Source organism: Nonomuraea sp. NPDC049141, from assembly GCF_040648415.1.
Classification (GTDB): Bacteria; Actinomycetota; Actinomycetes; order Streptosporangiales; family Streptosporangiaceae; genus Nonomuraea.
In genome coordinates this window covers 570040-625589 of the sequence record NZ_JBEZDR010000003.1, presented here as the reverse complement: position 1 = coordinate 625589, position 55550 = coordinate 570040, and the positions used below count along the sequence as shown (strand labels likewise).

At 69.9% G+C, this 55550-nt stretch carries 55 protein-coding genes, 1 tRNA gene and 1 pseudogene (2 of these 57 only partly in view); 28 read left to right on the top strand and 29 right to left on the bottom strand.

All coding sequences use genetic code 11. The annotated features are described in order from the left end of the window. Window positions 1-1870, top strand: the 3' portion of a protein-coding gene (locus tag AB0B91_RS11310) for an AAA family ATPase (protein WP_358318341.1). The gene continues 1127 nt to the left of window position 1, outside the view; only the last 1870 of its 2997 coding nucleotides appear in the window; its start codon lies beyond the left edge, outside the window; the stop codon is at window positions 1868-1870. Here the strand turns inward: AB0B91_RS11310 and AB0B91_RS11305 are convergent. Next, entirely contained in the window at window positions 1839-2414 is a 576-nt protein-coding gene (locus AB0B91_RS11305) for a helix-turn-helix domain-containing protein (RefSeq protein ID WP_358318158.1), read from the bottom strand. The genes AB0B91_RS11310 and AB0B91_RS11305 overlap by 32 nt on opposite strands. 93 nt (window positions 2415-2507) lie before the next feature. Between AB0B91_RS11305 and AB0B91_RS11300 the strand changes: the two genes are divergently transcribed. Continuing rightward, window positions 2508-2822, top strand: coding sequence for a rhodanese-like domain-containing protein (locus AB0B91_RS11300; protein ID WP_358318157.1), 315 nt, complete (start codon window positions 2508-2510; stop codon window positions 2820-2822). A 96-nt stretch (window positions 2823-2918) separates the two neighbouring features. Beyond that, window positions 2919-4214 (top strand): tryptophan 7-halogenase, encoded by a 1296-nt coding sequence (locus tag AB0B91_RS11295; protein WP_358318156.1) that lies wholly within the window; start codon window positions 2919-2921, stop codon window positions 4212-4214. Here AB0B91_RS11295 and AB0B91_RS11290 read toward each other — a convergent pair. Next, complete coding sequence (locus tag AB0B91_RS11290) at window positions 4165-5418, bottom strand: ArgE/DapE family deacylase (protein ID WP_358318155.1); 1254 nt, start codon at window positions 5416-5418, stop codon at window positions 4165-4167. The genes AB0B91_RS11295 and AB0B91_RS11290 overlap by 50 nt on opposite strands. A 66-nt stretch (window positions 5419-5484) precedes the next feature. Between AB0B91_RS11290 and AB0B91_RS11285 the strand changes: the two genes are divergently transcribed. Both AB0B91_RS11285 and AB0B91_RS11280 read left to right on the top strand, forming a co-directional pair. Next, a complete protein-coding gene (locus AB0B91_RS11285) occupies window positions 5485-6462 on the top strand; it encodes an endonuclease/exonuclease/phosphatase family protein (protein WP_358318154.1) in 978 nt (325 codons plus the stop codon). 49 nt (window positions 6463-6511) lie between these two features. Beyond that, entirely contained in the window at window positions 6512-6832 is a 321-nt protein-coding gene (locus AB0B91_RS11280) for a co-chaperone GroES (RefSeq protein ID WP_308168932.1), read from the top strand. Here AB0B91_RS11280 and AB0B91_RS11275 read toward each other — a convergent pair. Together AB0B91_RS11275 and AB0B91_RS11270 are read right to left on the bottom strand one after the other, a co-directional pair. Beyond that, on the bottom strand, window positions 6829-7812 hold the full coding sequence (locus AB0B91_RS11275; protein ID WP_358318153.1) for a hypothetical protein: 984 nt from the start codon (window positions 7810-7812) through the stop codon (window positions 6829-6831). The two genes, AB0B91_RS11280 and AB0B91_RS11275, sit on opposite strands and share 4 nt — an antisense overlap. A 54-nt stretch (window positions 7813-7866) precedes the next feature. After that, a complete protein-coding gene (locus AB0B91_RS11270; protein WP_358318152.1) occupies window positions 7867-8322 on the bottom strand; it encodes a TIGR02611 family protein in 456 nt (151 codons plus the stop codon). Between the two features lie 162 nt (window positions 8323-8484). On the opposite strand from AB0B91_RS11270, the gene AB0B91_RS11265 reads away from it, so the two are divergent. From AB0B91_RS11265 to AB0B91_RS11250, 4 genes are all read left to right on the top strand, one after another. Continuing rightward, the gene (locus AB0B91_RS11265) at window positions 8485-9393 is read left to right on the top strand and encodes an aryldialkylphosphatase (RefSeq protein WP_358318151.1); all 909 of its coding nucleotides are present in this window, start codon (window positions 8485-8487) and stop codon (window positions 9391-9393) included. A gap of 33 nt (window positions 9394-9426) precedes the next feature. Further along, complete coding sequence (locus tag AB0B91_RS11260; protein ID WP_358318150.1) at window positions 9427-9816, top strand: PPOX class F420-dependent oxidoreductase; 390 nt, start codon at window positions 9427-9429, stop codon at window positions 9814-9816. A 48-nt stretch (window positions 9817-9864) separates the two neighbouring features. Further along, window positions 9865-11394, top strand: coding sequence for a sensor histidine kinase (locus AB0B91_RS11255; RefSeq protein ID WP_358318149.1), 1530 nt, complete (start codon window positions 9865-9867; stop codon window positions 11392-11394). Between the two features lie 68 nt (window positions 11395-11462). After that, window positions 11463-12113 carry a response regulator transcription factor gene (locus AB0B91_RS11250; RefSeq protein ID WP_214643784.1) on the top strand — a complete coding sequence of 217 codons (651 nt, stop codon included), beginning with the start codon at window positions 11463-11465 and terminating at the stop codon, window positions 12111-12113. Here the strand turns inward: AB0B91_RS11250 and secY are convergent, their stop codons facing one another. Further along, on the bottom strand, window positions 12114-13403 hold the full coding sequence (secY, locus tag AB0B91_RS11245; protein ID WP_358318148.1) for a preprotein translocase subunit SecY: 1290 nt from the start codon (window positions 13401-13403) through the stop codon (window positions 12114-12116). It abuts the gene before it with no gap. An 88-nt stretch (window positions 13404-13491) separates the two neighbouring features. Here secY and AB0B91_RS11240 point away from each other — a divergent pair, with 88 nt between their 5' ends. Further along, window positions 13492-14076 carry an AAA family ATPase gene (locus AB0B91_RS11240; RefSeq protein WP_358318147.1) on the top strand — a complete coding sequence of 195 codons (585 nt, stop codon included), beginning with the start codon at window positions 13492-13494 and terminating at the stop codon, window positions 14074-14076. Here AB0B91_RS11240 and AB0B91_RS11235 read toward each other — a convergent pair. Then, window positions 14073-14852: a putative hydro-lyase gene (locus AB0B91_RS11235; protein ID WP_358318146.1), complete on the bottom strand. Its 780-nt coding sequence runs from the start codon at window positions 14850-14852 to the stop codon at window positions 14073-14075. The genes AB0B91_RS11240 and AB0B91_RS11235 overlap by 4 nt on opposite strands. Window positions 14853-14927: 75 nt before the next feature. Here AB0B91_RS11235 and AB0B91_RS11230 point away from each other — a divergent pair, with 75 nt between their 5' ends. Then, on the top strand, window positions 14928-16559 hold the full coding sequence (locus AB0B91_RS11230) for a sodium:solute symporter family protein (RefSeq protein WP_358318145.1): 1632 nt from the start codon (window positions 14928-14930) through the stop codon (window positions 16557-16559). Further along, the gene (locus tag AB0B91_RS11225; RefSeq protein ID WP_358318144.1) at window positions 16556-16717 is read left to right on the top strand and encodes a hypothetical protein; all 162 of its coding nucleotides are present in this window, start codon (window positions 16556-16558) and stop codon (window positions 16715-16717) included. The genes AB0B91_RS11230 and AB0B91_RS11225 overlap by 4 nt, the downstream gene beginning before the upstream one ends. Window positions 16718-16772: 55 nt before the next feature. Here AB0B91_RS11225 and AB0B91_RS11220 read toward each other — a convergent pair whose 3' ends face one another. Next, the gene (locus tag AB0B91_RS11220) at window positions 16773-17009 is read right to left on the bottom strand and encodes a hypothetical protein (protein WP_358318143.1); all 237 of its coding nucleotides are present in this window, start codon (window positions 17007-17009) and stop codon (window positions 16773-16775) included. Further along, window positions 17009-17233: a DUF6158 family protein gene (locus AB0B91_RS11215; RefSeq protein ID WP_219533279.1), complete on the bottom strand. Its 225-nt coding sequence runs from the start codon at window positions 17231-17233 to the stop codon at window positions 17009-17011. The genes AB0B91_RS11220 and AB0B91_RS11215 overlap by 1 nt, the downstream gene beginning before the upstream one ends. A 97-nt stretch (window positions 17234-17330) precedes the next feature. On the opposite strand from AB0B91_RS11215, the gene AB0B91_RS11210 reads away from it, so the two are divergent. Further along, window positions 17331-18263, top strand: a complete 933-nt coding sequence (locus AB0B91_RS11210; RefSeq protein ID WP_358318142.1) for a LysR family transcriptional regulator — start codon at window positions 17331-17333, stop codon at window positions 18261-18263. 64 nt (window positions 18264-18327) lie between these two features. On the opposite strand, the gene AB0B91_RS11205 is transcribed toward AB0B91_RS11210, so the two are convergent. Continuing rightward, entirely contained in the window at window positions 18328-18855 is a 528-nt protein-coding gene (locus AB0B91_RS11205) for a histidine phosphatase family protein (protein WP_358318141.1), read from the bottom strand. Window positions 18856-18962: 107 nt separating this feature from the next. Between AB0B91_RS11205 and AB0B91_RS11200 the strand changes: the two genes are divergently transcribed. From AB0B91_RS11200 to AB0B91_RS11165, 8 genes are all read left to right on the top strand, one after another. Next, window positions 18963-19036: transfer RNA gene (locus AB0B91_RS11200), tRNA-Ile, on the top strand. Between the two features lie 728 nt (window positions 19037-19764). Continuing rightward, window positions 19765-19980, top strand: a complete 216-nt coding sequence (locus AB0B91_RS11195) for a hypothetical protein (RefSeq protein ID WP_358318140.1) — start codon at window positions 19765-19767, stop codon at window positions 19978-19980. Between the two features lie 39 nt (window positions 19981-20019). After that, complete coding sequence (locus tag AB0B91_RS11190; RefSeq protein WP_358318139.1) at window positions 20020-20580, top strand: MauE/DoxX family redox-associated membrane protein; 561 nt, start codon at window positions 20020-20022, stop codon at window positions 20578-20580. Then, window positions 20577-21089 (top strand): hypothetical protein, encoded by a 513-nt coding sequence (locus AB0B91_RS11185; protein WP_358318138.1) that lies wholly within the window; start codon window positions 20577-20579, stop codon window positions 21087-21089. The genes AB0B91_RS11190 and AB0B91_RS11185 overlap by 4 nt, the downstream gene beginning before the upstream one ends. A 14-nt stretch (window positions 21090-21103) precedes the next feature. Continuing rightward, the gene (locus AB0B91_RS11180) at window positions 21104-22921 is read left to right on the top strand and encodes an ABC transporter ATP-binding protein (protein ID WP_358318137.1); all 1818 of its coding nucleotides are present in this window, start codon (window positions 21104-21106) and stop codon (window positions 22919-22921) included. After that, window positions 22918-23343, top strand: coding sequence for a S26 family signal peptidase (locus AB0B91_RS11175; protein WP_358318136.1), 426 nt, complete (start codon window positions 22918-22920; stop codon window positions 23341-23343). The genes AB0B91_RS11180 and AB0B91_RS11175 overlap by 4 nt, the downstream gene beginning before the upstream one ends. A 193-nt stretch (window positions 23344-23536) precedes the next feature. Next, window positions 23537-24715 carry a peptidoglycan DD-metalloendopeptidase family protein gene (locus AB0B91_RS11170; RefSeq protein WP_358318135.1) on the top strand — a complete coding sequence of 393 codons (1179 nt, stop codon included), beginning with the start codon at window positions 23537-23539 and terminating at the stop codon, window positions 24713-24715. Next, window positions 24715-25413: an FG-GAP-like repeat-containing protein gene (locus AB0B91_RS11165; RefSeq protein ID WP_358318134.1), complete on the top strand. Its 699-nt coding sequence runs from the start codon at window positions 24715-24717 to the stop codon at window positions 25411-25413. Before AB0B91_RS11170 ends, AB0B91_RS11165 begins: the two co-directional genes overlap by 1 nt. A 183-nt stretch (window positions 25414-25596) precedes the next feature. Here AB0B91_RS11165 and AB0B91_RS11160 read toward each other — a convergent pair. The 3 genes and pseudogenes from AB0B91_RS11160 to AB0B91_RS11150 all read right to left on the bottom strand — a co-directional run. Next, window positions 25597-25671: pseudogene (locus AB0B91_RS11160) on the bottom strand (hypothetical protein); the annotation flags it as partial. Between the two features lie 70 nt (window positions 25672-25741). Further along, on the bottom strand, window positions 25742-28609 hold the full coding sequence (locus AB0B91_RS11155) for a BTAD domain-containing putative transcriptional regulator (RefSeq protein WP_358318133.1): 2868 nt from the start codon (window positions 28607-28609) through the stop codon (window positions 25742-25744). Window positions 28610-29037: 428 nt separating this feature from the next. Then, window positions 29038-29241: a hypothetical protein gene (locus AB0B91_RS11150; protein ID WP_358318132.1), complete on the bottom strand. Its 204-nt coding sequence runs from the start codon at window positions 29239-29241 to the stop codon at window positions 29038-29040. A 153-nt stretch (window positions 29242-29394) separates the two neighbouring features. On the opposite strand from AB0B91_RS11150, the gene AB0B91_RS11145 reads away from it, so the two are divergent. Then, window positions 29395-30291 carry a CAP domain-containing protein gene (locus tag AB0B91_RS11145; RefSeq protein WP_358318131.1) on the top strand — a complete coding sequence of 299 codons (897 nt, stop codon included), beginning with the start codon at window positions 29395-29397 and terminating at the stop codon, window positions 30289-30291. 118 nt (window positions 30292-30409) lie between these two features. On the opposite strand, the gene AB0B91_RS11140 is transcribed toward AB0B91_RS11145, so the two are convergent. From AB0B91_RS11140 to AB0B91_RS11125, 4 genes are all read right to left on the bottom strand, one after another. Next, window positions 30410-30676 carry a M28 family peptidase gene (locus tag AB0B91_RS11140; RefSeq protein ID WP_358318130.1) on the bottom strand — a complete coding sequence of 89 codons (267 nt, stop codon included), beginning with the start codon at window positions 30674-30676 and terminating at the stop codon, window positions 30410-30412. Then, window positions 30673-32298, bottom strand: coding sequence for an ABC-F family ATP-binding cassette domain-containing protein (locus tag AB0B91_RS11135; RefSeq protein WP_358318129.1), 1626 nt, complete (start codon window positions 32296-32298; stop codon window positions 30673-30675). Before AB0B91_RS11135 ends, AB0B91_RS11140 begins: the two co-directional genes overlap by 4 nt. Before the next feature lie 325 nt (window positions 32299-32623). Further along, window positions 32624-35386 carry an AAA family ATPase gene (locus AB0B91_RS11130; protein ID WP_358318128.1) on the bottom strand — a complete coding sequence of 921 codons (2763 nt, stop codon included), beginning with the start codon at window positions 35384-35386 and terminating at the stop codon, window positions 32624-32626. Between the two features lie 92 nt (window positions 35387-35478). Then, window positions 35479-36111, bottom strand: a complete 633-nt coding sequence (locus AB0B91_RS11125) for a sigma-70 family RNA polymerase sigma factor (protein ID WP_358318127.1) — start codon at window positions 36109-36111, stop codon at window positions 35479-35481. Window positions 36112-36408: 297 nt separating this feature from the next. On the opposite strand from AB0B91_RS11125, the gene AB0B91_RS11120 reads away from it, so the two are divergent. Together AB0B91_RS11120 and AB0B91_RS11115 are read left to right on the top strand one after the other, a co-directional pair. After that, window positions 36409-37614 (top strand): low temperature requirement protein A, encoded by a 1206-nt coding sequence (locus AB0B91_RS11120; protein WP_358318126.1) that lies wholly within the window; start codon window positions 36409-36411, stop codon window positions 37612-37614. A gap of 102 nt (window positions 37615-37716) precedes the next feature. Next, window positions 37717-39447, top strand: a complete 1731-nt coding sequence (locus AB0B91_RS11115) for an FAD-dependent oxidoreductase (protein ID WP_358318125.1) — start codon at window positions 37717-37719, stop codon at window positions 39445-39447. A 27-nt stretch (window positions 39448-39474) separates the two neighbouring features. Here the strand turns inward: AB0B91_RS11115 and AB0B91_RS11110 are convergent, their stop codons facing one another. Together AB0B91_RS11110 and AB0B91_RS11105 are read right to left on the bottom strand one after the other, a co-directional pair. Further along, a complete protein-coding gene (locus tag AB0B91_RS11110; RefSeq protein WP_358318124.1) occupies window positions 39475-39975 on the bottom strand; it encodes a DinB family protein in 501 nt (166 codons plus the stop codon). A gap of 4 nt (window positions 39976-39979) precedes the next feature. Further along, window positions 39980-40627 carry a class I SAM-dependent methyltransferase gene (locus AB0B91_RS11105; RefSeq protein WP_358318123.1) on the bottom strand — a complete coding sequence of 216 codons (648 nt, stop codon included), beginning with the start codon at window positions 40625-40627 and terminating at the stop codon, window positions 39980-39982. Between the two features lie 95 nt (window positions 40628-40722). Between AB0B91_RS11105 and AB0B91_RS11100 the strand changes: the two genes are divergently transcribed. Beyond that, entirely contained in the window at window positions 40723-41301 is a 579-nt protein-coding gene (locus AB0B91_RS11100) for an XRE family transcriptional regulator (RefSeq protein WP_358318122.1), read from the top strand. Between the two features lie 15 nt (window positions 41302-41316). On the opposite strand, the gene AB0B91_RS11095 is transcribed toward AB0B91_RS11100, so the two are convergent. Genes AB0B91_RS11095 through AB0B91_RS11060 form a run of 8 tightly spaced genes read right to left on the bottom strand, consistent with a single transcriptional unit; the run spans window position 41317 to window position 50125 of the window. Beyond that, window positions 41317-43605, bottom strand: a complete 2289-nt coding sequence (locus tag AB0B91_RS11095; protein ID WP_358318121.1) for a polysaccharide lyase 8 family protein — start codon at window positions 43603-43605, stop codon at window positions 41317-41319. A gap of 43 nt (window positions 43606-43648) precedes the next feature. Further along, a complete protein-coding gene (locus AB0B91_RS11090) occupies window positions 43649-44323 on the bottom strand; it encodes a 4-carboxy-4-hydroxy-2-oxoadipate aldolase/oxaloacetate decarboxylase (RefSeq protein ID WP_358318120.1) in 675 nt (224 codons plus the stop codon). A gap of 18 nt (window positions 44324-44341) precedes the next feature. Then, entirely contained in the window at window positions 44342-45541 is a 1200-nt protein-coding gene (locus AB0B91_RS11085) for an aspartate transaminase (protein WP_358318119.1), read from the bottom strand. 1 nt (window position 45542) lies between these two features. After that, a complete protein-coding gene (locus AB0B91_RS11080; protein WP_358318118.1) occupies window positions 45543-46286 on the bottom strand; it encodes an SDR family oxidoreductase in 744 nt (247 codons plus the stop codon). Window positions 46287-46326: 40 nt separating this feature from the next. Further along, window positions 46327-47637, bottom strand: coding sequence for an MFS transporter (locus AB0B91_RS11075; RefSeq protein WP_358318117.1), 1311 nt, complete (start codon window positions 47635-47637; stop codon window positions 46327-46329). Window positions 47638-47648: 11 nt separating this feature from the next. After that, the gene (locus AB0B91_RS11070; RefSeq protein ID WP_358318116.1) at window positions 47649-48632 is read right to left on the bottom strand and encodes a biotin-dependent carboxyltransferase family protein; all 984 of its coding nucleotides are present in this window, start codon (window positions 48630-48632) and stop codon (window positions 47649-47651) included. After that, complete coding sequence (locus tag AB0B91_RS11065; protein ID WP_358318115.1) at window positions 48625-49338, bottom strand: carboxyltransferase domain-containing protein; 714 nt, start codon at window positions 49336-49338, stop codon at window positions 48625-48627. Before AB0B91_RS11065 ends, AB0B91_RS11070 begins: the two co-directional genes overlap by 8 nt. Before the next feature lies 1 nt (window position 49339). Continuing rightward, complete coding sequence (locus AB0B91_RS11060) at window positions 49340-50125, bottom strand: 5-oxoprolinase subunit PxpA (RefSeq protein ID WP_358318114.1); 786 nt, start codon at window positions 50123-50125, stop codon at window positions 49340-49342. 240 nt (window positions 50126-50365) lie between these two features. Here AB0B91_RS11060 and nac point away from each other — a divergent pair, with 240 nt between their 5' ends. From nac to AB0B91_RS11045, 3 genes are all read left to right on the top strand, one after another. Next, the gene (nac, locus tag AB0B91_RS11055; protein WP_358318113.1) at window positions 50366-51283 is read left to right on the top strand and encodes a nitrogen assimilation transcriptional regulator NAC; all 918 of its coding nucleotides are present in this window, start codon (window positions 50366-50368) and stop codon (window positions 51281-51283) included. Window positions 51284-51369: 86 nt separating this feature from the next. Next, window positions 51370-52137, top strand: a complete 768-nt coding sequence (locus AB0B91_RS11050) for an SDR family oxidoreductase (RefSeq protein ID WP_358318112.1) — start codon at window positions 51370-51372, stop codon at window positions 52135-52137. Window positions 52138-52147: 10 nt separating this feature from the next. Continuing rightward, window positions 52148-53176, top strand: coding sequence for an L-idonate 5-dehydrogenase (locus AB0B91_RS11045; protein ID WP_358318111.1), 1029 nt, complete (start codon window positions 52148-52150; stop codon window positions 53174-53176). 22 nt (window positions 53177-53198) lie between these two features. On the opposite strand, the gene AB0B91_RS11040 is transcribed toward AB0B91_RS11045, so the two are convergent. The 3 genes from AB0B91_RS11040 to AB0B91_RS11030 form a co-directional block, all read right to left on the bottom strand. Next, window positions 53199-53999 carry an ATP-binding cassette domain-containing protein gene (locus AB0B91_RS11040; RefSeq protein WP_358318110.1) on the bottom strand — a complete coding sequence of 267 codons (801 nt, stop codon included), beginning with the start codon at window positions 53997-53999 and terminating at the stop codon, window positions 53199-53201. Further along, entirely contained in the window at window positions 53996-55066 is a 1071-nt protein-coding gene (locus tag AB0B91_RS11035; protein ID WP_358318109.1) for an ABC transporter permease, read from the bottom strand. Before AB0B91_RS11035 ends, AB0B91_RS11040 begins: the two co-directional genes overlap by 4 nt. A gap of 95 nt (window positions 55067-55161) precedes the next feature. After that, window positions 55162-55550, bottom strand: the final stretch of a protein-coding gene (locus AB0B91_RS11030; protein ID WP_358318108.1) for a sugar ABC transporter substrate-binding protein. 772 nt of this gene lie beyond the right edge of the window; the window shows 389 of its 1161 coding nt (coding positions 773-1161); the start codon falls outside the window, past its right edge; the stop codon is at window positions 55162-55164.

The window sequence follows — 55550 nt, the reverse complement described above, 5'->3', positions numbered from 1 at the left end:
CGCCGATCAGGCGGGAGCGCCCGCGGCGCTGGCTCATCACTGGCTGGCCGCGCTCGACCTGCCCGCGGCGCTCCCCGCGCTGCTGGCAGCGGCCAAGACGTCGGCGATGTACGCGCCGGCCGAGCAGCTCACGCACCTGGAACGGGCTCTGGAGATCTGGCCCCGGGTGCCGGACGCCGCCGCGCTGACCGGCACCGACCTGATCGAGGTGCTGACGGAGGCCGGGGACGCCGCCTACCGGGCCGGATCGGTGGACCGGTCACGCTCCCTGGTGGGCCAGGCGCTGGCCGAGCTGGGCGAGAACGGCTCGGTCTCCCGGCGGGCTCTGCTCATGTGGCGCCGCGGGCGCACGCTGCTCGACCTCGGACAGCATGACGAGAGCATCTCTATCCTGCGGGCGGCGCTCGACCTACTGCCCGCCGAGCCGCTGGAGTACGCCCACGTCGCGCTGCTGACCCCGCTCGCCGCAACGTACATGCGCGACGGGTCCATGCAGGAGGCGGCGACCGTCGCCGAACGCGCTGTAGCCGTGGCCACGGCGGTGGGTGCGCATACCGAGCAGGCTGAGGCCCTGATCACCCTGGGCTGGGTGCGGGCGTTCCTCGGCGAGGCCGAGTCCGGCATCGCCACGCTGATGGACGGACTGCGGCTGGCCGAGCAGATCGGCGCGGTGGAGACGGCGATGCGCGGCTGGACCAACTCCAGTGACGCGCTGGAGATGTTCGGCCGCCACCAGGAGGCCATCGACAGCGCGAACGCGGGCCTGGAGTTGGCCCGGCGCACCGGCAGCGTCCGCACTCACGGCGCCTACCTGGCCGGGAACATGATCGAGTCCATGGTGCACCTCGGACACTGGCAGGAGGCGCGGCGGGCGATCGCGCAGGCACTGCGCAGCGAGCCGGAAGGGCTGTTCTCCGCGGCGCTGCTCGAAAGAGCGGCGCAGATCGCCGTGCTGAGCGGGCGGGGCGAGGAGGCCGCCCGGATCGCCGGCCAGGCCAGGGCTATGGTGATCGACTCCAACGAGCCCCAGTTCCTGCACCCGCTGGCCGGTGACCTGGCCGAGGCGCAGCGCCTGGCCGGTGACCTGGACGCCGCCCTCGCGACGATCACCGAGGCGCTCCGGCATCCCGGCCACGCCCATCTGGCCCGCTTCTCCCTGCCGCTCATCTGGCTGGGCACCAGGATCGGGATCGACCGGGCCATCCTTGCCCGCGACAGGCGAAAGGCCGGCCCATCCGACGAGATCGTCGAACAGCTGGTCGCCATGGTCGGCGACTTTCCCGTGATCACCCCCGCCGACCAGGGGTACGCCCTGATGATCGCGGCCGAGCAGACCCGGCTCCCAACGGCTGGTCCCCCGTCCAGCCAGGAGTGGCATGGCGCCGTCACGGCCTGGCGGGCCGCGGACGAGCCGTACATGCTGGCCTACTGCCTGTTCCGGCTGGCGGAGCGGCAGTGCGCCACGAGTGATCGGGGCGAAGCGGTGCGGGCGGCCGCCGAGGCGTCCCGGCTGGCCGCGAGGCTGGGCGCCGAACCGCTGTCCGCCGAGATCGACGCCCTGGCCAGGCGGGCCCGGCTGGTGCTCAGCGACGAGGTCTCCGAGGAGCCGGCGCCCACCTCACCGGATCCGATGGCGCAGTTCGGCCTGACCGAGCGTGAGCGCGAGGTCCTCGGCCTGCTCGCCGCCGGACGGTCCAACTCCCAGATAGCGGCGGAGCTGTTCATCAGTCCCAAAACGGCGAGCGTGCACGTGTCCAACATCCTCGCCAAGCTGGGCGTGACCGGCCGGGTCGAGGCCGCCGCCCTGGTCCACCGGCTCGCCCCGTCTCATCCTGCGCTCATCCCACCAGGGCCCCGACCAGGGCGGTGATCGCGTCGCGTGCGCGGGCCTCGCCGTACTCCTGCCTGAGCACGCCCGCCACCTCGGCCGCGGTGGCCGCGAGCAGCGCGTGCGACAGCACGTCGGCGTCGGACCCCGGACGCGACGCCGCCAGCAGGATGGCCGTGTGGCGGTGCCAGAAGCGATAGGCCCCGATCCGGTAGCGGGCGCCCGGACTGGCCGTCTCGGACATGCGTACCAGGTCGAGGTGGGCGAACAGATAGTCCAGATAGGCGTCGACGAAGGCGGTGAGCCGGTCGCGGGCGGGCGCGCCGGGACCCAGCGGCGGCGGGCCGGACAGGATGCGTTCCTGCAGCACCCGTTCGCGCTCGTCGAGCAGCGCCACCGCGAGCCCGGACTTGTCACCGAATCTGCGGAACAAGGTCCCCTTCCCCACCCCTGCCTCGGCGGCGATCGCGTCCATGGAGACCGCTTCGACCCCCTTCTCGGCGAACAGCCTGGCCGCGGCGGACAAGATCTTCCCCCTGTTGCGCGCCGCGTCCGCGCGTTCGTTGACCTGACGGCCGTGGAGCATTTCCAGCGGCTGCCTTGACGAACCGGACCGCGGTCCGCTAGCTTTCGAGCGATCCACAAACCGGACTGTAGTCCATTTGAACCGGAGGCCACAATGACCATAACCCGTGAAGAGCCCCATGCGGCACTCGGCACGGTCACCGTGCTCGACACGCTGGGCGGCGGCTACTACGCCCAGCAGCATCTGCCCGGCGCCATCGCGCTGGTCGAGAGCGAGGTCGCCGAGCGGGCTCCCGCGCTGCTGCCCGACAAGAACGCGCCGATCATCACGTACTGCTCGAATCCGGCTTGCAACAACAGCAAGGCCGTCGCTCGCCGCCTGACCGCGCTCGGCTACACGAACGTGCGCAGGTACGTCGAGGGGATCGAGGACTGGGTCGGGGCGGGCCTGCCCGTGGAATCCTCGTAGAACATCGTTCTTGGAGCGTGCCAAAGGACGTGGAACCGGACCTGCGGCCTGGGTGACCCTCTGGAAAGCCAGATCTTTCTTCAGGGGGAATCAACCATGGACCACGCCGTCGTCATCGGCGCGAGCATGGCGGGCCTGCTGTCCGCCGCCGCGCTCCACCGCAGGTACGCCAGGGTCACCGTGATCGACCGCGACACGCTGCCCACCGTCGACGTCCATCGCAAGGGCGTCGGCCAGAGCCGCCACGCGCACGGCCTGCTCGCCAGGGGCCGTGAGGTCATGGACGAGCTGCTGCCCGGGCTCACCGCCGAACTCGTCGCGCAGGGCGCGCTCCTGGGCGACCTGCAGAGCCAGGCCCGCTGGATCCACAGCGGGCAGCCGCTCGCCCGCGCGGAGAGCGGTCTGCTCGGGCTGTCGCTCAGCCGGACGCTGCTCGAAGGGCAGATCCGCCGCCGTGTCACCGCCCTGCCCGGCGTGCGCGTGCTGGACGACCGCGCCGTCACCAGCCTGCTCGCCCAGCAGGGCCGGGTCACCGGCGTGCGGCTGGCGAACGGCGACCCGATGCCCGCCGACCTGGTCGTCGACGCCTCGGGGCGGGGCTCGCGCACGCCGTTCTGGCTGTCCGAGCTCGGCTACGACCGGCCCGCCGAGGAGCGGGTGACGATCGATCTGAGGTACGGCACGCGCGAGTTCCGTCGCCGGCCGGACCAGCTCGACGGCGATCTGGTCCTCGTGGTGGTGCCCACTCCCGAGATCCCGCGCGGCGGGGTGGCGCTGGCGCTGGAGGACGACCGCTGGGTCGTGACCATGGCCGGATACGGCGGCGCCGGACCGGAGCTGCCGCTGCGGCAGTTCGCCGCCTTCGCCGAGACACTGACCGCCCCCGACCTGCACCGACTGATCACCGTCGCGGAGCCGATCGGGGAGCCGCGCTCGTACCACACCCCGGCCAGCGTCAGGTACCGCTACGAGCGGCTCTCCCGCTTCCCGGAGGGCCTGCTGGTCGTCGGGGACGCCCTCTGCGCGTTCAACCCGTTCTACGGCCAGGGCATGTCGGTCGCCGCGCTGGAGGCCAAGGCCCTGCTCGACCCCGACCTGCGTCCGCTGCCGTTCTTCAGACGGATCACCAAGGTGCTCGACGCGCCCTGGGACATCGTGGTCGGCGGTGACCTGCGGCTGCCCGGCGTGGAAGGGGAGCTCACACCGAAGATCCGGATGGTCAACGCCTACCTGGAGCGCTTCCACGCGGCGGCGGCACACGACGCCGACCTGGCCAGGCGCTTCCTCCGGGTGGCGAACCTGATGGACGCGCCGCCGTCACTGATGAGTCCGGGGGCGCTGCTCAGAGTGTTCCGCAACGGCGCACCACGAGCGTTGCCAGCGCTCGTGTGACCTCGCGCAGCTCCCGCAGCTCGACCTGCTCCCTGGGGGCGTGCGCGTACCGCACGTCGCCAGGGCCGTAGTGCAGCGCCGGGATCCCGCCCGCAGCGTAGAGCCGCAGGTCGCTCCCGTACGGCGCGGCCTTCTCGATCGGCCGCGTGCCCGTCGTGTCGGCGACGGCCCCGGCCACCTCCGCCAGCAGCGGGTGCGCCTCGGGCAGCCGTCCGCTGGCGAACTGCCCGCCCGGCCAGGTGATCGCCGGCGGGTGGTCGCGCAGCCACGGGTGCGCGACCGCCAGCACCGCCGCCTCGAACGCGGCCCGCGCCGCCGCCGGGTCCTCGCCGAGCCTGACCCCCATCCGGCCCTCCGCGACGAGCAGGTCGGGCACGCTGCTCGCCCAGTCACCCGCCCGCACGGTGCCGATCTCGATCGGGTACGGCATCGCGTTCCCGTCGAACAGGGCCGGCACGTCACGGTTGCGCTCGGCCTCCAGGCGCCGGATCGCCTCGAACACCGGCCAGAACACCTCGACCGCGTTGACCCCCTCGTACCGGGTGGCCCCGTGCGCGGCCCGGCCGGCCACCTCCAGCCGGAACGTCAGCGCCCCCGCGTTGGCCGTGATGACGGCGCCGCCGGTCGGCTCGGTGATGACCGCCGCCTCCGCCGTGTGGCCCCTGGCCAGCGTGGCGAACGCGCCGAGGCCGCCGTCCTCCTCGCTGATCACGCAGTGCACGGCGAGCGGCCTGGCCAGCCGTACGCCGGCCTTCTTGAGCGCGCGGACGACGGCGAGGTTGGCCACCAGCCCGGCCTTCATGTCGCAGGCGCCGCGGCCGTGCAGGGTGTCGCCGGTGATCCGGGCGGCGAACGGGTCGTTGCCCGCCCACTTGGCCGGGTCGCCGATGGGCACCACGTCGACGTGCCCCTGCAGCGCCAGTGCCGGGATGCCTTCGCCGCCGGTCACGGCCACCACGCCGTAGCCCTCGGTCCTGGGGGCCTCGGTGCCGGGGAAGCCCGTGCGGCGGCCGAGGGCGTCGAGGTCCAGTTTCCAGACGTCCACGTCCAGATCCGCCTCGGTGAGCACGCGGGCGAGGCGGTGCTGCAGGTCGGATTCGGCGTCGGTCCCGGTCACGCTGGGCACTCTGACGGTCTCGGCCAGCAGATTCACGGTCTCGGTGTCGTCGATGGCCTGGAGGACCCTGGCTTCCGCGTCGCGCATGAAGCACACGATCTCATGACGTGAACTCAGGTAGTTATTCGTGGCAATACAAGGGAGGAGGTGCGTGTGCGAAGCGCTTTGGTGTGGTTGGTGGTGGCTCCGTTCGCGGTATGGGCGGCGCTGCGGTGGAGCCCGTACGACGGGTTGTGGCCATGGGTGCCGATCGTGGCGTACACGCCGTACGCGGCGGCGGCGTCCGTGCTTGGGCTCGTCCTGGCCGGAGCGCTGCGGCGGCGGGTGGCGGGAGCGGTCGCGCTCGTCACCGTGGCGGCGCTGGCGCTGGCCGTACTGCCTCGCTGGTTCTCCGACGCCGACGCCGAGGTCGCCACCGCGACCGGCAGCGGCAGCGGCAGCGGCAGCGGCGAGCCGGTCGCGGGAGGGCGCACGCTGCGGGTGCTGGCGGCCAACCTGATGGTGGGCTCGGGTGACCCGGCAGGGCTGATGGAGCTGGTCACCAGGCTCCGGCCGGACGTGCTGACGCTGCAGGAGCTCACGCCGAAGGCCGCGGCGGCCCTGGAGCAGGCGGGGCTGCGCAAGGTGTTGCCGCAGGCCGTGGTCCGCGCGCTGCCCGGCGTGGGCGGTTCCGGCGTCTACTCGCTCTATCCGCTCACGGCGGGGCCGGCCATCCAGTTCGGCGCGTTCGGGCAGGCCAGAGCGGTGCTCACGGCGCCGGGCGGGACGAAGATCGAGGTGGTGTCCGTGCACCCGTGCGCGCCCCAGTACGTCGGGCCGACGCTCTGCTGGCGGCAGGGGCTGGTCGCCCTGCCGCGCGGCGGCGGGGTCACGCGGGTGCTCGCGGGTGACTTCAACGCCACGCTCGACCACGTACCGATGCGCGACCTGCTGGCCGCCGGCTACCGCGACGCGGCGGACGTCACCGGGCGGGGGCTCACCGCGACGTACTGGCCCAAGGGCGGGCGGGCTCCCGGCGTGGTGATCGACCACGTGCTGGCCTCCGCCGGGATGGGGGTGCGCGCGTTCACGGTCGAGCGGCTGGAGCGCACCGACCACCGGGCCGTCTTCGCCGAGCTCACGCTGCCCTGACGGCCCAGTTGCCGGGCAGCGGGGGCCCGGCTGACCGTAAACTGGGCGCGTGGTAGCACCCAAGTTCGAGATACAGATGCTGAACGACCGGGTGATGATCCGGCTGGAGCAAGAGACCGAGGAGCGGCGCAGCGGCTCCGGGATCGTCATCCCCGCGACGGTCAAGATGGCCAACCGGCTGGCCTGGGGCGAGGTCTGCGGGGTCGGCTCGAACGTGCGCGCGGTCAAGGTGGGCGACAAGGTGCTGCTCAACCCGGAGGACCAGTTCGAGGTGGAGCTGCACTCGCAGGTCTACCTCGTCATGCGCGAGCGCGATCTGCACGCCGTCGCCACCCAGGAGACCGACCACGGCACCGGCCTCTACCTCTAGCCCCGACGGAAGGTAAGCCAGAGGTTCGCCTTCCACGTCTGGGACGGGATGGCGGCCAGCACCCGGGTCACCTTGCCCGTCAGGTCGACCACCGACAACCGGTAGGCGCCCTGATGGGCCATGACCGCGATGACATGGCTCTCGTCCCACCAGCCGAACAGCATCTCCGGACTGACGGCCACCCGGCTCGCGATCTTGCCGGTGGCCGGGTTCACCAGGCAGAGCTGCTCCTTGAAGCGTGACGGGCACCACGTGGTCAGGCGGCTGCCCGACGGCGAATAGGCGTCCTCCGGGCCGGTCGGCAGCCCGACGCCCGCGAACGTGCGTAGCGTCGCGCCGTCACTGACCCGGTAGGTCCGCAGGCCGTCACCGAACCTGGCGACGAGGTCGCCGCCGGGGCTCCACCAGAAGTCCGCTGCCCCGTCGAGCCCGGCGGGACGGACCGTGCGCGCGGTGCCCGTCACCACGTCGACGACGGTGAAGCCGACGGCGCGCCACTTCCCGCCGACCTTCTGCTCGACGGTGAGCGCCACCCGCTTGCTGTCGCGCGACCAGGAGATGTACGAGGCGGCCAGCGGTTTCTTGACCGTGCGCACCCGCTTGCCCTTGCCGCTCGCGCGGTCGGTGAGGAGCAGGGAGTCGTAGCCGGCTCGGTAGGACTTCGGGACGCCGGCGACCGTGGCGGCGTCGGGCGAGACCGCCGCCTCCGACAGGGTCGGCTGCTGGGCGAATGTGTTGCCGGTCCTGGCCCTGAGGTAGGTGCTCTTGGTGCCCAGGCCGTAGGTGCTGAGCCGTACGGGATCACCCGCTTTTTCCAGATATTTCACACTGACGCCGGGGAGGGGCAGTGTGTCCGCCTGGGCGGTGGAGAGCTCGGCGGCCGGGAGCTTCGCGACCGCTGGGAGCTCGGCGGCTGCCGGGGGCTCGGCGATCGGAGCGAGCAGGGTGAGCGACAGGGCGACGGCGATGTGGGCGATCACGCCCGCAGGATAGGCCGCGCACGGCGCCGTTTCCGGCAGCGATAACGACCCGATCTAGATAATGCGCCGAGCCAGTTCGATGAGATCGATTCCCAGCGTCCTGAGCCCGAAATAGACGATCACGGCCGCCGCGGCCACGGTCACGATGAGCACGATGACGCGGATCAGCCAGCCCTGCCGCTTGTACCATTCGGTCCAGTCGTGCAGCACTCGCTTGCCGAACTCCAGCGCCCGGCGCGCCCAGTGGAACTCGGTGGCCAGCACGGCCAGTCCCGCGAACACGATCAGCCAGCCCGGACCGGGGAACGGCACCATGATCAGCCCGCCCGCCACCATGATCGCGCCGATGGTGCCGATGACGATCTTCAGCGTGAGCCGGCCGGCGCGGGTGGACCGGACGCCGTCCAGCCAGCCGTGGATGCCCGAACGGCGCTCGGGCATGCTGGAACGGTCGGCCGACTCGTCCTTGATCGCGTCGGCGTCTCCGGTCTCGGAGTCCTGGATCGGCAACGTACTCCCCCGCACGGTCGATGTGCCCCCAAGGATACGGCCCCAGAACCCGTTATAGGCTCCCATATCAAGCCCACAACCCGCCCTATCCACAAACCACCACAAACGTAAAATTTCGTGCTTCTATCGGCGACTTCGGGCAAAAATCGGTTAACGTCTCCTATGCCCGAGGCCCTGCTTCGTACCGTCACCGGTCCCGTTCTCGCGACCGCCATCGACGGTCCTGTCCTATCCCGTGAGCACCTGCGCACCGACATGCGCTGGGCGGTCGGCATCGACTCCGACCCCTACCGCTGGCTCGACGAGGATCAGACCGTCACCGCCGAGCTCCTCGAGCTGCGCCAATCCGACCAGCTCGGTTTGGTCGTCGACCTCACCTGCCTGGGCATGGGCCGCGACGCCGCCGCCCTGGCCCGGATCGCGGTCGGCAGCCGGGTCCCGGTGATCGCCTCGACCGGCCTGTTCGCCGGACCGTTCACCGGTTCTCCTGACGCGGACGTCGAGACGCTCACGAAACGGCTGATGAGCGAGATCTCCGACGGTCTCGACGGCGTCGGCGTGTTCCCCGGCGTGATCGGCCAGGTCGGCTGCTGCGGCACCGAGCCCACCGCGGCCGAGGAACGCGGCCTGATCGCCGCCGCCCGCGCCGCGCTGGCCTCGCGCCTGCCCGTCGCCACGTACGGGCACAACGGGCTGGCCATGCTGGAGATCCTCCTTGGCGAGGGCCTGCCCGGCGCCCGGGTGAGCATCGGCTACGCGGGCGCCGACCCGGTCATCGCCCGCAAGATCGCCGAGGCCGGCGCGTACGTCAGCCTGGGCTCGCTCGGCTCCGGCCCGGACCAGTCGGCCAGGATCGCGCTCGACCTCATCGAGGATGGCCACGCCGACCGCCTCCTGCTCAGCACCGGCGTGAGCCGGATCGCGCAGGTCAACCGGTACGGCGGGCCCGGCTACGCCCACCTCTTCCACACGCTGCTGCCGCGCCTGCGCGAGTCGGGGGTCGGCGAGGACACGATCGACCTGGTCACCCGCGCCAACCCGCTGCGCTGGCTCACCAGCGGATCAGCTTGACCTGAACCGCGCTTGAGGTAGCACTCTCCTCTCATGACATTCACCCAGGAAGAGCTGGACTACCTCGCCACCCAGCGGCTCGGCCGGCTGGCCACGATCTCGCCCGAGGGGCAGGTACAGAACAGCCCCGTCGGCTTTTTCGTGGACGCCGAAGCAGGCGCGATCACGATCGGCGGCCACAATCTCGGCAAGTCCAAGAAATATCGGAACATCGCGGCGGGCAGCACGGTCGCCTTCGTCGTGGACGAGCTGGCCTCCACCGACCCGTGGGTGGTACGCGGGGTCGAGATCAGGGGAACGGCGCAGGCGCTCGCCGACCAGCAGCCGCCGTTCCCCGGCTTCAGCGCCGAGCTGATCCGGATCACCCCCAACAAGATCATCTCGTGGGGCCTGGGCGGTCCGCCCGCCAACCGGAAGGCCTGAAACTGGCTAGGATTAGGGGCTGAGCCAGCCTGGCCAGGTGGGGGGACGGTGACCGAGCACACGCACAGCGGTGGTGGCCGTCGTAGGCCGTTCAAAGCGCTGTCCCGGATGGCCCGGCTGGGTGACATCCCGGTCGTGGTCATGCTGGCCTGGGCCGGTTGGCTGGCCGTCCCGTGGTCGTTCAGCGGCCTGGCCCAGGCTCGCGCGGCCGCTGCCGCCGCCGCCGCGGAGGCCGAACCGCCACCGGCCGTCTCCTCCGACGCCGTACGGGGCGGCGTGCTCGCGAGCGTCGACGTCTTACGGGGTGGCACGCTCGGGGGTGCGACACCCGCCATGGCCTGGGGCATCCCGGCCCACAGCGTCGCTCCGGCGCCCCGGACGGTCCGTGCCTCCCGTGACGACGCACCGGGTGACGGGGGCCAGGCAGCCGAGCCCGGGTGGGCGCCCTGCGACGACGGCGCCGCCGTTTCCACCGTCTGGCCGCTCCATGACGACGCCCCCACCGCCGTCTGGTCGCTCCGCAAAGACGCCCCCACCGCCATCCAGTCGCTCCACGACGACACCGCCACCGCCGTACAGCCGCTCCACGAGGAGGACGTGGCTGTCGGTCGGCCGTGCCACGGACAAGTCGTGCCACCGACGACTGGCGGGGCACCCTGCGACGGGGCTGGGGTCCGCGCGCTTGACGAGGGCATCTCGGCTCCGGCCATCTCCTGGCTGTACGAGGGAGACGCGACCTCGTCGCCCTACGAGAGAGACGCGACCTCCTGGCCGTACGAAGAAGGCGCGAACCAGGCGAGCGGGTGGGCGGCGGCGGATGTGCTCGCCGTTGAGCGGGCGCGGATCGCCGGGGAGGTGCACGATGCCGCCGGGCACGGGCTGGCGGCCATCGCCATGCAGGCCGGGCTCGCGCTCATCACGCTCGACGACGACCCCGAGCAGGCGCGTGCCTCGCTGCTGGCGATCAAGGAGACCAGCACGACGGCGCTCACCCAGCTACGCGCGGCGCTCGACCGCCTCGACCCGCGCGACAGCACCCACGGCCTTGGCAACGGTGCCCACGATCTGCCGAGCCTGATCGACGGGGTCCGGGCCGCGGGGCTGCCGGTGGACGTGGAGCCCGCCGATGCCGCCGTGCCCGCTCACCTCAGCGCGACCGTGTACGGGGTGGTGCGCGAGTCGCTCACCAACGTGCTGCGCCACGCCGGCCCGACCAGAGCGCTCGTACGGCTGTCCGGCGACCCGGCCGGGCTCGTCCTGGAGATCGCCGACCGTGGCGTCGGCCGGTCGGGTGATGCCGACGGGCGCGGCCGGTCGGATTCGGCCGACGGGCGTGGCTGGTCAGGGACGGCCGAGGGCCGGGGGCTGGCCGGGATGCGGGCCAGGGTGACCGCGGCGGGCGGCCACTTCACCGCGGGCCCGCGGGACGGCGGCGGCTTCCAGGTCCTCGCCACGTTCCCCGAGAGCACCACGCCCCAGCGCGCCGCATCCCAAAGCGCCACACTCCAGGGCGCCGTAGATCACCAGGACGCGTCAGATCGTCTGAACAGCGTCGACTCCCCGGCAGACCTGACGTGACCGGGCCCTACTCCGCTCCTCCACCCCCCGCCGAACCCGACTCGTCGGCCGAACAGGCAGTCAGCCCGGTGATCCGGGTGGCCGTCGCCGATGATCAGGCCGTCGTGCGGATGGGGCTCAGGGCGCTGCTGGAGCGGGAGCCGGGGCTGGAGTGCGTCGGTGAGGCGGCCGACGGCGCGGCGGCGCTCCAGCTCATCCGCCGCACCCGGCCGGACGTGCTGCTGCTCGACATCCGCATGCCCGGCATGGACGGCCTGGCGACGCTGCGGGCCATCGCCGGTGATCGTGAGCTGAGCGGTACCAGGATCGTGGTGGTGACCACGTTCGCGGTGGACGAGTACGTCTTCGCCGCGCTGCAGGCCGGCGCCAGCGGGTTCCTGCTCAAGGACAGTGCCCCGGACGAGCTGGCCGGCGCGGTGCGGGTGGTGGCCGCGGGCGAGGCGCTGCTGTCGCCCGCGATCACCAGGAAGGTCATCGGCCTGTTCGGCCGGCACGGCACCGAGCCGGTCGAGGGTCTTGAGACCCTCACGCCCCGCGAACGCGAACTCGTCGCCTGGGTGGCCACCGGCAGGTCCAACGAGGAGATCGCCAAGGAGCTGGTGATCAGCCCCGACACCGTCCGTACGCACGTCAGCCGGGCCATGGTCAAGCTGCGCGCCCGCGACCGCGCCCAGTTGGTGGTGTTCGCCATGAGAGCGGGGCTGGCCGTACCGACGTGACTATCTGAGGAAGCCCTCGTAGTTGCGCTGCTGGAGCTGTGCCTCGATCTGTTTCACCGTGTCGAGCCCCACCCCCACCATGATCAGGATGCTGGTGCCCCCGAACGGGAAGTTCTGCTGCGTACCCGGATCCCGCAGGATCGCGAAGGCCAGCAGCGGCAGCAGCGCCAGCACCCCCAGGTAGACGGCGCCGGGCGCGGTCAGCCGCGACAGCACGTACGCCAGGTACCGCGAGGTCGGCTTGCCCGGGCGCAAGCCGGGCACGAACCCGCTGTACCGCTTCATGTTGTCCGCCACCTCGACGGGATTGAAGGTGATCGACACGTAGAAGTACGCGAATCCCACGATCAGCAGGAAAAATCCGATCATGTAGAGCGGGTGCGTTCCACCGGTGAGGTTCCGCGACAGCCACCCGCCGACCTCGTCACCCAGCATCGGAGCGAGCAGCGTCGGCAGGTACAGCAGCGACGTGGCGAAGATGACCGGCGCGATGCCCGCCTGGTTGACCTTCAGCGGAATGTAGGTGCTGGTCCCGCCGTACACGCGCCGCCCCACCGCCCGCTTGGCGTACTGCACAGGGATGCGCCGCTGCGCCTGCTCCATGAACACCACGGCCGCCACCAGGAACACCCCGGTCACCAGCATCACCACGAAGGCGAACGGGCTGAGCATGAAGATGGTCGACATGTACGACGGGAAGTAGGCCACGACCTGGGTGAACATCAGGATCGACATCCCGTTCCCGATCCCCCGGTCGGTCACCAGCTCACCCAGCCACATCACCATGCTGGTGCCCGCGACCATGGTGAACACCACCACCGCGACGCCCAGCAGGCTCTCGTCGCGCAGCAGCGGCCGCGCGCACCCCGGCAGCAGCTGCCCGCCGCGCGCCAGCGCGACGACCGTGGTGGCGTTGAGCACCGCCAGCCCCACGGTCAGGTACCGCGTGTACTGGATGATCTTCGCCTGCCCCGACTGCCCCTCCTTCCTGAGCGTTTCGAGTCGCGGCACGACGACGGCCAGCAGCTGCATCACGATGCTGGCGGTGATGTACGGCATGACGCCCAGCGCGAAGACCGACAGCTTCAGCATCGCGCCCCCGCTGAGCAGCTGAACCATGTCGAACAACCCGCCGCGCGCCGTCCCCAGGCACTGCTGGACCGCCACGACGTCCACCCCCGGCGACGGCATGATCTGCCCCAACCGGAACAGCCCGATGACGGCCAGCGTGAACAGCAACTTCTTACGGAGATCCGGCACCCGGAACGCCCTGAACAGCACGGTCAGCATGAGCCGAGTCTGTCGGCGCCCCCGCCGGAGGTCGTCCGCCGAGGAGCGGCACCCGCCTACGCAAATCCGCGTACGCGAGACTGATCACATGAGCACGCTATGGGTCATCAGCGGGCCGCCCGGCGCCGGCAAGTCCACCGTCGCGGCGGAACTGCTCGCCCGCCTCGACCCACCCCCCGCCCTGCTCGACAAGGACACCGTGTACGGCGGCTTCGCCGCCGAGATCCTCCAGGGGTACGGCCGCCACCACGGCGAGCGCGAGGGCCCGTGGTACGACGAGCACATCAAGGTGCACGAGTACGCGGGCCTCACCAGGACGGCCAGGCAGATCCGCGAGCACGGCTGCCCGGTGCTGCTCGACGGCCCGTTCACCACGCAGGTGCACTCGGCGGAGCTGTGGGACAGGTGGGCCGATGAGCTGGGTGGTCCCCCGATCAGGCTGATCTGGGTCCGCTCCGACGGGCCGACCCTGCGCGAGCGCCTGGTGGCCAGGGGGTTCGAGAAGGACGCGGGCAAGCTGGCGGCGTTCGACGCCTACCTGGCGGCGATCCGGGTGTCCGAGCCGCCGGCCGTACCGTACCTGGAGATCGACAACCGGCGTGGCGCGCCGCCGGTCGGCGCGCAGCTCACGGCGGCGGGCCTGCCGCCGCAAACTCGGCCGATATCCACTTAAGGCACTCGATAATCGTCGTCACGCGCGTCGATGATCGCCATGTGACCCGGCAGATGGCCGATGGCGAAGTCGACGCCGCTGGCCATGATCACCGCCTGCGGCGTCACGCCGCACGCCCAGAACAGCGGCACCTCGCCGGGCCGCACCTCCACAGGATCGCCGAAGTCGGGACGGCCGAGGTCGGCGATCCCGATCGCGGCCGGGTCGCCCACGTGCACGGGCCCCCCGTGCACCTGCGGATAGCGGCGGGTGACCTCGATCGCGACGTCCACCAGCGCCGACGGGACCGGCCGCATCGACACGACGAGCGGGCCGGACAGCGTGCCGGACGGCTGGCACGCCACGTTCGTCCGGTACATCGGCACGTTCGTCCCCATGTCCAGGTGCCTGATCGGCACCCCGGCCCGCAGCAGCGCCTGCTCGAAGGTGAAGCTGCAGCCGATGAGGAAAGCCACGAGATCGTCACGCCACTCGGCGACCACGTCGTCGAGGTCGGCGACGGCCTGACCGTCGCGATAGAGGCGGTACCCGGGCAGATCGGTACGCAGATCGCCGGGGAACAGCGCGGTGGACCACGCCCCCGGCTCCCCCACGTCCAGCACCGGGCACGCCTGCGCGTTCCGGTGCGCGAACAGCAGCAGCTCGTACCCCAGCTCCCTGGGCACGGCGATCAGGTTGGCCTGCGTCCACCCGGCGCACCAGCCCGCGGTCGGCACCCGCTCGCCCGCGCGGAAGCGCTCCCGCGCCTGCGCCGGGGTCAGGTCTGCGACATCCACGCTTCGACAGTACGCCGGGAAACCGGGGCCGCAATCTCCGGCATAATCCGATCTATCGGGGTAGTAACGAACGCCGTGCGCCTTGATGTGAACCTCCTCGACTACGCGCTCATCGCGATCTACTTCGCGACCGTGCTCGGCATCGGGTTCGCCGCGAAGCGACGGATCAGTTCGAGCCTCGACTTCTTCCTGGCCGGCCGTGGACTCCCGCCGTGGATCACCGGTCTGGCCTTCGTCTCGGCCAACCTGGGTGCGATCGAGATCCTGGGAATGGCCGCCAACGGCGCCCAGTACGGCGCCATGACCGTGCACTACTACTGGATCGGCGCCGTGCCGGCGATGGTGTTCCTCGGCATCGTGATGATGCCGTTCTACTACCGCTCGAAGGTACGCAGCGTCCCCGAGTTCCTGGGGCGCCGCTTCAACGGCGCCACCCAGCTGCTGAACGCGATCTCCTTCGCCGTGGCCCAGATCCTCATCGCCGGGGTCAACCTCTACGCGCTCGCGCTGGTCATGGAGGCCCTGCTGGGCTGGCCGCTGCCGGTGTCGGTGGTGGTGGCGGCGGTGATCGTGCTGTCGTACATCACGCTCGGCGGGCTGTCGTCGGCGATCTACAACGAGGTCCTGCAGTTCTTCGTCATCCTGGCCGGGCTGATCCCGCTGACCATCCTCGGGCTGAACCAGGTGGGCGGCGTCTCCGGGCTGTTCGACAAGGTACGGCAGAGCGCGCTCGGCGAGGCCGGGCTGCACACCTGGGCCGACACCGCGGGCAAGAACCCGATGGAGGCCCACTGGCTCGGCATCGTGTTCGGCCTGGGCTTCATCCTGTCCTTCGGCTACTGGACCACGAACTTCGCCGAGGTGCAGCGGGCCTTATCCGCAAGGAACACCAACGCCGCCCGGCTCACCCCGATCATCGCGGCCTACCCGAAGCTGTTCATCCCGCTGGTGACCGTGTTGCCAGGGTTGATCGCTCTTGTCCTGTTCAAGGACTTAGGTAAGGGCCAGGCCTACAACAACGCGATCCCGCTGCTCATGGGGAGCCTGCTGCCCAACGGGGTGCTCGGGGTGGCGGTGACCGGGCTGCTGGCCTCGTTCATGGCCGGGATGGCGGCCAACATCAGCGGGTTCAACACGGTGTTCACCAACGACATCTGGCAGGCGCACCTGGCCAAGGACCGCCCGGACGACTACTACCTGCGGGTCGGCAGGATCGCCACCGTCGCGGGCGTCGCGCTGGGCGTCGGCACCGCGTTCATCGCGGCCGGCTACTCCAACATCATGAACTACCTGCAGGCGCTGTTCTCGTTCTTCAACGCGCCGCTGTTCGCGACCTTCATCGTCGGGCTGTTCTGGAAACGGATGACGCCGTGGGCCGGCTTCTGGGGCCTGCTCGCGGGGATCGGGTCCGGGTTCGCCTCGTACATCTCGTACAAGGCCGGGATCCTGGACTTCGGCACCGAGCTGAACGCCAGCTTCTGGGGCGCGGGCGTGGCCTTCGTCGTCGACGTGATCGTCTCGGTGCTGGTCACCCTGGTGACCACGGCCAAGCCCGAGGAGGAACTACGCGGGCTGGTGTACGGCCTCAGCGCGGCCGACCTGTCGGACGACGCCCTGGCCGGTGACAAGAAGTGGTACCGCTCGCCCGTGATCCTCGGGACGGGCGCGATCGTCATAGCCGCCGCGCTGTACGGAGTGATCCTGTGAGTGACATCAGAATGGTGATCGGCGGGCTGTTCCTGATCTACGGGGTGATCCTCATCGTCGCCGGGGTGGTGGGGGCGGCGGTCAACCTGTGGACCGGGCTGGCCATGGCGGTCTTCGGCGGCGCCTTCGTGATCTGGGCCCGCGTCAAGCGCGTCTGACGCCCGGGGGCGGCCGGCCCGATGGCCCGCCGCCCCTGTCCCGGTCGTGAAACTTTCAGTAATCGAGCCCGAACGTATGGGCGCCCAGGCCGAACCCCCCTCCTTTCGGCACCACGTACCCCTGCTCGACCAGCATCGCCAGGCTCCGGCGTACCTCGTCCTCCTCCAGGCCGGTCGCGCGGACGAGCGCCGGAAGCTCCGCGCCGCCGGACTCGACCGCCTGCGAGGCGAGCGCCTCGTACACGTGGATGTCGACGTCGGACAGTGCCTGCACGTCGTGTTCTCCGGCCATCAGCGCCGCCTCGCCCCGTCTCTGAGCCTGCCCGGGTCGACGTCGCGTTCCGGGTAGCGGCGCAGATACTCGGTCTCCAGTTCGTTGGTCCGCGAGGTGTGGCGGGCGAACGCGGCGGCCGAGCCGTGCAGCAGGGCGTCGGTACGTGTCGCGTGCAGTTGCCGCAGCTCACGCAGCAGGTCGTCGTCCTCGAGTTGCGCTGGATCGATTCCCATCGTCGTCATGGCCTACCCCCTACCCCAGAAGACACCCGACAATATCTGTCACATTTCATGACATAAGGGCATTGTCGGAAGGAGATGACCGCCTTACCTTCCCGTTATGGACCTTGAGCTCAGGCACCTCAGGATCGTTCGCGCGGTCGCGGACGCGGGAAGTGTGAGCAAGGCCGCGTCCCTGCTCGGGCTGGCGCAACCGGCCCTCACCGCACAGCTCAAACGCATCGAGAGGGTGCTCGGCGGCACCCTGTTCGAGCGCGACAGGCACGGCGCCCGGCCCACCCGGCTCGGCGAGCTGGTGCTCGCCCGGGCCCGGGTGCTCCTCCCGGCGGCCAAGGAACTGCAGGATGAGGCCGTACGGTTCGCTCACGCCCCCTCCCCCGGCTTCCGCATCGGCGCCACCAACGGGCCGATACTCGGCGGCCTCGTCGACCGGCTCGCCGCGGAACGGACGGTGAGCACGTACACCTCATGGTCGGCCGGCGAGCTCACCTCCATGGCCGAGCTCGGCCGGCTCGACTACGTGCTGACCGGCGCCTGCGGCGACGGCGGCACGCCCATGGGCTCGCTGCGCTGGGAGACGATCAGCTACGACCCGGTCTTCACCCTGGTCGCCGACACCCACCCGCTGGCCGGCGAGAAGGAGCTGGAACTGTCCGAACTCGCCCCGGAAAGCTGGGCCGTCACCCCCGGCGACGGCTGCTTCGCCGACTGCTTCGCCACGGCCTGCGCCCGCGCCGGCTTCACCCCTGGAACGATCTACGAAACCGACGTGGCGACCTGCACGCACCTCGCGCGGGTCGGCCGGGCCGTGGTGCTCTGCCAGGCCACCCACCAGGCCGCCCCCGGCCTGGCCATGATCCCGCTCGCCGGCGCGCCGCTGCGCTGGCGGCAACTCCTCGGCCACCACCCCGCCGCCCCCGACGCCACCTGGGTCATGGAACAGGCCAAACAGACACACGCCGAGGTGGTACGGCGAAGCCCCGTCTACCAGGACTGGCTGGTGCGGAACACCGGATTCGGCACCACTCCCTAGCGCACGGACAGGGCCGGGGAGCGCATCCAACCGCTCCCCTCTCCCGCTTCCCGGTCCCGAGCGGCTAGGCCAGGGTGTACTCCCACCCCGGCTGCCACGCGAACGGAGCATCGACCAGCTCCGCCAACTCCGCCCCCTGGAGCAGGTTCTGCAGCGCCCACCGATTGGCCGAGTGCGAGATGACCAGCACCGAACACCCCTGCCACTTCTCCATCACCTCCTCAAGGAACGCGGCCGTCTCGGCCACCACCTGCCGATAGCTCTGCCCCCCTGGCCACGGCACCTCGACGAACCGCCGCCGCAACCTCGCCACCTCACTGACCGGCCGCCCGTTGTAGATCCCGTAGTCGCACTCCCGCAACCTGGAGTCCAGCCGAATTGTCTGTTCGTCGCCGAACGCCACCTCCGCCGTCTGCACCGCCCGCCGCAGATCAGAGGCGTACACCACATCCACGTCCCGCCGCCGCACCCCCAACTCCACGGCCAACTCCCGCCCGGCCTGGGACAACTCCCCCGGCAACCAGCCGGTGGCGATGCCCGTCTCGTTGTCGACCGTGAGGGAATGCGTCTCGTAGATCAGCCTGACCGCCATGCCACCGACGCTACCGGCCGATCAGTGCCGTTGGCGTACGCGCTGAGTGAACGAGGACGATCTATGCTGGCATGGTGGCTCAGGTGTGGAAGGATGCATGTTTGCAAGGGGCGGTAGCTCAGCCGGTCAGAGCATCGGACTCATAATCCGTGGGTCGTGGGTTCAAGTCCCACCCGCCCTACTTTCTAATGCCGCGTTCGACCTGGGGTTTCTCGGTTTCCACTGCCTCTGACCCCTGGTTGCTCGGTGGTCGCTCGTGCGTACGGATCGTGTATCGCGGTAGGTCGTTCAGGCGGCCTTCGTCAACTCAGACCCCAGTGATGAGCAACAGAAGATCAAGTCAGAAGGTCTGCTCATCATCGTTCGGCTTGGGCCTCCGTGCGACGGCCCGTGCGGACAAAGTTCGGCTGCGGCGCGGGCCACCTCGGGATACGGTTCCGTCTCGCCGACCGTCGTGACCCGCTCCCCGTTTCCCACCCGCTCGGCATGCCACATCTCGACGCCCTCCATGTCCGCCGAGACCATGGCCGGCTCCGGAGTCAGCCCTTTGCCCTGGGACACGGACAACGTGTAGCCGTTCGGGCGGATCGCCTGGAATATGGACGCTTTCCTGCATCCTATTATGTGGCCAGACGGCGGCCCATTTATGCGCCCCCGCCACGGGAAAGAAACTCACTTCCATTTCTTGGAAGCAACATGCCGAGGTTCTGTCGCCGCGAGTGGTCACCGAACGTCGCCTGCGAACCTGGCCTGACCAGGTGCGCAACGATCCAACAACGAGTTCGCAACGACCTCCGGAGACTATCGAATTGTCGGCGCGATATCGCCACGACAACTCCCGTCCGAACATCTACACCGACGAGCTCTCAACGATTTCTGTGATCAACGTGAAAGAGAGGCAGTAACACCATGATGACAAAAGTCAGAAGTGGGATCGGACACCTCAGCGACCGGATGCTCGCGCGCATCGTCCCGCACAAGACCGCTGACGCGGTCGTCTGTGTCTGGGAAAACTGCTGCGTGTTCGGAGCGAACTGGGTGGCCTATCGCGGCACACGGCAGGTCGACCCGCTGCACGGCACAGGGTGCACCGCGTGCTACACCCGCTACATCGACAAGTGTTAATGACGCTGTGGTGCTCTCGCTAGGCGTCATCGCGGTGCCATGACATATCTGAGCTTCGCCGGCCACTGGTTGCTCGGGGTGGTCTTCGCGATCTCCGCGGTGAGCAAGTTGCGCGGCCGGGTGGCGTTCACAGAGTTCGTCGCCACCACGCGCAACCTGCTCCCGTCGCGGTGGCGCGCATTGAGCATGACGGTCAGTGCTGTCGTGGTCGTCCTTGAGGCGGCGGTTCCGGTGCTGCTCTCCGTTCCCGGATGGCGACCGGGCGGGCTCGGCTTGGCGATGATCCTGCTGGCCGGGTTCGGTGCCGGTATCGCGGCCGCGTTGCGTCGGGGCGAGCGTACCGCGTGCCGCTGCTTCGGGGTTTCGCGGGCGCCGCTCGGCATTCGGCACCTGGTCCGCAACAGTCTGCTCGCGGCCGTGGCGGTGCTCGCACTCGTCGGCGGGAACTCCCATCCCGCCGACGCGGCCGGCCTGGTCGTCGCAGGCGCGGCTGCCGGTGTTCTCGCCCTGCTGGTGATCCGCTTCGACGACGTGATCGGCTTGTTCGTACCCCCTTCCTCAACAAGGCGGAACCGATGGTTGTATTGGCTGCAGCGGTGACCCTGGTCGGCGCGCTGTGTCTGCTGAACCTGCTGCTGACTTTCGGTGTGATCCGGCGGCTGCGAGACCACACCGAGACACTGACCAACCTCATGCGATACGGCGGCGGCGCCGCGACCGATATTCCCGTCGTCGGCGCGGCGGTCGGCGAGTTCACCGCCTCCACCGTGGACGGTGACCCGGTGTCGACCGACCTGCTTACCGGCACCACGGCAGTGGTGTTCCTCTCCTCGGAGTGCACGACCTGCCGCGCCCAACTGCCGAGCCTGGCGGTATGGGCCGGCGAACGCGACCGGGAGCGGGTGCTGGTCGTGATCGATACGACCGCTTCCGACGGCGCTGATCTCGTCGCGGCGTTGACGAACGTGGCCAGGGTGGTGCGCGACCCGGCCGGCGGGCCGGTATGCGAAGCGTTCGGGGTGAGCGCGTTTCCCGCGGCTTGCGTGGTCACCGACGGCGTGGTGGTCGCGACGGCGCCAGACTTCTCCCGGCTGCCGGCACTGGTGTGACCACCGTGTCTCGGATGGCCACGCTGATCTGGCGGTCGGCCCCCCTGCACATCGTGGCGTACCTGGCGGTGAGCGTGGCGGTCGCGCTCTCTTCGGTCACCGTGGCCTGGCTGACGAGGTCGGCGCTGGACCAGCTGGTGTCGCGCGGTCCGCTCGGCGTACTCGTTGGGCTGGCGAGTGGTATCGCGGTGTGGGGGATGGTCGGCGCGCTCAGCCCCCAGCTCGGCCAGTTCCTGCGCGCGGAGCTGGACCGCCGCGTCGGGCTGCGCGCCAAGGACAGCTTGTACGCCGCCGTCGAACGGTTCGACGGCATCGGGCGGTTCGAGGACCCGACGTTCCTGGACCGGCTGCGGATGGCCGACATGAGCGTGACGAGTTCGGGTCAGCTGGTCGACTCGACGTTCCTTGTCGTCCGGAGTGTGCTGACGCTGCTGGGTTTCCTCGGTTCGCTGGCCGTCATCAGCCCGTGGTTCACCGTGGTGGTGCTGACCGCGACCGTTCCCGCATTCGTCGTCGAGCTGCGGCTGGCCCGGCAACGTACCGCGATGATGTGGAATATCAGCCCGGTTCAGCGCCGTGAACTGTTCTACGCGGGGCTGCTCGGCACCGTGCAGGCCGCCAAGGAGATCCGGCTGCTGGGGCTCGGTGCTTTTCTGCGCGAGCGGATGCTCGACGAGGTGCGGCGAGGGAATGCCGCCCGCCGTCGGATGGACCGCAGCGAGCTGCTGCGGCAAGGTGGATTGATCGCGCTCGCCGGCCTCGTCGCGGGCGGCGGCCTGGTCTGGGTGATCATGTCCGCTGGGCGGGGCACCCTGTCCGTCGGTGACGTCTCGATGTTCGTCGCGGCCACCGGCGGGGTGCAGGCGGCAGCGGCCGGACTGGTCGGCGCGACCGCCGGTCTGCGTCAGCAGATGCTGCTGTTCCGGCACTACCACGCGGTGGTGACCGCCGGGCCTGACTTGCGGGTCCCGGCGCGACTCCGCGAGCTTCCAGCACTGCGCCGCGGTATCGAGCTGCGCGACGTGTGGTTCCGCTACGCCGACGAGCACCCATGGGTCCTGCGCGGCGTAAACCTGTTCCTGCCCCACGGGGCGACGGTCGCGGTGGTGGGACGCAACGGCGGAGGCAAGAGCACGATCGTGAAGCTGCTGTGCCGCTTCTATGACCCGACCCGCGGTGAGATCCGGTGGGACGGCGTGGACATCCGCGACGTGCCGGTCGACGAGCTGCGGGCCCGGCTGGGGGCGGTGTTCCAGGACTTCATGGCCTACGAGTTCAGCGCGAGCGACAACATCGCGGTCGGCGATCTGCCCGCGCTCGACGACCACGATCGGATCGAACTGGCCGCCCGGGAGGCAGGGGTGCACGACACCCTCGCCGCGCTGCCCCGCGGCTACGACACCCTGCTGACCAGAGCCTTCCGCAGCCAATCCGAATCAGACGAACCACAGGCCGGAGTGGCGCTCTCTGGCGGCCAGTGGCAGCGGGTGGCACTGGCCAGAGCCTTCCTGAGAAGAGACCGTGACCTGGTCATCCTGGATGAACCGAGCGCCGGCCTGGACGCCGAGGCTGAGCATGAGGTGCACACCCGGCTCCGGAAGCTCCGGGCGGGCCGCACGAGTCTGCTGATCTCCCACCGGCTCGGCACCATCCGGGACGCGGATCACATCGCCGTACTCGCCGACGGGGTAATCATCGAACAGGGCACTCACAGCGAACTCATGGCGGTGGACGGCGCCTACACCCACCTGTTCACCCTCCAAGCCGCCGGCTACGCCGACGCAAATGAGCCATCGTCTGCCTCCGGATGCACCAGGACCGCGGGCCCATGATCACTACGGCCCTCCCTGTGCTGCTCTGTCTGCTGCTCGCGACCGGGGCTCTCTGGTTACGCCGACGGTACGCGGTGATCACTGTGCGGGGCGAGAGCATGAGCCCCACCTACCGGCCCGGGGATCGCCTGCTGCTGCGCCGGAACACCGCGATACGCGCTGGACAATGCGTGGTGTTCGCCGGCCGGCAGTCGGCGACGACCGGACGCCCAGGTGGATGGATCCTCAAGCGAGTCATCGCGGTGCCCGGTGATCCAGTACCCCGCGAACAGGTACCCGCATTGAGAGAGGTGCGCGAGGAGCGCGTGCCGCCCAGCCAACTCGTGGTGATGGGCGACAACGCGGTCCACTCGACCGACTCGCGGCACCTCGGTTACATCGCCGCGGACCGAGTTCTCGGCATCGTGCTACGGCGGCTCTGACGCCGTCTACCTCCACGTGAATCGGGGAGCGGCCGGAAAAAGAATGGCGAAGAACGAAGCCCGCGCGAATGCCCACATGACGACGCGGTGGTTCTCACTATTTCACGTGCAGGTGTGACGCAGCATGCTCCACTCCATCAACTGGGCCTTTTGCGACCTCCGGTGAAAATACTTTCCAACAAGAGGAGATCAGATGAGAAAAGGGTTCGTGACGCTGCTCACGGCCGTGGCGGCGATCGCGACGAGCGTCGTCGTCGCTCAACCGGCCTTAGCCGCCGGCCCCCGCCCCGATTTCCGCGCGCCGTGGCCGTGCGGCCAGGTGCGGGACTACTACCACCACTCCGGCGAGGTCGCCAACGCGATCGACTTCAACATCGCGGGCAGCGGCGACCTGGGCACCCCGGCCCTGGCGTCGGCGCCGGGTACGGTGATCGACACCGTGACCGGAGATCCGGGGTACGGCAACTACGTCCGTGTCGATCACGGCGGCGGCTGGACGAGCCTGGTCGCCCACCTGGACCGGATCACGGTGTCCAGGGGGGCGTGGGTCAACGCGGGCCAGGAACTCGGCAAGGTCGGTACGACCGGCAATTCCACCGGCCCGCACCTGCATTACGAGCAGGAGGCCGACGGCGTGAACCAGCCGGTCATCGTCGATGGCGTGGCGATGAACTACGACGGCCAGACGCGCCGTCACACGAGCGGCAACTGCGGCGGTGGTGGTGGTGGCTCGTTGATGCTTGGTGGTTCGCCCGCCGATTTCAATGGTGACGGTAAGGAGGACATCGTCACCTTCACCCACAACGCGAGCGGCGATGTCTACGTGGCCCTGTCCACCGGCAGCGGTTTCGCCGGCACGTCGGTGAAGTGGCACGACTACTTCTCCATCGGTGGTGAGACGCCACTGACCGGTGATTTCAACGGTGACGGGAAAGACGACATCGTCACCTTCACCCACGGCGCGGCGGCCGACGTCTACGTCGCCCTGTCGGACGGCACCAAATTCGGCACGTCGGCGAAATGGCATGACTGGTTCGCCCCCACCGGCGAGATCCCGGCGGTCGGCGACTTCAACGGCGACGGAAAAGACGACATCGCCACCTTCACCCACAACGCCACCGCCGACGACGCCTACGTAGCCCTGTCCACCGGCACCGGCTTCGGCCCCGGAACCAAATGGAACGACCACTTCGTCCTGCCCGGCGAATTCCCCTACACCGGCGACTACAACGGCGACGGAAAAGACGACATCGTCACCTTCACCCTCGGAAAGACCAACGACGTCTACGTCGGAATCTCCAACACCACCTCATTCAGCACCGGCACCAAATGGCACGACTTCTTCGGCCTCCCCGGCGAGATCACCCTCTGATGGCACAGCATTTCAAGGCGCTGGTGCTGCTGATGAGCACGCTGACCGCGTTGTGCGCCGGCACCGAGATCCCGCTGACCGGCGACTTCGACGGCGACGGCCGCGACGACATCGCCACGTTCACCAGGGGCGACTCCGGTGACGTGTGGGTGGCGCTGTCCACGGGGTCCGGGTTCGCCGGCTCCCGCAAGTGGCACGACCACTTCGGGCTCGGCACCGAGATCCCGCTGACCGGCGACTTCGACGGCGACGGCCGCGACGACATCGCCACGTTCACGCGGGGTGACAGAGCCGATGTGTACGTGGCGCTGTCCAGCGGGAGCGTGTTCCGGCAGGACGGCTGGCTCTGGCACCAGAACTTCGCCGTCGGGAACGAGACCCCCGCCGTGGGCGATTTCGACGGCGACGGGCGCGACGACATCGTGACGGTCACCGGCGGGAGCGCCGCCGACGTGTACGTGTCGCTGTCCGACGGTGGGAGGTTCGTCCAGAACGCCTGGAAGTGGCATGACGGCTTCGCCAGTGGCGACCAGGTGCCGGGCGTGGGCGACTTCAACGGCGACGGCAAGGCCGACGTGGTCTCCTTCACCCGGGGAAGCGCGGGCGACGTGTTCGTGACGACGTCCGACGGCGGACGATTCCTGCCGACGGTGGCGACTTCGCCATCGGGACGGAATGGCCGCGTCCCAGCCAGCTGATGAACTGAGCAACCAAGATCCAACCCGTAAAAGCGGGAGGAGCAGGGAGTCGCCCCGCACCCGCCAGGTGTGGGGCGACCCGCGCGAAGGCGACGCCGTCGTAGGGCTGCGCCCGCTCCGCTCGAACGGTCCTGCGCCCAGCACGAGAGTCGCCGCCACCCCGCGTCCAACGGCGATCCCGCCCGCTGCCAGTACCGGCACAGGAGTGACGAGATCCACTACCGCGGGCACGAGGCTGAGCTCGCACGGGCCCGACATGCCTGGCCGGCGTTGTGAGATCGTCGTGGGTTCGTCGCAGGTGCTGGACTCGTTCACTGCGCCGTCGGCGCTACCGATCCAGGTGATCGTGGATCTTGGGGCGGATCCGGTCGGCGTCGGCGTGGCCGAGCTGGTCGAAGATCTCCAGCGCGCACCGCCAGGCGTGGCCGGCCGGCTGGTCGTGGCCGGCGGCGTGGTGGGCGTCGCCGAGGCGTACGAGGGTGGCGGCCTCGTTGTAGCGGTCGGCGACCTCGCGGAACAGGTTCAGGGCCTGCTCGTAACAGGCGGCGGCTTGGGCGTGATGGCCGAGGTGCAGGTGCGCGTGTCCGAGGCTGTCCCAGGTGGTGGCCTGACCATGCTGATGGCCGAGTTCGCGGTGCAGGTCGAGGGCTCGCTGGCAGTGGATCAGGGCCTGATCGTGGTGGCCCAGCAGGGTGTGGTACCAGCCGATCGCGTTGAGCGCGTGCGCGAGTCCGGCTCGATGGCCGGCTTGCTGGTAGAGTTCGCGGGCCTGTTCGGCATGGCCGAGCGCCTCTTGATAACCCTGGTGGGTCTCCAGGAGCGAGGCGACGCCGCGGTGGGCGTTGGCCAGGCCGACCCGATCACCAAGCGCGCCGAACAGGGTGAGCGTCTGCTCGACGTGGGCGCGGACCTTGTCATGGCGGCCCAGCCGGGTGTAGACGCGTACGAGCCCTTCGTGGGCGTGGGCCTGGCCGAGCCGATCCCCGAGCCGCTGCGCGGCGGCCAGCGCGGTCTGCTGGGTGGAGAGAAGTTCCGGCCAGTGTCCTTGATGGTCGAAATAGGTGACCAAGGCCCAGGCCAGCTGCCAGGTGAGGGTGCCGAATCCCAGGTCGGCGGCCTGGCGCACGGCCGCGATCAGCACCGCGTGCTCGGCGGTGAACCAGGCCATCGCCTGCTGCGGATCCGTCAGGACCGTCGGACGCACTCCCTCACGGGGCGCGGACAAGGTGATCGGATGGCGGTGCGGATACAGCAGCAGCATGGCGGCGTGCGCGGTCTGCACATAATGATCCAGTACGCGATGCGACCCGGCACGCCGGACGGCCTGCGTATCGCGCGCGAGGGCCTGCTCCGCGGCGTAGGCGCGCAGCAGGTCATGGAAGGTGTAGCGTCGCGGCCGGTGCTCGATGAGCAGGTGCGCCCGCGTCAGCTCGGTCAACAGCCGTCGCGCCTGAGCACGGTCCAGGGCGGCCATGCTGGCCGCCGCCTCCTCATCGGCGTCTGGTCCGGGGTGTATGCCCAATAATCGAAACAGTCTGGCCGCCGGCGCGGACAAGGTGCGATACGACCAGGAAAATACCGCCTTGAGGTCGGCGGCCGGCTCTCCCGCGTCCAGTGCGTCCAGCCGGGCCGAGTCCCTGCCCAGGTTCTCGGCCAGGGCCCGCAGCGGGAAGTCCGGGCGAATCTTCGCCCGGGCCGCGATGATGCTCAGCGCGAGCGGCAGCCCCGCGCACAGCTCCAGCAGGCCGGCCACCGCCGCAGGCTCGGCCGCGGCCCGCCGGCTGCCCACATGCCGGGTGAACAGCCGTCGCGCCTCGACCTGACCGAGAGGAGGCAACGTGATCGGGCAGGCACCGTGACCGGCCATCAGGCCGGCCAACTCGTGGCGGCTGGTCACCAGCACGAAGCAGGGCGGGTTCCCCGGCAACAGGGGCGCCACCTGCGTCGTGTCGCGGGCATTGTCCAAAACGATCAGCATGCGCCTGCCCGACACCAGACTGCGGTACAGCGCGACCTGCGCGTCCAGCGTCGGCGGGATCGCCGCCGGATCGACGCCCAGGGCGCCCAGCAAGGTTCGCACCGCCACCACCGCCGACATCGGCGCGTCGCAGGGGTCGAAGCCACGCAGGTTCACGTACAACTGCCCGTCGGCGAACGCGTCCGCGTTCCGGTGCGCCCAATGCAGCGCGAGCCAGGTCTTGCCGATGCCCCCGCAGCCGCCGACCGCGACGATTCGCACCGTGCCCGTTGTCAGCTGAACGTTCAGCGCGTCATCGAGCTCGGCCAACTCCCGGGCGCGGCCGACGAAAAGCGGCGGCGCCGCCGGCAATGTCCGCGGCACCAGGGCCACGTCCACCGGCGTCGGCGGTGTGCGCGGCACCGAGGCGACGTCGCGCGCCATCGATGGCGTGCGCGATGCCGCGCCTACGTCGGCCGTCGCGGGCACTCGGACCGGGGCGAGCGCGGGATCGGCGCTCAGAATCTGCTGATGGAGCCGCTGGAGGGTAGCGCCGGGGTCGGTCCCCAGGGCCTCGGCCAACCCGCGCCGGATCCGCGTGTAGCACGCCAAAGCGTCGGCTTGGCGACCGCTACGATACAGCGCGATCATGAGCTGACCGGCCAGCCGTTCGTCCAGCGGATGCACCGCCGCCAGCGCCGCGAGGTCGGCGAGCAACGTGGCGTCCTCGCCCCGCCGGAGCCGGAGGTCCTGACAGTCGAGCTGCGCGGCGAACCGCTCGGCCTGCAGCGTGTGCCGCAGCGCCGTCAACCAGGGGGTGTCCAGGTCAGCGAACGCCTCGCCGCGCCACAACGCCAGCGCCCGCTCGTACAGTCCTACCGGCTCCACGCCGTCCCGGCCGCCCCGCGCCTGCGCCAGTAGCCGGTGGAACAGATGCAGATCCACGGCCGCCTCGTCGACCTCAAGCAGATAGCCGCCGGAACGACGCCGGATGCCCCACTCCTCGACCACCGGCACCGCGGCCCGCAACCGCGACAGATAGCTGCGCAACGTACCCGCGGCCTGCGGCGGCCGGTCCTCGCCCCAGACCCGCTCGGCGAGTCGATCCATGGAGACCGGGTGATTCGCCTCCACCAGCAGCGCTGTCAGCACATACCGCTGCCGCGTCGGCCCGACATCGACCGGCTTGCCGTCCACCCGCGCGCAAACTTCGCCCAACAGCCGGAACTCGACTCGCATAGCCCTCCCTCAAACGGGCCGTACGATAACTAGAGTTGACTCTACAAAAGAGGGTCCAGGCCGCCTGAGACTTCAACAAAGCTCAAACTGATCGCGGCGCGGCAGAGCATGGAGGAGACCATCGTCCGCGCAGACGCCGCCGCGCGGGGACGGCTGACCGGCGACCTGGTGGCAGTCGAAATTCACTGACCCCGGTCATCCACGACCCTGGACCATGTCCCCGGTCCTGAGGGCACCGCATTGCGCGCCGAGCAGAGACGCATAACCGAGCTTCCGAACGGGACACGCGCGTAGACCGGGCCGGAGACTCCGGGAAGGGGGTCCCGTCGCGTTGCTCCTGGGGAAGCTCTCGGTCTCGCCGTTTCCGGGGCACGGTCGATCGCGGTGGGATCGTCCAGCCCGGGGGGAGACCCCGGGCTGGCCTGGCATCAGCTGGCGGGGGTGTGGCCCTCGCCGGTTCTGGTGGCCTTCTTGGTGGCAGGGGTTGCCGCGTTGCCGGTCCTCATCGTCGGCACGCTCTTGGCGAACGTCTCGGTCGCGTAGGCGGCGCCGTCCGCGAGCTGGTCGAGGAGGGTCGTGTTGACGTTGTCGTACGTGTCACAGGCCAGGTGGTAGCAGGGGTCATAGGGCACCTCGTACACAGGACGCCGAAAGCGTCATGGACGCCTCTCGGGGCGCTTGGTTGACATTAATCACAGGGTGAAATGTCCAGTTTTGCGTGACAAGTCCAGTAATGGGGCGGCAGAATGCGGGACCACCAGTCTCCCCCGCCACTGAAGGAACCCATGCGTAGACCCCTGGGAGTACTCGCCGCCGTCGCCAGCCTCGCCGCCTGCACCCCGTCCGCCGATCAGCCGCCGGGCGGAGCGGCCGGAGCGGTGCCCGAGGTGACCGCGTCGGCCTCGACGCCCGCACAGACCGGAGCGCCGGTTCGACGGCCGGCCCCTGAATCGGACGAGTGCCGGGTGAGCGTGGTCAGGCCGGACATCTCCGCGCTCAGGATCCGGACCTCGGCCGCCCGCCGTGGCTGTGTGCACCCCGCGCTGCTGCGCATCCAGGTCAAGCGCGCCGTCCCCGGCGCCGATCCGGTCGTCAAGAGCGGCGCCACCAGGAAGAGCCGCATCGCTCTGCGACTGCCCTGCAAACCGGGTACGTACTACGCGGTCGCCACCGACTACCGGGGCGGCACAGCCAGGTCCAACGCCGTACGGCTGACGTGCGTCACGCCCGCCCCCACGACGCGGAAGACGGAGACGCCGTCGACTCCTGAGAGGAAGGCGTCCGTCACGTCCGTCGGCACGGCGCTGGAGAACGAGGTCGTCCGGCTGACCAACGCCGAGCGGGCCAAGGGTGGCTGCGACCCGCTCAAGCACGACGCGCGGCTGCGCAAGGCCGCGTTCGGGCACTCGGCCGACATGGCGAAGAAAGACTACTTCGACCACGACTCTCAGGACGGCCGCGACATGGTCGACCGCATGCGCGCAGCCGGCTTCACCGGCTCGGCCTGGGCCGAGAACATCGCCATGGGCCAGCGGTCGGCCGCTGAGGTGGTCCGGACCTGGATGAACAGCGACGGCCACCGGCAGAACATCATGAACTGCTCGTACACCCTCATCGGGGTGGGCGCGGCCAAGGACGCGCAGGGACAGCTCTACTGGACGCAGGACTTCGCCGCCCGCTGACCCCACGACGGCCGCAGCCGCCACCCTGATCACGCTCTCGGTCTCGCCGTTTCCGGGGCACGGTCGATCGCGGTGGGATCGTCCAGCCCGGGGGGAGACCCCCCGGGCTGACCTGGCATCAGCTGGCGGGGGTGTGGCCCTCGCCGGTTCTGGTGGCCTTCTTGGTGGCAGGGGTTGCCGCGTTGCCGGTCCTCATCGTCGGCACGCTCCTGGCGAACGTCTCGGTCGCGTAGGCGGCGCCGTCCGCGAACTGGTCGAGGAGGGTCGTGTTGACGTTGTCGTAGGTGTCGCAGGCCAGGTGGTAGCAGGGGTCATAGGGCTTCCCGGCCGTGCCGCCGAAGACGGCGGCCTCCTCGGCCGTCTTGACGGTGTCGGTGCGCGTCACTCACCGGCGAGGCCTCCGGTCTCCAGCAGCCGCCCGCCGGACAGCTCCAGCCGGCGGTCCACCTTGATCTCCGCGAGGAACCGCTCGTCGTGGCTGACCACCACGAACGCCCCCTCGTACGCGCCGAGCGCGCTCTCCAACTGCCCCACGCTGACCAGGTCGAGGTTGTTGGTGGGCTCGTCGAGCAGCAGAAGCTGAGGCGCCGGCTCGGCGCACAGCGCGCAGGCGAGCGTGGCGCGCAACCGTTCGCCGCCCGACAGCACCCCGACAGGCAGGTGGGCGCGGGTGCCCCGGAAGAGGAAGCGGGCCAGCAGGTTCATCCGCTCCGCCGCCGGCATGCCGGGGGCGAACGCGGCCAGGTTCTCCGCCACGGTGCGCCCGACGTCGAGCAGGTCCAGCCGCTGCGACAGGTAGGCCACCCGGCCGCCGGCCCGCCTGGTCGTGCCGTCGTCGGGCTCCAGGTCGCCGCTGATCAGGCGGAGCAGGGTGGACTTGCCCGCGCCGTTGGGGCCGGTCAGCGCGATGCGCTCGGGTCCGCGGATCGTCAGGTCGAGGCCCGGCTCGGCGAACAGGTCGCGGGCCCGCAGGTGTTCGCCGAGGAAGACCGTGCGCCCGGCGGGGACGTTGGTCCCGGGCAGGTTCAGCACGATCTTCTGGTCGTCACGCAGGGCGCGCTCCGCCTCGTCGAGCCGGGCCCTGGCATCGCCGACGCGTGCGGCGTGCGTCTGACCCGCCCGGCCGGCGGACTCCTGGGCGCCGCGTTTCATGTTCCCGGCGAAGATCCGCGGCAGGCCGGCGTTCTTGAGGTTGCGCGCGGCGTTGCTCGCCCGGCGCTCGGCCCGCTCACGAGCCTGCTGCAGCTCCCGCTTCTCGCGCTTGAGCTCCTGCTCGGCGCTGCGCACGTTCCGCTGGGCGGCCTCCTGCTCGGTGCGTACGGCCTCCTCGTACGCGGTGAAGTCGCCGCCGTAGAAGCGGACCTCGCCCCGGTCCAGCTCGGCGATGCGGTCCATGCGGTCGAGCAGGGCCCGGTCGTGACTGACCACGAGCAGGCAGCCGTTCCAGTCGCCGAGCACGTCGTAGAGGCCGCGGCGCGCGTCGAGGTCGAGGTTGTTCGTCGGCTCGTCGAGCAGCAGGACGCCGGGCCGTTTGAGGAGCTGCGCGGCCAGGCCGAGCGAGACGACCTGTCCCCCGCTCAGCGTACACAGCGTGCGCGCGAACTCGAGGTCGCCGAGCCCGAGCCGGTCGAGCTGAGCCCGGGTGCGCTCCTCGATGTCCCAGTCGTTGCCGATGGTGGTGAAGTGCTCCTCGCTCGCGTCCCCGGACTCGATGGCGTCCAGCGCGGCGATCACGGGAGCGATGCCCAGGACCTCGGCCACGGTCAGGTCGCCGGCCAGCGGCAGGCTCTGCGGCAGGTAGCCGAGCGCGCCGTCGACGGACACACTGCCGCCGCCGGGCTGGTACTCGCCGGCGATCAGCTTGAGCAGCGTGCTCTTGCCCGCGCCGTTCGGGGCGACCAGGCCCGTACGGCCGGCGCCCACGGTGAAGGAGAGCTCGCTGAAGACGGGGGTGTCGTCAGGCCAGGAGAAGGACAGGTTGGCACAGATGATGAACGCATCGGACATGCGAGATACCTCGTACGTACGTGATCCGGGGCGCGCCGAAGCCGCCCGGCAAAGGGACAGGGATTCGGGGAACGACGACCGAGGCCACATCGGCGGCGATCATGAGCGCCCGCCGGGGCCGGTCAACCTCCGGTCTCACCCGGAGATGTCGTCGTCGCCTGCCATGTCTGGTCTCCTAGCTCTGATCACGAACTTTCCACACGATAGCAGCCGTCCGCCGCCCAACGGCAAGGACGATCTTGAGATGCCGTCACCAGCATGGCCGCGCTCGACTCCGAGCTGCCGGCCGAGCTGGGGCAACCGAAGGCATCGTTTGACCCGCCCGTCAGGCGCCGGCCAGCACTCTGCGGAGCTTGTTCCGCGAGTTGACGTCGAGCTTGGTGAACACCTTGCCCAGGTGCCATTCGACCGTGCGAGGGCTGATGAACAGCTCGGCGCCGATCTCGGAGTTCGTCTTTCCGTCGGCGGCGAGCCGGGCGATCTGGGCTTCCTGCGCTGTGAGGTCCTGACGGAGCTCGACCGCGCGCTGGCGCACCGACTCGCCGGTGGCGAGGAGTTCGCGACGGGCGCGCTCGGCGAAGGCATGGGCGCCGAAACGGTGCAGCATCTCATAGGCGGTTCGCAGTTGTTCGCGCGCGTCGAGGCGCCGGTTCTCGCGGCGAAGCCACTCGCCGTACACCAGGTGGGTGCGAGCGAGGTGAACGGCGATCCGGCTGCGTTTGAGGTGCTCGATGGCCTCGCGGTAGAGCACGTCGGCGGCCCGGCCCTCGCTGAGCAGCGCTCTCGATCGGGCCAGAACGCCGAGTGCCCAGTCCGTGCCGCCGGCGCCGGCTCGTTGCTCGATCTGTCGCAGGGCAGCCTCGGCCGCCTCGGGGACATCGCAGCGGGCGGCCGCCTCGACGAGCTCGACGAGGGCGAAACCGTAGACTCCCAGATCCTCGTGCTCACACGCCCGTTCCGCGCTGGCCAGGGCGGCCTGGTACTGACCGAGGCCGTTGTTCAGCACCGCGATCAGGTAGGCGCCCAAACCGATCGCTCGCCCCTCACCCCAGGAGGCCGCGTCTCGGGCGTTGGCCTGGATCAGCGCCGCCGCCTGGGCATCCTCGCCACGCCAGGCGACGAGCAGGAGCGAAGAGTAACCGAGCGGCGAGTTGCGGGTCGCCTCCGTGATCGCGTCGGACTCCTCGATCAATGCCGAGGCCACGTCGAACTCTCCGGCGTGCACGTGCACGGAAGCGCGGTAGGTGAGGGCCAGGGGAAGGAAATTGAGCGCGCCGGCCTCGCGAGCCGTCCGGACCGCGTGCGTGGTCAGTTCATGCCATGTCTCGTCGTCCCACATGTCGGCGGCGACCAGCCAGGTCAGCCAGAGCCAGCGCATGATGTCGTCCCCGTTGCGTCCGGCGTCCCGCCGGAACGCCCGCAGAGCGCGCTTCAACAGCGGCGCACCCTCGACGTAGCCCTCGGCGAACCACGTCGCCAGGCCATCGAGAAGTACGTCCGCCGGCCGTGGTGGTCGCGGTCCCCGTGGTGCGGCACGGGCGGCCTCGGCCACCTGCCGCACTCCGCCGCGTCCGTTGAGGCGGCCGGCGAAGATCGCCGCTCCGACCGCTTCGAGGTACGCCTCACGCGCCTGCCCGTCGTCGACCCGTTCCAGTCGGCCGGCCGCGTCGAGCAGGAGCGGCAGAGCATCGCCGCCGCGTCTGCGCGCGAAGACGATCTGGGCGCGGAGCCGGGCCAGCCGCCCGCGCCGGAGCTCGTCCAACGGACCCATCTCCGCGGCGGCGAGGAGCTCGAGCGCCGCATCCGGGGCGCCGGCCTCGAAGGTGGCCTGCGCCGCGGCCACCGCCCTCGCTCCGCGTCTGGCCGGATCAGGCGTCAGCTCGGTCGCCCGCTTCAGGAACGCGGCCGCCGCCGCGATACCGCCGCGCGCCTGGGCCCGGTCGGCTGAGCGCTCCAGTTCGCCGGCCACGGCCTCGTCGGGTTCGACCGCCGCGTGGGCGCGATGCCAGGCTCGGCGATCCGGGTCGGACGCGGGATCGGTTGCCTCGGCCAGCGCACGATGGACGTCCTGGCGCTCTCCAGGATCCGCCGCGCGATAAGCGGCCGAACGTACCAGCGGATGACGGAACCGCACCGGTGTGCCGAACTCGATCAGCCCCGCCGCCTGGGCCACCGCCGCGGCGTCCGCCCCGATGTCGAGCCGCTCGGCCACCCGCCTCAGCAACGACACGTCCCCCACCGGCTCGGCGGCCGCCGCCAGCAGGAGCCGTTGCGTCGCACCCGGAAGCGACCCGATACGCCGCAGGAAGCTCTGCTCGATCTGACTCGCCAGGGGCCGCGCGTCAGGACGCCCGAACCCACCGGCCAACTCCGCCGCCGTCAACCCCCGCGGCAACTCCAGCAGGGCCAGCGGATTACCGCGGGTCTCGGCGACGATTCGGTCCCTGACCCGCTCGTCCAGCCGCCCGGGGACCACCGAATCCAGGAGCGCGCGCGCATCGTCGTCGCGCAGGCCCCGGATCACGAGCTCCGGCAGCCCCAGCAACTGATCATCGCCCTGACCGAGCGGCGACGCACGCGCGGCGAACACCACCGCCACCCGCTCCGCGAGCAGCCGGCGCGCGACGAAGGCCAGCGTCTGCGCGGAGACCCGATCGAGCCACTGAGCGTCGTCCACCACGCAGAGGAGCGGCTGCTCCTCCGCCGCCTCGGCCAGCAGGCTGAGCACCGCCAACCCGACCAGGAAACGGTCCGGAGCGCTCCCCGCGCTCAGGCCGAACGCGATGGCCAAGGCATCACGCTGCGGGCCGGGGAGACGATCGAGCTGCCCCATCTTCGGCCCGCACAGCTGGTGCAACCCGGCGAACGCCAGCTCCATCTCGGACTCGACACCGGCAGCCCGCAGGATCTGGTATCCCTTAGCGCTCCCCACCAGGTACTCCACCAAGGCGGACTTGCCGACTCCCGCCTCGCCGCGCAGCACCAGTACCTGACTCTGACCCGCCTTGGCGCTCGCGACCAACCGATCCAGCGCTTCACACTCGCCACGCCTGCCACGCAGACCGCGCCGAGGAGCGCTGCTCGACATTCACCACCACCATGCAGGTCAAGTGGGACAGACCCTGGTCGATTAGGGTCAGCCCAATTATGCCCTGCGAGGGGACGGTCCGGACAATTCGCCTAGGTGGCCCATCCCCGTTGGGGGCGGATCGAAAGATGGCCCTTGGCGAGCAGGTCGATGAGACGCGCCATGTCGCCGGCTCGCGCCGCACCGAGAAAGGCGTCGAACAGCCCATCTCGCTCCGCTGGATCGACCGGGTTGCGCGGTCGTTCGGCGAGATGCTTGCGCGCCCGGCGCGCCAGTTGCCGCGCGTTGGCCTCGCTGAGCTCGAGTACTTCGGCGATCTCGCGGAACGGATAGTCGAACGCCTCGCGAAGCACGTAAACGGCGCGTTCGACGGGGGACAGCCGTTCCATCAGGAGCTGTACCGCGAGCTCGACCCCCTCGCCGCGTTCTGCTTCCAGCACTGGGTCGAGGGATGCGAGATCACGCTTCGGTGGCCATCCCCCGACACTGACCTCGCGACGAGCGCGGGCCGAGGTCGCCGCGTTGAGCGCCAGCCGCGTCGTGACGGTCACGAGGAACGCGACCCGATTCTGGACCCGCGCCCGGTCCGCGCCCTGCCAGCGGACCCACACGTCCTGAACGACGTCCTCGGCGTCGGCCGCACGACCCAGCAGCTGGTACGCGATCCCGAACAGTCGAGAACGGAGGTTTTCGAAGTCCGCCGCCGACGAGCCTGATTCCGACACGACATCGACGCTGCACGAGCGCATGACGATCTTCCCCCTCACGGTGGCCTGGACCGCCGGGACCGGCTCCTCGTTCTCCAGGCCCGGCTCAGTGACATAGCCACCCTCGCCCGGCTCGGGTGCCGATCGCGCCCGTAGAACGCCCGGTCATATCCCTGGCCGGTGCACGGGGACGGCGACCTGCGGCGCGTTGTCACAAATCGGCGTGCTGCCCTGTCTTCAGGCAGGAGGGACTCACGGAGCGACAGGAGCGGGACCTTGCCACCAGCCAGCAGCACCATCCGGATCCGGGTCCGGATGAGCGCTCGTGCCATCGATGAGCCGCATCGCGTCTCCAGCCCGCTGGAGCTCCTGTTCGACCTCACCTTCGTGGTCGCGGTCGCGGCCGTCACCGCGCAGCTCGCGCACGGCATCGCCGATGGTCATGGCCTGGCCGGGCTGGTCCCGTTCTTGCAGGTGTTCTTCGCGATCTGGTGGGCGTGGATGAACTTCACCTGGTTCGCCTCGTCCTACGACACCGACGATGTCGCCTACCGGCTGCTGACCATGGTGCAGATGGCCGGTGTGCTGGTGCTCGCCGCCGGTGTGCCCGCCGCGGCCGGGCACTCCGATTACAGGTTCATCGCCCTGGGCTACCTGATCATGAGGGTCGGGCTCGTCACCCAGTGGTTGCGGGCCGGTATCGAAGACCCGGCGCGCCGCCGCACCGCACTGCGCTACGCCGCCGGCATCAGCATCGCGCAGCTGGGCTGGGTGCTGTGGCTGGTCCTCGTGGAGGCAGGCATCCTGCCCTCGGCCTTCCAGCTGCCGTTCTTCCTCTGCCTGGTCATCGGGGAACTCGCGGTGCCCCGGTGGGCGGAGCGGGCCAGGGCCACCAACTGGCATCCGCATCACATCGCCGAGCGTTACGGCCTGTTCACGATCATTCTGCTCGGTGAGAGTGTCCTGGCCGCGAGCAGAGGAGTCGAGGGAGCGCTCGAAGCGGGTGAGATCAGCGGTCCCTTCCTCGTGATCGCCGGCTCCGGTCTCGTCCTGTTGTTCGCCCTTTGGTGGCTGTACTTCCTCGTGGAGGCGGGGGAAGGTCTCAGTGACCGCCGTCATCGGTCGTACCTGTGGGGGTACGGCCACTATGGCATCTTCGCGGCCCTGGCGGCGCTGGGCGCCGGGCTCGAAGTGGCGGTGGAGCAGACCGGGCACGACGTCGCGGCATCACCTCTGGCGCTCGGCTACGCGGTAGCCATCCCGGTCGGGGTGTGTCTCGCTCTGCTGTGGGCGGTCCACGCGCTGGTCGCCGCGGAGCCCGTCATCTTTCCCGCCGCTGCTCTGAGCTGCGCCACAGTCGTCCTGCTGCTCCCGCTCGCGGCGCCCTGGATCGGGGTGGCCGCCGTGGTCGCGCTGATCGCGGCCGGCTGCGTCGTGCTGGTCGCGGTCACGATCTGGGGCGCGGCCACTGGGGGCCGCACCGGAAGCGCGTTGTCATGGCCCGGGACCCCCGCAAGGTAGAGCGCCGTTCCCGACGGGATACGCGGACATCGAGTCACAAACCACACCGCTACCCGGTCTTGTTTCAGGAATCGTTTTCTTCGACGTGGTCAGAGGAGCACCATGCACGCGCCAGAGCACCGGATCGCAACATCAGTCCTGGTCATCGGCACGGGAGGAGCCGGGCTGCGAGCCGCCATCGAACTCGCCGAGCGCGGCGTCGACGTCCTCGCCGTGGGCAAGCGGCCGAAGGCGGACGCGCACACCTCGCTCGCGGCCGGTGGCATCAATGCGGCGCTCGCCACGATGGACCCCGAGGACAGCTGGCAACAGCACGCGGCGGACACCCTCAAAGAGAGCTACCTCCTGGCCAACCCGCAGACGGTGCGAATTGTCGCCGAGGGGGCCGCGCAGGGTATCGAAGACCTCCAGCGCTGGGGCATGCCGTTCGCCCGCGAGCAGGACGGGCGGATCTCGCAGCGCTTCTTCGGCGCCCACACCTACCGGCGCACCGCCTTCGCCGGCGACTACACCGGGCTGGAGATCCAGCGCACCCTGATCAACCGGGCGGCGCAACTGGAGGTCCCCATCCTCGACACCGTGTACATCACGCGCCTCCTCGTCCGCGACAACGCGGTCTTCGGCGCGTACGGGTTCGACCTGACCGACGGCAGCCGCTATGTCATCCATGCCGACGCGGTGATCCTGGCCGCCGGCGGCCACACCCGGATCTGGCGGCGTACCTCCTCCCGGCGTGACGAGAACACCGGCGACTCCTTCCGCCTCGCCGTCCTGGCCGGCTGTCGCATCCGCGACGCCGAGCTGGTGCAGTTCCACCCGTCCGGTCTCATCGCACCCGAGAACGCGGCGGGCACCCTGGTGTCCGAAGCGGCCCGGGGCGAGGGCGGAATCCTGCGCAACCAGCTCGGCGAGCGCTTCATGTCACGGTACGACCCTGAACGGATGGAGTTGTCCACGCGCGACCGCGTCTCACTGGCCGCCTACACCGAGATCAAAGAAGGCCGCGGCACTCCGAACGGCGGCGTCTGGCTGGACGTGTCCCACCTGCCGCGCGAGACGATCATGACGCGGTTGCCGCGGGTGTACCAGACGCTCCTGGAACTGCAGATGCTCGACATCACCAAGGAGCCGATCGAGATCGCCCCGACAGCGCACTACTCGATGGGCGGAGTCTGGGTGCGGCCGGAGGACCACAGCACGGGCGTCGACGGCCTTTACGCGATCGGAGAGGCGGCCAGCGGCCTGCACGGCGCCAACCGCCTCGGCGGCAACTCCCTCATCGAACTGCTCGTCTTCGGCCGCATCGTCGGACAGGCGGCGGCCGAGTATTCCGCGGCCCTCGACGCCCAGCGCCGCTCGGCCGAGGCACTCGACGCGGCGCGGGCGGAGGTGGACGAACTCCTCGCCGCCGACGGCCCCGAGAACGTGCGCTCACTGCAGCGCTCCCTCCGCGACATCATGACCGAGTACGCCGGCGTGGTGCGCGACGAGAGCGGCCTGCGCAAAGGCCTCGCCGAACTCACCGCGGTACGGGCGCGCATCGCCGACGTCGGCGTGCACCCGGACCTCGCCGGTTTCCAGGACCTGGCCCACGCCTTCGACCTGAAGTCCGCGGCGCTGGCCGCCCGGGCGACGATCGAGACCGCACTGGAGCGTCGCGAGACCCGCGGCTGCCACAACCGCTCCGACTATCCCGAGCTCGACCCCGCGCTGCAGGTCAACCTCGTGTGGTCCGGTCCCGGATCGGTGGAGAAGGAGGCCATCCCGCCGATTCCCGGCGAGATCGCGGCGCTCATGCGCGAGGTCTCGACCGTCGGAAAACTCGTCGAGTAGATCGGCGACCGGAGATCGGCCGGCTTGTCAGCGGCCGGTGGATCCGTCGATCCGCTCGCGAAGGATGTCGGCGTGGCCGGCGTGCCGGCCGGTCTCCTCGATCATGTGCACCAGGACCCAGCGCATCGATGGTGCCGGACCTGGGCGCGAGGGTCGCGGGGCGGGCAGGGTCAGGTCTGGGCAGGCGTCGATGACCTGGTTCGCTCGCTCGACGGTCTTCCGGTAGTCGGCGAGCACGCCGTCGATGGTGTCCTCGGCGGACGGCCGCATGGTCGCGCCCCAGTCGCCGGCGTCCTCACCGAGGAAGTAGAACCGTTCGACGTACGCCAGATGCTTGAGCAGTCCGAGAAGGTTGGTGCCCGAGGGCACGCCGCCCGTTCGGACCTGCGGTTCCGGCACGCCCGTGACCTTGTCCGCGATCGAGTTCCGCAGATAGTCGAGGAAGCCCCGCAGGGTGGCCTTCTCGTCGGCGCCGGTCCGCGGAGGCGTGGTGTCCTTCGCCCTCGTCCTGGATGGGTTCTCTGGCATCGGGTCACTCCGGTCCGGCGGTTCGCTGGATGAGCAGGATGTTGTCGATGACCGTCGCGGTCTCACCAGCGGGTCCGGTGGCCTGGCGGCGGGGCATGTCGGCGCGCAGGACGGGCCAGTGCGCGGGGTCGAGATCGAGTTCGGCGGCGATCTCGGTGGGTGTGGGGTAGTGGATGTTGGGGTCCTGGTTCCACGACCAGGGCGCGGTGGAGCCGTGGTCGACGATCAGCAGCAGACCGCCGGGGCGCAGGGCCCGTGCGGCGGTGCGCAGGACTCGGCCGCGGAGCAGCGGGAACGGGGTCTGGAAGTACTGGGCGGAGACGAGATCGAACTCTCCGTCCGGGAAGGTTCGGGCCAGATCGTGCTGTTCGGTGGCGACCCGGTCCGCGACGCCGAGTTCACGGGCGCGTTCCCGCACCCGTTCGACGGCGGTGGTGGAGATGTCCACCGCCGTGACGTGCCAGCCTCGCCGGGCGAGCCAGATGGCGTCGCCGCCGGCGCCGCAGCCCAGATCCAGGGCGGCGCCGGGACTCAGTGGAGCGGCGGTCTCGGCGAGCAGCGCGTTCACGTGTGCGTCCCAGGTACGCCGGGTGCTGTAGTGCCGTTCCCAGAACAGTTCGGCGTCCTCGGTGGGTAGTCGGGCGGAATCCATCTGCGTTGTCCCTTCGACGCCGGTGATGTACGAAGAGCATCGCCGCCGCGGTTTCCCCCTTGCAAGAAAAGTTGCGGATCCGCATTATCGGGGGCATGGATCACCCCAAAGAAGATGTCCTGGCCGGAGTCGGGCCGCGGCTGCGTGCCCTGCGCCGGGCGCGGAGCGCCACGCTGGCGGCGCTGGCAACCGAGACCGGCCTCACGGCGAGCACCTTGTCCCGTCTCGAGAACGGCAAGCTCCGCCCCACGCTGGAGCAGCTCCTGCCGCTGGCCCGGGCGCACGGCGTCCCGCTCGATGATCTCGTCGCGGCGCCGCCCACCGGCGACCCGCGCATCCACCTGCGGCCAGTGCGGCGAGCCGGGCTGGTGATGGTGCCGCTGACCAGGCGGGCCGGTGGCATCCAGGCCTACAAGGTGATCTATCCACCCACCGGCCGAGCGCCGGCGATGCGCATGCGGACCCACGAGGGATACGAGTGGTTCTACGTCCTCAACGGACATGTCAGGTTCGTGCTCGGCGAGCAGGAGTTCCGGCTCGGCGCCGGCGAGGCCGCGGAGTTCGACACCCGCGTACCGCACTGGATCGGCAGCGCCGACAACCAGCCCGCGGAGCTGCTCACCCTGTTCGGCGCGCAGGGAGAGCGCGCCCATCTGGCACCGTCCAAGCGCTGAAGCACCCTCGGAGGTTCAGACGCGCACCACCGCCGTGCGGGCGTGGCCGCGGCTGCCGCCGACCTCCACCTTGATCGCGCGCTTGGACTTACGCACGCCGCGGTCGCTCTCCTTGATTGATTTCACCGGCCAGGGCAGTTTGATCTTCACCTCGTCGGCGGTCCTGGACGGGTCGGAGACCGCGAGCCGTACCCCCTTGTGGTCGCGGCGGACCAGCAGCGTGCAAGGGCCGTCGGCGGTGAGCGGTCCGTAGGCGGTCTCGACGGTCCCCGCGCGCCAGAAGACGGCGGCGAGCAGGTCGTCGCGGGAAATGGCCTGGACCACTCGGGAGTTGGCGAGGACCTCGACCCGCCCGCCGTAAGCCGCGGTCTGCGCGATGGAGGCGTCGGGCAGCACGGCATAGGCATAGCGCGCCTTGCGCGGATCGACGCCGTGGTCGATGACGATCGTCGTGTAGTGCCTGGTGACGGGGGTCTGGTCGCCTCCGGTGGTGGCGCCCTTGTCGATGTCCCGCCAGCGGCCGGTGCGCTGCTCGCGGATCACCTTCGCGTCGGCGCCGTCGAGCAGCGCGTAACCGGCCGCACCGGACAGGTGGATCCAGCCGTCGCCCCGGGTCAGCGGCGGATGCCGGTCGTGGGTGTTGCGGTTCTCCACGATGGTCTCGATGCGGCGGCCATCGGAGGCGGCGATGCCGGCGCCGAGCGCGATCACCGCGTCATCGAGGAGGAACCACGCCTTCTTGGCCCGTAACGAGGAGCCGTCGGCGATCAGCTTCATGGCCGCCACGCCGTACTCGCCGTCGAGTGCCACACCGCCCGCCCACGGGGTGGGTGGCAGGCGGCGCTTGCCGTACGGGAGATCGGCGCGTCCGCGGGTGTCGACCGTCGTGCCCGGCAGCCGGTACGGGTCGATCGTGGGCCACAGCTCATCGTTCCAGTGGGTGAGATCGCCGGTGTAGAGATAGGTCATGCCGTCACCGGTGTACCAGCCGTGCAGGTTCTCCTGGTTCATGGCCTCGGCCGCGCCGATGCGCTCCGAGCTCATCGCGATCGCGCAGGCCCAGGTGGGACGGCGGTGCACGACGCGGTCCATGTCGGCGAAGACGTACGTGCCCGTCATGCGCGGGCCGACCGGCACCGACGGGTCCTCCAGCAGGGCCTTGGCCCCCGCGATGCTCGCCAGTGGTGCGAGCGTGCCGACGGGGCCGACCTGGTTGCGGATGAGCCAGCCCTTCACCATCGGTCGCCAGCGCCGGGCATGGCGCTCGGGCGCCGTCTCCAGCAAGGTGAGGATGGACTCGACCGCCTTCTGCCCCGAGTGGTAGTCACGGTGGCCCTGCACCGAGATCTGCCGGCCGCGTACGCAGTCCATCATCAGCCCGTCGAAGATGAACGGCACGAACGAGCGATCCACGATGTCGTAGACGTTCCCGATTCCGGTGATCTCCCACGGTGACCTCGCGAGCACGGCGATCAGCTTGGCCACGCTCTCCAGGTAGTCCACGCCGTAGCTGCCGGTGTAGGCGTACACGTCGTGCTGGATGAACGACCCGTCACGGTAGAAGCCGTCGCCTGGGCCCCTGGTCGGCCGCAGCAGGTCGGAGACCGCGTTCCGGGCCCGCTTGATCAGGCGTGCGTCGTGGGTGAGTAATCCGCGGATCGCCACCGCCGTGGCCTTGCCCGCCCGGTTGGCGCCGGTCTCGACGACGCCTGGGTGGCTGACGCGGCGCTCCGGGTCGGGGCACCAGCGGTGCAGGGGGCGCAGCCAGCGCTCCAGGTGGTCCTTGGGCAGGCCGTCGTACAGCAGGGCGCAGGTGTCGGTCAGCGCGCGGGGGACGCCGATCTCCCACCAGTACCAGTTGCTGTCCCGCCGCTTGAGCCCCTCGTGGTAGGCGTGCTCGTACAGGAAGTCCAGCGCCATGACCGCGGTCTCGGCGACCTGACCGTCCCGGTGCATGACAGTGCCCGGCGTGGCCCAGCCCAGCGCCAGCGTGCGCATGCGGTTGTAGGCGCGGTTGAAGTTGCCCGTCCGGGGGTCGTCGAGCGGCAGGTCGGGCCACAGGCTCGGGCGGCCGGGGGTGGGCTTCAGCTTGCGCAGCACCGCGTTGGCCGAGCCCTCGACCGCCCGCGTCTTGTCGGGGTAGGCGGCGTCGTACGACCCGCCGGCCAGCAGGCTCACCCACCGTTCACGCGCGGCGTCGAACGCGGCGGCGCCGGCCGCCTCTGCCGGTCTCTCCCACACGGCCAGGCCGGCCACGGCCGCGGCACCCAGCAGAGCGGACCGCCGACTGAGGGGGTGGATCATTGCGGCCTTTCCGACAGTCGGGCAAATAACATACGAAAAGATCCTAATCGTCGATGACCAGTCCCTTCGCTTCGAGGACGGCGGCGAGGTCGCTGACCTCGATGACGCTCTTTCCGGCACGGTAGGCGGCGATGTACCCGGCCTCGGCGTCGACGCGCTCCTGCGACTTCCGCACCACTTCGCCCACGTCTTCGCGCCGGACGACCACGACGCCGTCGGCGTCACCTCGCACCACGTCGCCAGGACGGACGATCTCGCCGCCGATCAGCACGGGCTCCGCCATGGGACCGACGGTCTCCTTGACCGTGCCCTTGATGGAGACGCTGAAGGAGAACACCGGGAAGCCGAGTTCGCGCAGTTCCCGGGTGTCGCGGACGCCCGTGTCGGTGATCAGCCCGCCCAGGCCCTTGGCCACGCAGGCGTTGGCCAGTACGTCGCCGAAGGAGCCGGCCTCCGCGTATTCGCCGGCGGACACCACGACGACATCGCCGGGCTGAGCGTGCGCGATGGCGACCTGGAGCATGATGTTGTCCCGGGGGGCGCAGCGCACGGTGAAGGCGGGTCCGCACAGCGACATGGCGTCGTCGACCGGCTTGATCGTGGAGCTCAGGGCGCCGAGCCGGCCCTGCGCCTCGTGAATGGTGGCCGACGAATACGCGCTCAGCCGCTCGACCAGCTCCGGATCGGGGCGGTCGAACTTCGTGTTGACACGCAGCATGAGTCTCCTACTCCAAGGTCAGGAAAGGTCGGCGCAGGCGCGGGCGATGCGCTCGCAGCCCTTGGTCAGGACGGAGCTCGACGTCGCGAAGGAGACGCGGAAGTAGCCTGGCGCTCCGTAGGCGGATCCGTGGATCACCGCCACCTGCTGCGACTCCAGCAGATAGCGGGCGAACTCCTCGTCCGTACGGATCTCTTCGCCGGCCGGGGTCCGGCCGCCGAGCAGCGCGGCGCATCCCACGAGCACGTAGAAGCCGCCGCTCGGCGCGGTGCAGGTCAGGCCGGGGACGCCGGTCAGAATCTTGACCGTCTCGTCCCGCCGGGCCCGGTAGACGGCGACGCAGTCGCCGATGAAGCTCTGGTCGCCGGTGAGCGCGGCGGTGGCGGCCGCCTGGCTGATCGACGAGGGGCACGAGGAGATCTGCGACTGCAGCTTGTTGACCGCCCCGACCAGCTCCGCCGGACCCACCCCGTAGCCGATCCGCCAGCCGGTCATGGCATACGTCTTGGAGACGCCGTTCGTGAGGAACACCTGGTCCGCCAGGCGCGGTTCGACCGCGGCCAGGGTGCTGGGCAGCTCCGGCTCATACGTGATCTCGTCGTAGATCTCGTCGGTCAGCACCATGACGTGCGGGTGGGCGAGCAGCACGTCGGCGAGTGCGCGGAGTTCGTCCGTGGTGTAGGCGGCGCCCGTGGGGTTGTTCGGGGCGTTGAGGATGACCCAGCGGGTCGCGTCGGTGATCGCGGATTCCAGCCGTCGCGGCGTCAGCTTGAAGCCGTCGGCCTCCGGACATGGGACCACGACGGGTGTGCCGTCGTTGGCCAGGACCATGTCCGGGTAGGAGACCCAGTACGGTGCCGGGACGATGACCTCGTCCCCCGCGTCCAGCGTGGCCGCCAGGGCGAGGAAGATGATCTGCTTCGCGCCGCCGCCCACGGTGATCCGGTCGGTGGGGTAGCGCAGTCCGTGCCGCCGGGCGAGCTTGTCGGCGATGGCCGCCCTGAGCTGCGGGGTTCCGTTGACGGGGGTGTACTTGGTCTCGCCCCGCGCGATCGCCTCGATCGCGGCGGCCTTGACGTGGTCGGGGGTGTCGAAGTCGGGCTCGCCCACCGTGAGGTCGAGGATCTTGTGGCCCAGCGCCTTGAGTTCGCGTACGCGCTGGGCCGCGGCCGTGCTGGGCGAGGGTTTGATGCGGTTCACCCGCTGCGCCAGTGCCATGTCAGTCGGCCCGCCTTTCGAAGTTGAGGCCGCCGGGCACCTGGAAGGTCGGCATGATCTCCAGGTGCCCGATGTTCACATGGCGGGGCGAGCCGATGGCGTAGTCGATCGCGTCGGCGATGTCCTCCGGCTTGAGCGACTCGTACCCGTCGTAGTACAGGCGCTGGGCCGCTTCCATGTCGCCGAGCAGCCGGCCGAAGATCTCCGTCTCCACCCGGCCGGGGCAGATCTCGGTGACCCGGATCCGGCGGCCGTACCCGTCGACGCGGAGCTGACGGGACAGGGTGTGCACGGCCGCCTTCGTGGCGTGGTAGATCGTGTTGCCGCCGAAGTTGTAGACGGCGGCGATCGAGCTGATGTTGATGATGTGGCCGAGATCGCGTTCCACCATGCCCGGCATGATCAGGCGTACGAGGTGCAGCACCGCCTGGATGTTGACCGCCACCTGCTCGTCGATGGCGAACTCGTCGGCCGACAGGATGTTCCCTGGGCGGGAGACCCCCGCGTTGTTGACGAGGACGTCGACGTCGATCCCCCGCAGAGCCTCGGTCAGTGCGGCGGTGTCCGTGATGTCGACGGCGTGCGGCGTGCATCCCGTACGCCGGGCCAGGTCGCCGAGCCGCTCGGCGTCGCGGGCCACGGCGTGGACGTCGAGCCCCCGCTTCGCCAGGCGCTCGACGACCACCGCCCCGATTCCGGTGGAGGCGCCGGTCACCAGAGCGGTCTTGTAGTCCGAGAAGGGCATGTGAATCTCTCCGCGTGAGGATGAGTGGTGCGGTGGGGTGCTACGCGTCGCGCAGCGGCTGGTGTGCCCTGTCCTTCACCCGGGACACGGCGATGAGCGTGCCGAGCGCGGTGAGGACCGCGTAGAAGGCGGGCATGCCGGTGTTGCCGGTCTTGGCGATGAGGAACGTCATCAGCAGCGGCGCGGTGCCGCCGAAGAGCGCGGCCGAGACGTTGTACCCGAGCCCGTAGGCGGAGTAGCGCACCCGGGTCGGGAAGAGTTCGACGAGCAGGATGTGGATGACGCCCGTGTGGCCCGCGAAGATGATCGCCATGACGCACGCGCCCAGGATGGCGAGCGGCATGCTGCCGGTGCCGATGAGCAGATAGCAGGGGATCCCGGCGATCGCCATGGCGATGGCGGCACCCGCGAGGACCCGCTTGCGCCCGACCCGGTCGGACAGCCGGCCCATGTAGGGGATGGCGACGCAGATGGCCACCAGGCTGGTCGCGGTGACGAGCAGGGCCTGCACCTTGCTGAAGTGCAGCTGGGCGTTCATGAACGTCGGCATGTAGGTGAACAGCACGTAGTAACCGGAGCCATTCATCAGCGGGATGAACAGGGCGAGCAGCATCGCGCGGCGGTGCTCGGCGGAGGAGAAGGCCTCCTTCAGCGGGTTCTTCGCCAGGTTGCCGCTCTCCTGGAGACGGGTGAAGTTCGGGGTGTCGCTGATGCGCTTGCGGATGTAGATGCCGGTGATACCGAGCGGGATGGCCAGCAGGAACGGGATCCGCCAGCCGTACGCCTCCATGCGGTCCGGGCCGAGGCCGCTGGTCAGGGCGGCGGCGATCAGCGTGCCGGTGAGCAGGGAGAGGAAGGAGGCGATCTGGGCGTAGCTGGTGTAGAGGCCGCGCTTGCCCTCGGGCGCGTGCTCGGCGAGGAAGCTCATCGCGCCGGACGCCTCGCCACCGACCGAGAAGCCCTGCATGACGCGCATCAGGATGAGCAGGGCGGGTGCCGCGATGCCGACGCTCGCGTAGGTCGGCAGCAGGCCGATGGCCGCCGTCGCGACGCTGATCAGCAGGATGACGAAGACGAGCATCCGCTGCCGTCCGATGCGGTCGCCGAGGTGACCGCAGATGATGCCGCCGAGGGGCCGGAAGAAGAACGAGACGGCATACCCGAGGAAGACGAGCTGGATGGCGTTGGCCGAGTCCGGGAAGAAGACGGTGCCCAGAGTGCCGGCCATGAAGCCGAAGATGCCGTTGTCGTAGAGCTCGGCGAAGATCCCGATGCACCCCGCCAGGGTGACCTTACGGGCGGTTTTCGGATCGACGGTGTTGGGTGTCGGTTGTGCGGCCACGGTGGCCATGGCTGTCTCCTTCACTCGCTTACTGGGTGGGGGGTGAGTGCGTCGAACACCGTGCGTACGCGAGTGCGCAGGGAGTCTATGTCGGCGCGTTGTGACCGGTACGCGGCCACGGCCTCGGCCACCGTCCGGCGCCGGAACCGGACGGACTGACCGGGGCGGGCCTGCCCCAGTGCGGACAGGCCGGTCGAGGTGACGACCGCGAGGACGGGATAGCCGGCGGTGACGCCACGGCCGCGGTGCAGGACGAGCAGTTCGTCCCCGGCCGGCACCTCGACCGCGCCGACGGGCACGCCACGGGAGAGCACCTCGCCGGTCGCCGTCCGGCGCGGCACCTCGCCGCGCATCCGCAGGCCGATGTGGTTGCTCTGGGGGGTGACGGTGAACTGCGACCGGAACAGCCGCTCCGCGGTGTCACCGAACTCCGCCAGGTCCGGGCCGTCGGTGACGTCGATCGTCCACGGTTCGCCGAAGCGCGGTACGGAAGCGTTCAACCGGAACAGCGGAATGTCGGAGAACGGGTGATCGACCGGCGGAAAGGGCGTACGAATGGCGAGCTGATCGCCGTCCCGCAGCGTGCGCCCGAACCCGAGGATCGTGTCGGGAGCGCAACTGCCCAGCAGGGACGGCGACTCCACCGAGCCGTGCACGGCGAGGTAGACGCGCAGACCCTGCCTGATGCGCGTGACGCGGATCGTTTCGCCCGCCCGGACCACGACCGGTTCCCACCGGGGACGCGGAACGTCATCGACGGTGATCTCGGCGGGAGCGCCGGTCACCGCGATGAGCACCTCGGCCGAGGGCGTGCAGGCGAAGCCCAGTGCCGTGATCTCCAGCAGTGGCGCACCTTCGTCGTTGCCGGTCAGAACGTTGGCGACGCGGGCGGAGTACTGGTCCAGAGCGCCGTTGACCGGCAGGCCGTAGCGGGAGCGGCCGAGCCGCCCGAGGTCCTGCACCACCGAGAGTCCGGCGCGGTGGACAGTGAGCGTGTCAGCCACGGGCCACCGCCTCAGCCGCGAGCATCGCGCCGTCGTGGTCGGACCACTCCTCGGGAGTGATCGATACGAACCGGAAGATGTCACCGGGCCGGTACGGAGTCAGCGGCTCGGAGTCGAGATCGAGGACACGCAGCGGGGTGCGCCCCAGCAGCGGCCACCCGCCCGGTGAACGCATGGGGCAGATCACGGCCTGCCTGCCCGCGACGGCGATCGACCCGGGCGGGACGCTGGTACGCGGAGAGGCCAGCCTCGGGACCGGTTTCGGGAACGCGGGGCCGTCCATCATCGGGGCTCCCACCGGTGCGCCGAGGCAGCGCACCATCAGGTCCCGGGCGGTGTGCAGGTCGACGACCTCCCGCTCGGTCAGCCCCAGCTGCTCCGCCACCACGGGCAGGTCGGGTCCGTACTCACCGCCGTACACCACCGGGACCGTGAACCGCCTGGGCGAGGGCACCAAAGCCGGGCTCTCGGCGAGCCGACCGGCCGCGCCCCGCAGGGCGCGGTGAACCGTGTCGTGATCCGTGGCGGAGCAGTCGAACTCGACGAGCAACGAGTCGTAGGTGGGGACGACGCCGTGCACCCCGTGGAGCCGGACCGCCTCGATCGCGTCGGCCAGGGCGTGCACGACCCGCCAGGCACCGCCGCCGGTGGCCTTGACCACGACGGCCGAGTCACCGCAGTCCGCGATGTGGATGCCGTGGTCCATCTCAGCCGCCGTACCTGGCGTCGAGCACGTCGGCCAGCGGGGCGATCGTCACGCCCGCCGCGATGAGTTCCTTGCGGATGAGGTGGGCGAGCGCGATGGCGCCGGGGGTGTCGCTGTGCAGCAGGACGGTGTCGCAATGGACGGGGATGTCCCGGCCGCCGACGCTGCGGATCGCGCCTTCGGTCACCAGCCGGACCGTCCGCTCACTGATCTCTCGCTCGTCATGGATGACCGCGCCGGGTTCGCTCCTCGGCACCAGGGTGCCGTCGTCGAGGTAGGCCCGGTCGGCGATCCCGACGATGCCGACCCGCAGGCCACGGGCGCGGGCGGCGTCGGCGAGCTCCCCGTCCTGCGCCAGGACGATCAGCGAGGGGTCGAGGGAGGCGACCGCGTCGGCCACGGCGGCCGCGTAGTCCTGCCTGGTCGCGACCAGGTTGCCGAGCCGGCCGTGCGGTGCCACGTGGTGTACGCGGGTGCCGTGCGCGGCGGCGAACGCCTGCAGAGCTCCCACCTGGTACAGCACATCGGTACGGACCTCGTCCGGTGCCAGCTCCATCGCGCGGCGGCCGAACCCGACCAGGTCGGGAAAGCTGGGGTGCGCGCCGACGGCGACACCGCGTTCGACGCAGTGGCGTACGGTGGCGTCCATGATCCGCGGGTCGCCCGCGTGGAAGCCGCACGCGACGTTGGCCGAGGTGAGGACATCCAGCAGCGCCTCGTCGTCACCCATGGTGTAGGCGCCGAATCCCTCACCGAGATCGGCCACCAGATCGACCGTGTGTGCCATGTCGTCCTCCGCTCAAGAGGTCAGAAGGGGCGCGAAGCGCGATTGAGCTCGGCTGCGAAGATCCCGCCGGGGGTTGCCGGTCAGGCCCGAATTACCGTTTGGGTGACCGTAATCCGGGGAGATGGGCACATCAAATACACATTGCGTGTGACGTGATAGGTCCCCGCTATGACCGCGCACCTGCTCCGGCTCTGTGCCCGGCCCGTACGATGAGCCCCTGGCAAAGGCTGGAGGTAGCCGATGGACACCAGGCGTCTCTACTCGTTCGTCAAGGTCGTCGACGCCGGGAGCATCACGCGCGCCGCCGACATCCTGCATATCGCGCAGCCCGCGCTGAGCCAGCAGATCTCCATGCTGGAGAGCCAGTTCAAGCAGCAACTGCTGATCAGGAGCAAGCGCGGGGTGGCGCCGACCGAGGCCGGACGCGCCCTCTACCGCCACGCCCAGCTGATCCTGCGCCAGCTCGAACACGCGCAGGCGGCGATCGACGTATCCGGCCGGGCGCCCGCCGGAGGCGTCTCGGTCGGGCTGGCTCCGTACAGCACGGGCGCGGCACTGGCCCTGCCGCTGCTGCGGGCCGTGCGGGAGCGCTACCCCGACATCCTGCTGCACATCAACGAGAACTTCGGCGGCGTCATCAGCGAAGCGATCATGACGGGCCGCATGGACATGGCGTTCATCTACGACGCCGGTCCCATCCGCGGCGTCCAGTTCGAGCCGATGCGTACCGAGGACCTCTACCTGGTCGCCGCCCCGGGCACCGGCCTGGCGTCAGAGACGGACGACGTCTCCATCGCGGAGCTGGCCGATGTGGGCCTGCTGCTGCCGAGCCGCATTCACACCATCCGCCAGGTCGTGGACGCCGCCTTCCGCCATGCCTCACTCGAACCGAAGGTCGTCGGCGAGATCGAGTCGGTGCTGACCCTGGCCAGCGCCATCAGCGCCGGTCTGGGTGCCACGGTGCTGCCCTGGTCGGCGGCGCAGGCCATCCTCGACGTACGGAATCTGGTGGTGCGGCGGATCGTCAACCCCACGATCGAGGTCAAGCTCTCGCTGTGCACGTCCCACCATCAACCGCTGTCGGAGCCCGCCCTCGCGGTACACGATCTCTTTCACGAGCTGATCCTCGAATTCGGCAAGAATTCGGGTGGCCGATGACGTCACACACACTAGGTATTGGTCAAACCCGATGAGCTCTGACTAGCGTTCTCACGGCCCGACAAGTGGATGAAAGCGGTACCAGCGTGACAAGCAGCCCATTGTTCGACATCGAGGGACGCATCGCGCTGATCACCGGCTCCAGCCGGGGCATCGGCCGTGCGCTGGCCCAAGGGCTGCTGGAGGCCGGGTGCACAGTGGTGCTCAACGGCCGTGACGAGGCGGTCCTCGCGCGGACCCACGCCGAACTGGCTCCGGCCGGAAAGGTCTTCGCCCGAGCCTTCGACGTGACCGACTCCGCGGCCGTGGCCGCCAATGTCGCCGCGATCGAGGACGAGGTGGGACCGATCGACATCCTGGTCAACAACACCGGGACGCAACACCGCGCGCCGCTGGTGGACTTCCCCGACGAGGACTGGCACCGGCTGATCGGCACCAACCTCACCAGCGCCTTCCTGATGGGCCGGGAGGTCGCCCGCCGGATGGTCCCGCGCCGCCGCGGCAAGATCATCAACATCTGCTCGGTGCAGAGCGAGACGGTACGGCCCGGCATCGCCCCCTACGCGGCCACCAAGGGCGGGCTGAAGCTGCTGACCAAGGGCATGTGCGCGGACCTCGGCCCGTCAGGCATCCAGGTCAACGGCCTGGGACCGGGATATTTCGCGACCGAACTCACCGAGGCGCTCGTCGCGGACGAGGAGTTCAGCGCATGGGTGCGGGGGCGCACCCCGGCCAGCCGGTGGGGCCAGGTCTCCGACCTGATCGGTGCCTTGATCTTCCTGGCGTCACCCGCGTCCGACTTCGTCAGCGGGCAAGTGTTGTACGTCGACGGCGGAATGCTGTCCGTTCTGTGAGGGAGCACATATGCGTGCCTGCGTCGTCCACAAGGCGGGCGATCTCCGGGTCGAGGAGTGGGATCCCGGTCTTCCCCGCTCCGGGGAGGTGCTCGTGGCCGCGACCCTCGGCGGCATCTGCGGCTCGGACCTGCACTATTACCATCGCGGCTCGGTCGGTGACTTCCAGGTCCGCGAGCCCCTGGTGCTCGGCCACGAGGTCGTCGGCCGGGTCCACGCGCTCGGCCCCGGTACGGACGGCCCGGCCGCCGGCACACCGGTGGCGATCCACCCGGCCACCCCGTGCGGCGCGTGCCCGGAGTGCGCGGGCGGCCGGCGGAACGTGTGCGGTCAGGCCCGCTACCTCGGCAGCGCCGCCCGGATGCCGCACGTCCAGGGTGGTTTCGCCCAGCGGCTGATCGTACCCGCCGATCAGGTACGAGCGCTGCCTGCCGGGCTCGACCCGCGCCGGGCCGTGCTGGCCGAGCCGCTGTCCGTCGCTCTGCACGCGGTCCGCCGCGCCGGGGAGGTGGCCGGGAAGCGCGTGCTGGTCACGGGCGCCGGTCCCATCGGCGCCCTGGTGGTCGCCGCGTTGCGGCACGCGGGCGCCGCCGAGGTGACCGTCAGCGATCTGCTGGACGCGCCCCTGGACATCGCCAGGAGGGTCGGCGCCACAGCCACCGTCCGGGCCGGCCAGCCCGACGACCCGGCGTGGCCGGACGACGTCGACGTCGCCATCGAGGCGTCCGGCTCCGGGGCGGGCCTCGGCACCTGCGTCCAGCGGGTACGCCGCGGCGGCACGGTCGTCCTGCTCGGCCTGCTCCCACCTGGCGAGACCGGGTTCCTCGGCAACGTGGTGGTCACCCGGGAGATCACCATGCGGGGTGCCTTCCGCTTCGATCACGAATTCGACGACGCGCTGTCGCTGCTGGCCGCGGGCTTGGACGTCCAGCCGGTGATCAGCCACACCCTCCCGCTGGCCCGGGCGGTCGAAGCGTTCGACCTGGCCGGCGATCGCGCCGTGGCGTCGAAGGTCCTGCTCGATCTGGGCGGCGAATGACCGGAACCGCCTCGCCCCGCTCTCAAGGGGTGGGGCCGGACCGAACCCCGGTGCGAGCGGCGCGGTATTCCTCCACAACCAGGTCGGTGAGTTCCTTCACGGAGGTCCGGGCGGTGGGTTTGTCGAAGGTGATGCTGCCGTGCTGGAGGAGGTTGACCCGGTCGCAGACCTCCAGGACCTGGGCGTAGTTGTGGGCGATGATCATTATGGAGACTTCGCCGCGGGATTTGAGATCGCGGACCAGGTCGAGGATCTGAACGCCCTCTTTCGCACCCATCGCGGCCAGCGGCTCGTCCAGCAGGAGGATCTTGGAGCGGGAGTAGACGGAGCGGGCTACGGCGATGGCCTGGCGTTGACCGCCCGACAGTTTGGCTACTTCCACATCCACCGACGGGATGTTGACGCCCATGTCGTTGAGGTGTTCGCGAGCCAGGCTGCGCATTTTGCGGTTGTTCAGCAGACAGCCGAAGATCACCGGCTCGCGGTTGAGGAACATGTTGTGGTAGACGCTCAGTTCGTTGATCAACGCCAGGTCCTGGTAGACGGTGTCGATGCCGAGTGAGCGGGCGTGGTCGACGGATTTGAAGGACACCTCCTCGCCGTCGAGCAGGATGCGGCCGGCGTCGGGCTGGTGGAAGCCGCAGATGATCTTCATGAGGGTGGACTTGCCGGCGCCGTTGTCGCCGATCAGGCCGAGTACCTCGCCCCTGGTCAGGTGGATGTTGACGTCGCGCAGCGCGGTCACCGTGCCGAAGCGCTTGGAGACGTGCTCCACGCGCAGGACGTCGACGGCACCAGTGGAGTCGGCGTTCGGAGAGGTCACGTCGTCTTGCCCGCCCTTCTCAGTCGGCTCAGGTACACGTTGGCGATCATCGCCAGGAGGATGGCGCCGCCGAGGATCAGGAAATACGGGTTGGCGGAGATGCCGATCAGGTTGAAGCCGTTCTGGAGCTCGGCCAGCACCAGCGCTCCCAGGGCACCGCCGATGATCGTCCCGGAGCCGCCGGCCAGGGCCGTGCCGCCGATGACCGCCGCCGAGACCGCGGTGAACATCAGGCCGGTGCCGCCACCGAGGTTGGGGTCGATCGTGTGAATCCGGAAGGCTTCCAATATCCCGGCAAGAGCCCCCAAAGTGCCCGCAATCATGAAATTTCCGACCTTGATGCGCCCTGTTCGGACGCCCGCCTCCTGCGCCCCCAGCAGGTTCCCGCCCACGGCGATCGTGTGCAGCCCCCACCGCGTACGCGTGAACAGCACGTGGAAGAACGCCACGATCACCAGAGCCCACACGAGATGCGCCCAGTTGGCCGCCCCCAGCCACTGCCCGATCCGGTTGTCCACCGACGCGGGAATCTCGGCCGGATAGGCGCCGGACGTGGTCAGCACGATCCCGGTCACCAGGTAGAAGGTGCCCAGCGTGGTGATGAACGAGGGCACTTTCAGCACGACCGTGACCAACCCGTTCCCCAGCCCGATAACCGTCCCGGTCAGCAGGGCGAGCAGAATCGCCGGGACACCTGGAACCCCCCAGTAGTCGATCGCGTAGTGCATCATGAACGGCGCCAGCGCCGCCACCACCCCGACCGACAGATCGATCTCGCCGCTGACCAGCAGCAGCACGATGCCGCAGGCGACGATGGCGCTCGGCGCGGCCGCCTGGGTGATGTTGACCATGTTGTCGCCGGTCAGGAACGCCTCGGAGGCCGAGGCGAAGTAGGCCCCCAGTGCCAGCGCCACGACCAGCACGCTCGCCTCGCGCCGCCGCAGGAACTCGTCCCTGATCCGCAGCAGGATCCGGTTCGCGCCGCGCCGCGCCCCGTTCCCCGCGGGCCGTCCGGCCACCTCCGCGGGCGCCGGCGACTCGCGGATACCATCGCTGATGTCGGGCACCTCGCCCTCCTCCACATGGATTGGCTGGGTGTACGACTTGCGCCCCGCGCGTTCCCCGGACGCAAGCCGTACGTCTCAACTCCCGATCAACGCCTCTAGGAGGCGTGAGCGATGGCGCCGGACCGTTCGACCAGCTTCTGGGCGGTGTCCGAGCCCTCGAAGCGGGTTTTGGTGGTCTGGTACGGCCCCACGGTGTCCTTGGTCACGAAGAGCAGACCGGTGTTGGTCTCCGACGGGAACAGCAGCCCGCCGGAGAGCTTGTACAGGTAGAGGTAGAGCACCGGCAGGAATCCCTGCAGGTACGGCTGCTGGTCGATGGTGTAGTCCAGATCGCCGTTCTTGATGGCCGTCAGCGTCTCGGGCACCAGGTCGAAGCCGCCGGCCACCTTGAGCTTCTTCGATCGCATGTTGTACTTCTTGACGACCTGCCCGATCGACTGCGTCGATCCGGCGTCGACGGCGAGCATCCCGGCCAGGTTGGGGT

Bases quoted from the DNA above. Each gene is read 5' to 3' on its own strand.
- AB0B91_RS11305 (WP_358318158.1), bottom strand. From the start codon at position 2,414: ATGCTCCACGGCCGTCAGGTCAACGAACGCGCGGACGCGGCGCGCAAC.
- AB0B91_RS11300 (WP_358318157.1), top strand. From the start codon at position 2,508: ATGACCATAACCCGTGAAGAGCCCCATGCGGCACTCGGCACGGTCACC.
- AB0B91_RS11295 (WP_358318156.1), top strand. From the start codon at position 2,919: ATGGACCACGCCGTCGTCATCGGCGCGAGCATGGCGGGCCTGCTGTCC.
- AB0B91_RS11290 (WP_358318155.1), bottom strand. From the start codon at position 5,418: ATGCGCGACGCGGAAGCCAGGGTCCTCCAGGCCATCGACGACACCGAG.
- AB0B91_RS11265 (WP_358318151.1), top strand. From the start codon at position 8,485: ATGCCCGAGGCCCTGCTTCGTACCGTCACCGGTCCCGTTCTCGCGACC.
- AB0B91_RS11260 (WP_358318150.1), top strand. From the start codon at position 9,427: ATGACATTCACCCAGGAAGAGCTGGACTACCTCGCCACCCAGCGGCTC.
- secY (WP_358318148.1), bottom strand. From the start codon at position 13,403: ATGCTGACCGTGCTGTTCAGGGCGTTCCGGGTGCCGGATCTCCGTAAG.
- AB0B91_RS11240 (WP_358318147.1), top strand. From the start codon at position 13,492: ATGAGCACGCTATGGGTCATCAGCGGGCCGCCCGGCGCCGGCAAGTCC.
- AB0B91_RS11220 (WP_358318143.1), bottom strand. From the start codon at position 17,009: ATGGCCGGAGAACACGACGTGCAGGCACTGTCCGACGTCGACATCCAC.
- AB0B91_RS11215 (WP_219533279.1), bottom strand. From the start codon at position 17,233: ATGACGACGATGGGAATCGATCCAGCGCAACTCGAGGACGACGACCTG.
- AB0B91_RS11210 (WP_358318142.1), top strand. From the start codon at position 17,331: ATGGACCTTGAGCTCAGGCACCTCAGGATCGTTCGCGCGGTCGCGGAC.
- AB0B91_RS11205 (WP_358318141.1), bottom strand. From the start codon at position 18,855: ATGGCGGTCAGGCTGATCTACGAGACGCATTCCCTCACGGTCGACAAC.
- AB0B91_RS11195 (WP_358318140.1), top strand. From the start codon at position 19,765: ATGATGACAAAAGTCAGAAGTGGGATCGGACACCTCAGCGACCGGATG.
- AB0B91_RS11190 (WP_358318139.1), top strand. From the start codon at position 20,020: ATGACATATCTGAGCTTCGCCGGCCACTGGTTGCTCGGGGTGGTCTTC.
- AB0B91_RS11180 (WP_358318137.1), top strand. From the start codon at position 21,104: ATGGCCACGCTGATCTGGCGGTCGGCCCCCCTGCACATCGTGGCGTAC.
- AB0B91_RS11175 (WP_358318136.1), top strand. From the start codon at position 22,918: ATGATCACTACGGCCCTCCCTGTGCTGCTCTGTCTGCTGCTCGCGACC.
- AB0B91_RS11170 (WP_358318135.1), top strand. From the start codon at position 23,537: ATGAGAAAAGGGTTCGTGACGCTGCTCACGGCCGTGGCGGCGATCGCG.
- AB0B91_RS11165 (WP_358318134.1), top strand. From the start codon at position 24,715: ATGGCACAGCATTTCAAGGCGCTGGTGCTGCTGATGAGCACGCTGACC.
- AB0B91_RS11155 (WP_358318133.1), bottom strand. From the start codon at position 28,609: ATGCGAGTCGAGTTCCGGCTGTTGGGCGAAGTTTGCGCGCGGGTGGAC.
- AB0B91_RS11145 (WP_358318131.1), top strand. From the start codon at position 29,395: ATGCGTAGACCCCTGGGAGTACTCGCCGCCGTCGCCAGCCTCGCCGCC.
- AB0B91_RS11135 (WP_358318129.1), bottom strand. From the start codon at position 32,298: ATGTCCGATGCGTTCATCATCTGTGCCAACCTGTCCTTCTCCTGGCCT.
- AB0B91_RS11130 (WP_358318128.1), bottom strand. From the start codon at position 35,386: ATGTCGAGCAGCGCTCCTCGGCGCGGTCTGCGTGGCAGGCGTGGCGAG.
- AB0B91_RS11120 (WP_358318126.1), top strand. From the start codon at position 36,409: ATGAGCGCTCGTGCCATCGATGAGCCGCATCGCGTCTCCAGCCCGCTG.
- AB0B91_RS11115 (WP_358318125.1), top strand. From the start codon at position 37,717: ATGCACGCGCCAGAGCACCGGATCGCAACATCAGTCCTGGTCATCGGC.
- AB0B91_RS11110 (WP_358318124.1), bottom strand. From the start codon at position 39,975: ATGCCAGAGAACCCATCCAGGACGAGGGCGAAGGACACCACGCCTCCG.
- AB0B91_RS11105 (WP_358318123.1), bottom strand. From the start codon at position 40,627: ATGGATTCCGCCCGACTACCCACCGAGGACGCCGAACTGTTCTGGGAA.
- AB0B91_RS11100 (WP_358318122.1), top strand. From the start codon at position 40,723: ATGGATCACCCCAAAGAAGATGTCCTGGCCGGAGTCGGGCCGCGGCTG.
- AB0B91_RS11095 (WP_358318121.1), bottom strand. From the start codon at position 43,605: ATGATCCACCCCCTCAGTCGGCGGTCCGCTCTGCTGGGTGCCGCGGCC.
- AB0B91_RS11090 (WP_358318120.1), bottom strand. From the start codon at position 44,323: ATGCTGCGTGTCAACACGAAGTTCGACCGCCCCGATCCGGAGCTGGTC.
- AB0B91_RS11085 (WP_358318119.1), bottom strand. From the start codon at position 45,541: ATGGCACTGGCGCAGCGGGTGAACCGCATCAAACCCTCGCCCAGCACG.
- AB0B91_RS11080 (WP_358318118.1), bottom strand. From the start codon at position 46,286: ATGCCCTTCTCGGACTACAAGACCGCTCTGGTGACCGGCGCCTCCACC.
- AB0B91_RS11075 (WP_358318117.1), bottom strand. From the start codon at position 47,637: ATGGCCACCGTGGCCGCACAACCGACACCCAACACCGTCGATCCGAAA.
- AB0B91_RS11065 (WP_358318115.1), bottom strand. From the start codon at position 49,338: ATGGACCACGGCATCCACATCGCGGACTGCGGTGACTCGGCCGTCGTG.
- AB0B91_RS11060 (WP_358318114.1), bottom strand. From the start codon at position 50,125: ATGGCACACACGGTCGATCTGGTGGCCGATCTCGGTGAGGGATTCGGC.
- nac (WP_358318113.1), top strand. From the start codon at position 50,366: ATGGACACCAGGCGTCTCTACTCGTTCGTCAAGGTCGTCGACGCCGGG.
- AB0B91_RS11045 (WP_358318111.1), top strand. From the start codon at position 52,148: ATGCGTGCCTGCGTCGTCCACAAGGCGGGCGATCTCCGGGTCGAGGAG.